The 55,791-nt window shown below is 63.9% G+C and carries 53 protein-coding genes, 1 tRNA gene and 1 pseudogene (1 of these 55 only partly in view); 36 read left to right on the top strand and 19 right to left on the bottom strand.

Annotated features, from left to right (window positions below; translation table 11 throughout):
- Positions 1–355, top strand: the 3' portion of a protein-coding gene (locus AC07X4_RS08485) for a DUF3014 domain-containing protein (protein WP_494739824.1). The gene continues 536 nt to the left of window position 1, outside the view; 355 of the gene's 891 nt are visible here — the last part of the coding sequence; its start codon lies off the left edge, out of view; its stop codon occupies positions 353–355.
- A 34-nt stretch (positions 356–389) separates the two neighbouring features.
- On the opposite strand, the gene AC07X4_RS08480 is transcribed toward AC07X4_RS08485, so the two are convergent.
- Complete coding sequence (locus AC07X4_RS08480) at positions 390–857, bottom strand: Lrp/AsnC family transcriptional regulator (protein WP_099730725.1); 468 nt, start codon at positions 855–857, stop codon at positions 390–392.
- A 102-nt stretch (positions 858–959) separates the two neighbouring features.
- Here AC07X4_RS08480 and mdeB point away from each other — a divergent pair, with 102 nt between their 5' ends.
- Both mdeB and AC07X4_RS08470 read left to right on the top strand, forming a co-directional pair.
- Complete coding sequence (gene mdeB, locus AC07X4_RS08475) at positions 960–3,626, top strand: alpha-ketoglutarate dehydrogenase (RefSeq protein WP_494739823.1); 2,667 nt, start codon at positions 960–962, stop codon at positions 3,624–3,626.
- A gap of 146 nt (positions 3,627–3,772) precedes the next feature.
- A complete protein-coding gene (locus AC07X4_RS08470; RefSeq protein ID WP_108498826.1) occupies positions 3,773–4,006 on the top strand; it encodes a hypothetical protein in 234 nt (77 codons plus the stop codon).
- Positions 4,007–4,116: 110 nt separating this feature from the next.
- On the opposite strand, the gene AC07X4_RS08465 is transcribed toward AC07X4_RS08470, so the two are convergent.
- From AC07X4_RS08465 to AC07X4_RS08440, 6 genes are all read right to left on the bottom strand, one after another.
- On the bottom strand, positions 4,117–4,941 hold the full coding sequence (locus AC07X4_RS08465) for a M90 family metallopeptidase (RefSeq protein ID WP_494739822.1): 825 nt from the start codon (positions 4,939–4,941) through the stop codon (positions 4,117–4,119).
- A gap of 46 nt (positions 4,942–4,987) precedes the next feature.
- Positions 4,988–5,788: a UDP-2,3-diacylglucosamine diphosphatase gene (locus tag AC07X4_RS08460; protein WP_494739821.1), complete on the bottom strand. Its 801-nt coding sequence runs from the start codon at positions 5,786–5,788 to the stop codon at positions 4,988–4,990.
- 82 nt (positions 5,789–5,870) lie between these two features.
- Entirely contained in the window at positions 5,871–6,377 is a 507-nt protein-coding gene (locus tag AC07X4_RS08455) for a peptidylprolyl isomerase (RefSeq protein ID WP_056064668.1), read from the bottom strand.
- 29 nt (positions 6,378–6,406) lie between these two features.
- On the bottom strand, positions 6,407–6,988 hold the full coding sequence (locus AC07X4_RS08450) for a peptidylprolyl isomerase (protein WP_494739820.1): 582 nt from the start codon (positions 6,986–6,988) through the stop codon (positions 6,407–6,409).
- Positions 6,985–8,292, bottom strand: a complete 1,308-nt coding sequence (locus AC07X4_RS08445; RefSeq protein WP_494739819.1) for a L,D-transpeptidase family protein — start codon at positions 8,290–8,292, stop codon at positions 6,985–6,987. Before AC07X4_RS08445 ends, AC07X4_RS08450 begins: the two co-directional genes overlap by 4 nt.
- 71 nt (positions 8,293–8,363) lie before the next feature.
- On the bottom strand, positions 8,364–9,440 hold the full coding sequence (locus AC07X4_RS08440) for a YybH family protein (protein WP_056064660.1): 1,077 nt from the start codon (positions 9,438–9,440) through the stop codon (positions 8,364–8,366).
- 218 nt (positions 9,441–9,658) lie between these two features.
- On the opposite strand from AC07X4_RS08440, the gene cysS reads away from it, so the two are divergent.
- The 6 genes from cysS to AC07X4_RS08410 all read left to right on the top strand — a co-directional run bounded on the left by cysS (position 9,659) and on the right by AC07X4_RS08410 (position 16,421).
- Positions 9,659–11,041: a cysteine--tRNA ligase gene (cysS, locus tag AC07X4_RS08435; protein WP_494739818.1), complete on the top strand. Its 1,383-nt coding sequence runs from the start codon at positions 9,659–9,661 to the stop codon at positions 11,039–11,041.
- 47 nt (positions 11,042–11,088) lie between these two features.
- Positions 11,089–11,763, top strand: coding sequence for a DNA-3-methyladenine glycosylase family protein (locus AC07X4_RS08430; protein WP_494739817.1), 675 nt, complete (start codon positions 11,089–11,091; stop codon positions 11,761–11,763).
- Between the two features lie 79 nt (positions 11,764–11,842).
- On the top strand, positions 11,843–12,820 hold the full coding sequence (locus AC07X4_RS08425) for an acetyl-CoA carboxylase carboxyltransferase subunit alpha (protein WP_494739816.1): 978 nt from the start codon (positions 11,843–11,845) through the stop codon (positions 12,818–12,820).
- A gap of 200 nt (positions 12,821–13,020) precedes the next feature.
- Positions 13,021–14,871 (top strand): methyl-accepting chemotaxis protein, encoded by a 1,851-nt coding sequence (locus AC07X4_RS08420; RefSeq protein ID WP_494739815.1) that lies wholly within the window; start codon positions 13,021–13,023, stop codon positions 14,869–14,871.
- A 164-nt stretch (positions 14,872–15,035) separates the two neighbouring features.
- The gene (gene tilS, locus AC07X4_RS08415; RefSeq protein ID WP_494739814.1) at positions 15,036–15,986 is read left to right on the top strand and encodes a tRNA lysidine(34) synthetase TilS; all 951 of its coding nucleotides are present in this window, start codon (positions 15,036–15,038) and stop codon (positions 15,984–15,986) included.
- Positions 15,987–16,328: 342 nt separating this feature from the next.
- A tRNA-Ser gene (locus AC07X4_RS08410) sits at positions 16,329–16,421 on the top strand.
- Positions 16,422–16,527: 106 nt separating this feature from the next.
- Here AC07X4_RS08410 and AC07X4_RS08405 read toward each other — a convergent pair.
- The 3 genes from AC07X4_RS08405 to AC07X4_RS08395 are packed head-to-tail and all read right to left on the bottom strand — an operon-like array spanning position 16,528 to position 19,096.
- Complete coding sequence (locus tag AC07X4_RS08405) at positions 16,528–16,959, bottom strand: RNA-binding S4 domain-containing protein (RefSeq protein WP_056064624.1); 432 nt, start codon at positions 16,957–16,959, stop codon at positions 16,528–16,530.
- Positions 16,960–16,976: 17 nt separating this feature from the next.
- Complete coding sequence (locus AC07X4_RS08400; protein ID WP_494739813.1) at positions 16,977–18,416, bottom strand: sensor histidine kinase; 1,440 nt, start codon at positions 18,414–18,416, stop codon at positions 16,977–16,979.
- Positions 18,413–19,096, bottom strand: coding sequence for a response regulator transcription factor (locus AC07X4_RS08395; RefSeq protein WP_056065161.1), 684 nt, complete (start codon positions 19,094–19,096; stop codon positions 18,413–18,415). The genes AC07X4_RS08400 and AC07X4_RS08395 overlap by 4 nt, the downstream gene beginning before the upstream one ends.
- 129 nt (positions 19,097–19,225) lie before the next feature.
- Between AC07X4_RS08395 and AC07X4_RS08390 the strand changes: the two genes are divergently transcribed.
- The 15 genes from AC07X4_RS08390 to AC07X4_RS08320 all read left to right on the top strand — a co-directional run bounded on the left by AC07X4_RS08390 (position 19,226) and on the right by AC07X4_RS08320 (position 36,548).
- Complete coding sequence (locus AC07X4_RS08390) at positions 19,226–20,185, top strand: Bug family tripartite tricarboxylate transporter substrate binding protein (protein ID WP_116747501.1); 960 nt, start codon at positions 19,226–19,228, stop codon at positions 20,183–20,185.
- A gap of 83 nt (positions 20,186–20,268) precedes the next feature.
- A complete protein-coding gene (locus tag AC07X4_RS08385; protein WP_056064616.1) occupies positions 20,269–20,787 on the top strand; it encodes a tripartite tricarboxylate transporter TctB family protein in 519 nt (172 codons plus the stop codon).
- A gap of 12 nt (positions 20,788–20,799) precedes the next feature.
- Positions 20,800–22,305 (top strand): tripartite tricarboxylate transporter permease, encoded by a 1,506-nt coding sequence (locus AC07X4_RS08380; RefSeq protein WP_056064614.1) that lies wholly within the window; start codon positions 20,800–20,802, stop codon positions 22,303–22,305.
- 222 nt (positions 22,306–22,527) lie between these two features.
- Positions 22,528–23,166: a DUF2325 domain-containing protein gene (locus AC07X4_RS08375; RefSeq protein WP_494739812.1), complete on the top strand. Its 639-nt coding sequence runs from the start codon at positions 22,528–22,530 to the stop codon at positions 23,164–23,166.
- Positions 23,167–23,285: 119 nt separating this feature from the next.
- On the top strand, positions 23,286–24,797 hold the full coding sequence (locus AC07X4_RS08370; protein ID WP_121942500.1) for a sigma-54 interaction domain-containing protein: 1,512 nt from the start codon (positions 23,286–23,288) through the stop codon (positions 24,795–24,797).
- Positions 24,798–24,948: 151 nt separating this feature from the next.
- The gene (locus AC07X4_RS08365) at positions 24,949–26,142 is read left to right on the top strand and encodes a substrate-binding domain-containing protein (protein ID WP_056064604.1); all 1,194 of its coding nucleotides are present in this window, start codon (positions 24,949–24,951) and stop codon (positions 26,140–26,142) included.
- A 185-nt stretch (positions 26,143–26,327) separates the two neighbouring features.
- On the top strand, positions 26,328–27,812 hold the full coding sequence (locus tag AC07X4_RS08360; protein WP_494739811.1) for an extracellular catalytic domain type 2 short-chain-length polyhydroxyalkanoate depolymerase: 1,485 nt from the start codon (positions 26,328–26,330) through the stop codon (positions 27,810–27,812).
- Between the two features lie 83 nt (positions 27,813–27,895).
- Positions 27,896–28,678 (top strand): ABC transporter ATP-binding protein, encoded by a 783-nt coding sequence (locus AC07X4_RS08355; protein WP_056064596.1) that lies wholly within the window; start codon positions 27,896–27,898, stop codon positions 28,676–28,678.
- The gene (locus AC07X4_RS08350; protein ID WP_494739810.1) at positions 28,675–29,412 is read left to right on the top strand and encodes an ABC transporter ATP-binding protein; all 738 of its coding nucleotides are present in this window, start codon (positions 28,675–28,677) and stop codon (positions 29,410–29,412) included. Before AC07X4_RS08355 ends, AC07X4_RS08350 begins: the two co-directional genes overlap by 4 nt.
- A gap of 115 nt (positions 29,413–29,527) precedes the next feature.
- Complete coding sequence (locus AC07X4_RS08345; RefSeq protein WP_056640195.1) at positions 29,528–30,514, top strand: branched-chain amino acid ABC transporter permease; 987 nt, start codon at positions 29,528–29,530, stop codon at positions 30,512–30,514.
- Positions 30,515–30,530: 16 nt separating this feature from the next.
- Entirely contained in the window at positions 30,531–31,604 is a 1,074-nt protein-coding gene (locus AC07X4_RS08340) for a branched-chain amino acid ABC transporter permease (protein WP_494739809.1), read from the top strand.
- A 92-nt stretch (positions 31,605–31,696) separates the two neighbouring features.
- Positions 31,697–33,853, top strand: a complete 2,157-nt coding sequence (locus tag AC07X4_RS08335) for a D-(-)-3-hydroxybutyrate oligomer hydrolase (protein WP_494739808.1) — start codon at positions 31,697–31,699, stop codon at positions 33,851–33,853.
- Between the two features lie 100 nt (positions 33,854–33,953).
- Positions 33,954–35,120: an ABC transporter substrate-binding protein gene (locus tag AC07X4_RS08330; protein ID WP_056064584.1), complete on the top strand. Its 1,167-nt coding sequence runs from the start codon at positions 33,954–33,956 to the stop codon at positions 35,118–35,120.
- 48 nt (positions 35,121–35,168) lie between these two features.
- The gene (locus AC07X4_RS08325; protein WP_444824099.1) at positions 35,169–36,035 is read left to right on the top strand and encodes an alpha/beta fold hydrolase; all 867 of its coding nucleotides are present in this window, start codon (positions 35,169–35,171) and stop codon (positions 36,033–36,035) included.
- Positions 36,036–36,080: 45 nt separating this feature from the next.
- Positions 36,081–36,548 (top strand): DM13 domain-containing protein, encoded by a 468-nt coding sequence (locus tag AC07X4_RS08320; protein WP_056747093.1) that lies wholly within the window; start codon positions 36,081–36,083, stop codon positions 36,546–36,548.
- Between the two features lie 169 nt (positions 36,549–36,717).
- Here AC07X4_RS08320 and AC07X4_RS08315 read toward each other — a convergent pair whose 3' ends face one another.
- Positions 36,718–36,960: a glutaredoxin family protein gene (locus AC07X4_RS08315; RefSeq protein ID WP_056064575.1), complete on the bottom strand. Its 243-nt coding sequence runs from the start codon at positions 36,958–36,960 to the stop codon at positions 36,718–36,720.
- A 116-nt stretch (positions 36,961–37,076) separates the two neighbouring features.
- On the opposite strand from AC07X4_RS08315, the gene AC07X4_RS08310 reads away from it, so the two are divergent.
- The 8 genes from AC07X4_RS08310 to AC07X4_RS08275 all read left to right on the top strand — a co-directional run bounded on the left by AC07X4_RS08310 (position 37,077) and on the right by AC07X4_RS08275 (position 45,251).
- Positions 37,077–37,643, top strand: coding sequence for a lipocalin family protein (locus AC07X4_RS08310; RefSeq protein ID WP_494739807.1), 567 nt, complete (start codon positions 37,077–37,079; stop codon positions 37,641–37,643).
- A gap of 11 nt (positions 37,644–37,654) precedes the next feature.
- The gene (locus AC07X4_RS08305) at positions 37,655–38,662 is read left to right on the top strand and encodes an NAD(P)/FAD-dependent oxidoreductase (protein WP_494739806.1); all 1,008 of its coding nucleotides are present in this window, start codon (positions 37,655–37,657) and stop codon (positions 38,660–38,662) included.
- Between the two features lie 23 nt (positions 38,663–38,685).
- Positions 38,686–40,257 carry a cryptochrome/deoxyribodipyrimidine photo-lyase family protein gene (locus AC07X4_RS08300; protein ID WP_494739805.1) on the top strand — a complete coding sequence of 524 codons (1,572 nt, stop codon included), beginning with the start codon at positions 38,686–38,688 and terminating at the stop codon, positions 40,255–40,257.
- 3 nt (positions 40,258–40,260) lie between these two features.
- Complete coding sequence (locus AC07X4_RS08295; protein WP_395453751.1) at positions 40,261–40,434, top strand: DUF2256 domain-containing protein; 174 nt, start codon at positions 40,261–40,263, stop codon at positions 40,432–40,434.
- Complete coding sequence (locus AC07X4_RS08290; protein WP_494739804.1) at positions 40,431–41,747, top strand: DASH family cryptochrome; 1,317 nt, start codon at positions 40,431–40,433, stop codon at positions 41,745–41,747. Before AC07X4_RS08295 ends, AC07X4_RS08290 begins: the two co-directional genes overlap by 4 nt.
- The gene (locus AC07X4_RS08285; protein ID WP_494739803.1) at positions 41,744–43,306 is read left to right on the top strand and encodes a cryptochrome/photolyase family protein; all 1,563 of its coding nucleotides are present in this window, start codon (positions 41,744–41,746) and stop codon (positions 43,304–43,306) included. The genes AC07X4_RS08290 and AC07X4_RS08285 overlap by 4 nt, the downstream gene beginning before the upstream one ends.
- A gap of 47 nt (positions 43,307–43,353) precedes the next feature.
- A complete protein-coding gene (locus AC07X4_RS08280; protein WP_494739802.1) occupies positions 43,354–44,091 on the top strand; it encodes an SDR family NAD(P)-dependent oxidoreductase in 738 nt (245 codons plus the stop codon).
- A 134-nt stretch (positions 44,092–44,225) separates the two neighbouring features.
- Positions 44,226–45,251, top strand: a complete 1,026-nt coding sequence (locus AC07X4_RS08275) for a phosphotransferase enzyme family protein (RefSeq protein WP_494739801.1) — start codon at positions 44,226–44,228, stop codon at positions 45,249–45,251.
- 43 nt (positions 45,252–45,294) lie between these two features.
- Here the strand turns inward: AC07X4_RS08275 and AC07X4_RS08270 are convergent, their stop codons facing one another.
- From AC07X4_RS08270 to AC07X4_RS08260, 3 genes are all read right to left on the bottom strand, one after another.
- Positions 45,295–45,462, bottom strand: a complete 168-nt coding sequence (locus AC07X4_RS08270) for a hypothetical protein (RefSeq protein ID WP_156401044.1) — start codon at positions 45,460–45,462, stop codon at positions 45,295–45,297.
- 128 nt (positions 45,463–45,590) lie between these two features.
- Positions 45,591–45,839, bottom strand: a complete 249-nt coding sequence (locus tag AC07X4_RS08265; protein ID WP_056747101.1) for a DUF2805 domain-containing protein — start codon at positions 45,837–45,839, stop codon at positions 45,591–45,593.
- A gap of 113 nt (positions 45,840–45,952) precedes the next feature.
- Positions 45,953–46,834: a LysR family transcriptional regulator gene (locus AC07X4_RS08260; protein ID WP_494739800.1), complete on the bottom strand. Its 882-nt coding sequence runs from the start codon at positions 46,832–46,834 to the stop codon at positions 45,953–45,955.
- 144 nt (positions 46,835–46,978) lie between these two features.
- On the opposite strand from AC07X4_RS08260, the gene AC07X4_RS08255 reads away from it, so the two are divergent.
- The 4 genes from AC07X4_RS08255 to AC07X4_RS08240 all read left to right on the top strand — a co-directional run bounded on the left by AC07X4_RS08255 (position 46,979) and on the right by AC07X4_RS08240 (position 50,135).
- Positions 46,979–47,677, top strand: a complete 699-nt coding sequence (locus AC07X4_RS08255) for a class I SAM-dependent methyltransferase (RefSeq protein WP_108498796.1) — start codon at positions 46,979–46,981, stop codon at positions 47,675–47,677.
- Positions 47,678–47,893: 216 nt separating this feature from the next.
- A complete protein-coding gene (locus AC07X4_RS08250) occupies positions 47,894–48,319 on the top strand; it encodes a hypothetical protein (RefSeq protein ID WP_494739799.1) in 426 nt (141 codons plus the stop codon).
- A gap of 59 nt (positions 48,320–48,378) precedes the next feature.
- Positions 48,379–49,179, top strand: a complete 801-nt coding sequence (locus AC07X4_RS08245; protein ID WP_494739798.1) for an alpha/beta fold hydrolase — start codon at positions 48,379–48,381, stop codon at positions 49,177–49,179.
- 71 nt (positions 49,180–49,250) lie between these two features.
- Complete coding sequence (locus AC07X4_RS08240) at positions 49,251–50,135, top strand: alpha/beta fold hydrolase (protein ID WP_494739797.1); 885 nt, start codon at positions 49,251–49,253, stop codon at positions 50,133–50,135.
- 282 nt (positions 50,136–50,417) lie between these two features.
- On the opposite strand, the gene AC07X4_RS08235 is transcribed toward AC07X4_RS08240, so the two are convergent.
- From AC07X4_RS08235 to AC07X4_RS08215, 5 genes and pseudogenes are all read right to left on the bottom strand, one after another.
- A complete protein-coding gene (locus AC07X4_RS08235) occupies positions 50,418–51,362 on the bottom strand; it encodes a hypothetical protein (protein WP_494739796.1) in 945 nt (314 codons plus the stop codon).
- Complete coding sequence (locus tag AC07X4_RS08230) at positions 51,363–53,366, bottom strand: ORC-CDC6 family AAA ATPase (RefSeq protein WP_494739795.1); 2,004 nt, start codon at positions 53,364–53,366, stop codon at positions 51,363–51,365.
- A gap of 3 nt (positions 53,367–53,369) precedes the next feature.
- Positions 53,370–54,323 (bottom strand): phosphoribosyltransferase-like protein, encoded by a 954-nt coding sequence (locus tag AC07X4_RS08225; RefSeq protein WP_494739794.1) that lies wholly within the window; start codon positions 54,321–54,323, stop codon positions 53,370–53,372.
- Positions 54,320–55,390 (bottom strand): hypothetical protein, encoded by a 1,071-nt coding sequence (locus AC07X4_RS08220; RefSeq protein ID WP_494739840.1) that lies wholly within the window; start codon positions 55,388–55,390, stop codon positions 54,320–54,322. Before AC07X4_RS08220 ends, AC07X4_RS08225 begins: the two co-directional genes overlap by 4 nt.
- A gap of 9 nt (positions 55,391–55,399) precedes the next feature.
- A pseudogene (locus AC07X4_RS08215) lies at positions 55,400–55,726 on the bottom strand (hypothetical protein); the annotation flags it as partial.
- Positions 55,727–55,791 lie beyond the last annotated feature (65 nt).

Below are 55,791 nucleotides of genomic sequence, written 5' to 3'. Positions count from 1 at the left end.
GATGGAGCCCGCCGTGGCGCTGTACGCGCGGCTGTACCCGCTGTTTCAGCAGGCGTATGAAGAACTGGGCTACCCCCGGCGCTACTTCAACGACCGCCTGGTGGCGGTGCTGAACCAGCTGCTGCTGGCGCCCGAGCCTGCGGGCCCGTTGCAGGTCAAGCTCACGCCCGTGAACACCGAAGTGCCCAACCTGCGGCCCTGGGTGCGCTACGAGTTTGTGGACCCCGCGCTGGAGGCGCTGCCCAGCGGTCAGAAGATCCTGCTGCGCATGGGCCCCGCCAACGAGGCGCGTGCCAAGGCGCTGATCCGCGAGCTGCGCAAGCGCGTGGTCACGAGCGGCGTGGCGCGTAAATAGCGTTTGCATCGCATCCCGCGGCCTGTGGGCTGCGTCAGGCGCTGGGCAAAGGCAGGGCGGTCTTGTAGCGCACCTGCTTGAGTGCAAAGCTGGATCGGATCTTCTCCACGCCCGGAATGGGCGACAGCTGCTCCAAGATGAACCGCTCCAGCGCCCCGATATCGGCAAGCGCTACGCGGATCAGGTAGTCGCTGTCGCCGCTCATCAGGTAGCACTCCATCACCTCATCGTGTTCGGCAATGCGGCGTTCAAAGTCGGCCAGGGCCTCCTTGCTTTGCGCCTTGAGGCTGATGCTGATGAACACATTCAGGCCCAGCCCCAGCGCCGCCGCATTGGCCAGCGCCACATAGCGGCTGATGACGCCTGCTGCCTCCAGCGCCTTTACCCGCGCCAGGCAGGGCGAGGGCGACAGGTGCACGCGCCGCGCCAGCTCTACGTTGGACAGAGATCCATCGGCCTGCAGCTCGGCCAGGATGCGCAAATCGAGGGTGTCCAGTTTCATATGCCGCAGTTTATTGCTTTGGCGGCATAAAGTGCTATAGATGCGCGTTGCGAAAGGCAAAACGGCAACTCATTTGGAGCCAGCCTCGCTACAGTGGCCTCCATGAACGCCCTCACACCCCACGCCCTGCTGCAACAAGCCATCGGCGCCCCCCTGGACGCCGACCCCGAAGAAACCGCCGAGTGGCGCGATGCCTTCCTGGCACTCGTCGCCACCGAAGGCCCCGAGCGAGCGCGGCACATGCTGCAGGAGCTGGTGCGGGTGGCGCGTGCGCAGCGCATTGGCTGGCAGCCTGACCTGAACACGCCGTACGTGAACACCGTGGCGGTGCAGGACCAGCCTGTGTTTCCGGGTGACCTGGCCATCGAGGAGCGCGTGGCTTCCATCGTGCGCTGGAACGCGCTGGCCATGGTGGTGCGCGCGAACCAGGCGTATGGCGAGTTGGGTGGGCACATTGCCAGCTACGCCAGTGCTGCGGATCTTTTCGAAAGCGGGTTCAACCATTTTTTTCGTGCCCGTGAAGGCCTGGGCGAAGGGCAGCACCGGGGCGATCTGGTGTTCTTCCAGCCGCACAGCGCGCCCGGCGTGTATGCCCGCGCCTTCCTGGAAGGGCGCCTGTCCGAGCAGGACCTGATGCACTACCGCCAGGAACTGACGGCGCCGGGTGCGGGCGCGCAGGGGCTGTCGAGCTACCCGCACCCCTGGCTGATGCCGGACTTCTGGCAGTTCCCCACCGGCTCGATGGGCATCGGCCCTATCAGCAGCATCTACCACGCACGCTTCATGCGCTACCTCACGCACCGCAACCTGCTCAACTGCGCGGGGCGCAAGGTGTGGGGCGTGTTCGGCGATGGCGAGATGGACGAGCCCGAGAGCATGAGCGCGCTGACCCTGGCCGCGCGTGAAGGCCTGGACAACCTGGTCTGGGTCGTCAACTGCAACCTGCAGCGCCTGGATGGCCCAGTGCGTGGCAACGGCCGCATCATCGACGAGCTGGAGCGCTTGTTCGCCGGCGCGGGTTGGAGCGTGGTCAAGCTGGTGTGGGGCAGCGACTGGGACGGCCTGTTCGCCCGCGACCTGACCGGTGCGCTGGTGCGCACGCTCGAAGGCACGGTCGATGGCCAGATGCAGACCTTTGCCGCCAAGGACGGCCGCTTCAACCGCGACAACTTCTTCGGTCAGAACCCTGAGCTGGCTGCCCTGGCCCAGGGCATGACGGACGAGCAGATCGACCGTTTGAAGCGCGGCGGGCACGACCTGGTGAAGATCCACGCCGCCTACGCCGCCGCCGCTGCGCACACGGGCCAGCCCACGGTGATCCTGGCCCACACCAAGAAGGGCTACGGCATGGGCACTGCCGGCCAGGGCAAGATGACCACGCACAGCCAGAAGAAGCTGGATGAGACCGACCTCATCGAGTTTCGCAATCGCTTCAACCTGCCGCTCAGCGACGAGCAGGCCACCAGCCTGGCCTTCTTCAAGCCCGCCGAAGACAGCTCGGAGATGCGCTACCTGCGCAGCCACCGCGACGCACTGGGCGGCTACCTGCCGTGCCGCGAGACGGCGTGCGACGCGCTGCCCGTCCCGTCCATCGATAGCTACGCGCAGTTCGCGCTGCAGGCCGATGGCAAGGAGATGAGCACCACCATGGCCTTCGTGCGCATGCTGGGCACGCTGCTGAAGGACACCACCTTGGGCCCGCGCATCGTGCCCATCGTGGCCGACGAGGCGCGGACCTTCGGCATGGCCAATCTGTTCAAGCAGGTAGGCATCTACAGCAGCGTGGGCCAGCGTTATGCGCCCGAGGACATCGGCTCGGTGCTGAGCTACCGCGAGGCGCTGGACGGCCAGATCCTGGAAGAAGGCATCAGCGAGGCGGGCGCCATCGCCAGCTGGACGGCTGCTGCAACGAGCTACAGCGTGCACGGCCTGGCCATGCTGCCGTTCTACATCTACTACTCCATGTTCGGCTTCCAGCGCGTGGGAGACGCCATCTGGGCTGCGGCGGACCAGCGTGCGCGCGGCTTCCTCTTGGGGGCGACCTCGGGCCGCACCACGCTGGGCGGCGAGGGCCTGCAGCACCAGGACGGCAGCAGCCACCTAGTGGCCGCCACCATTCCCAACTGCAAGGCCTACGACCCAGCCTACGCGGGAGAAATGGCCGTCATCATCGACGCCGGCATGCGCGAGATGGTGACCGAGCAGCGCGACGTTTTCTACTACGTCACGCTGATGAACGAGAACTACGCACAGCCCGACCTGCCCGCCGGTGCGGCAGAAGGTGTGCTGCGTGGATGCTATGTTTTCAGGAGCTATTCAGGCAATATGCACCAGCGCGACAGCGCGATTTCGTCCAAAAGCGTCACCCTGATGGGCTCTGGTGCCATCCTGACCGAGGTGGTCAAGGCCGCAGAACAACTTGCCAGCGAGGGCGTGGATGTGACCGTGCTCAGCGTCACCAGCTGGAGCGAACTGGCCCGCGACGGCGTGGCCTGCGAGCAGCGCTGGCTGGCGGGCGATGCCCAGCCTGCACCCGCATGGCTGACGCAGCAACTGGCCACGACCCGCGGACCAGTGATCGCCGCCAGCGACTATGTGCGCGCCGTGCCCGAGACGGTGCGCGCCTTCATCCCCGAGGGCCGCAAGTATGTGACACTGGGCACGGATGGATTTGGACGCAGCGACACGCGGGCAGCGCTCCGGCAGTTCTTTGGGGTGGATGCAGCCAGCGTGGCCCTGGCCGCGCGGCGAGCGCTGGCCGCTGGCTGATGGGTGCAGGGGGGCGAGCGCAGGCGCCTGCCGTCGTTTTACTGTGCCTCCGCTCTGTCGCCTGATGGCAGCGGGGGTGGGGTGAACGCCATTGCCCAATTTCGCGCAGGCTTCCTACAATGGTCCAGCAACCGTGAGAGGGCGCCATGGCACATGTCATCTGGGACCATAACCCGCCGACCACCTGGATAGCCAACGTGGACGGGCAAGCACTTTGCTCCATCAAGCGCAAAGACATTGGCGGATGGACCGCCGCCTGGGCAGACGACCGCCTGTGGCCGCCGCCCGCCCATTTGCCCAAGGCCATGCCGCAACCCACCCAGTTTTTCAGTAGTCTGGAAGAAGCCAAGCAGGCGGTGGAAAACGCGCTGGGCGCATGAAGGCTGTGCGGTGGGGTGCTGCTGCAGCCTGAGTGACTGCAGGGATGGTTGGCCTGTGGCCTGCCAGCGTACAAAAAGGGGTGGTGGCCCCCCCATGCGTACCGCCAGGCTCAGCCTGCAGGGCGCTGGAAGAACGCATTCAGCACCGGCATCAATCCCGGAAACTCCTGGGCAAACCGTTCGCGGTTCACAAAGTACGCCTCGCAGGCCACGGCAAAGAACTCGGAGGGTGAGGTGGCGCCGTACGCGTCCAGCCAGGGCCGTTCGGCGCCGAAGCGCTCGGCCATGATCACGCGTTCGCGGAACTGTTCGTAGGCGGGCTCCCAGGCTGCCCACCACGCCTCATACGCAGCACGGCCGGTGTGTGTTCCCATGAAGCCTGCAGGCAGGGGCGGGCAGCCGTTGGGTTGGCCGTTCTTCATATCGAGCTTGTGCACGAACTCGTGCACCACCACATTGTGGCCCCGCGCGGTGTTCTCGGTAGCGTTGCTCACATGCTGCCAGCTGAGCATGATGGGGCCGCGCTCCATGGCCTCGCCCAGCAGCACCTGGGTGTGCTCGTGCACCACGCCCGCTTCGTCCATCGTCTGGCGGCGGGCCACGGCCTCGCCGGGGTGCAGCACGATGCCCACAAAATCGTCGTACCAGTCGAGTGCCTTGGTGGGGTCGCCCCAGTGCAGCAGGGGCAGGCAGGCCTGCGCGGCAATGTCGATGGCCATGGCGTCGGTCACCACGAGGCCGTGGGCACCGTGGAATTCCTTGTGGTGCAAGAAGAGGGCGCTGAGCACGCGCAGCTTGGCCTGGTCGTGCAGCGATAGCGCGGCCAGAAATGGGTAGCGCTGCACGGTCTGCAGCCACAACGTGGCAGAGATGTCCGGTACCGGTGCCACGGTGGCGCGCACGCGGCGCCAGAGGCGGTTGAGCAAGGGGGGCATGGCGATCGGGCTGCGGGAGGTGGGCCCGCTCAGTTCATGACCGCTGTTACTTGGGGGCCAGGGGCAGCCGTTCCAAGCCCGCGCTGGACAAACGCAGTGTTTCCAGCCGGGGGGGCAATGCTGCGGCATCCCAGTCGCTCAGCACCAGGCGTTGCAGACCCGGAGCCAGCACATGGTCGGCTGGCCGGTGGGTGTGGCCGTGGATGAGGGTGTGGGCGCCTGCGGCCTGCAGCCAGGCGATGGCGGCGGGGCTGTCCACATCGGCGTACGTGGCCCCAGACTGCTTGCGCGCCTCGCTCTCCTGGCGGATGCCGCGCGCCTGCACGCGGCGCGTGGCCAAAGGCTGGGTCAGAAATTGCTGCTGCCAGGCGGCGCTGCGGGCCTGCAGGCGAAAACGCTGGTAGTCCACATCGTCCAGGCACAGCAGGTCGCCGTGGCTCAGGACATACCGCTGGCCGTCAAAGACCAGGACTGTGGGGTCTGCCAGGCCGGTGATGCCGCACCCAGCCAGGAAGGCAGGGCCCGCCAGAAAGTCGCGGTTGCCATGCATGAAGTACACCGGCAGGCGCTGCGCGGCGGCCCGAAGGAGGGCGCAGCCCTGGGCTTCGAAGCGGCTGGGCTCGCTCATGGCATCGTCGCCCACCCACACTTCGAACAGGTCGCCCAGGATAAAGAGGGCGTCTGCCGTGGTGCCTTCCAGATACTGCTGGAATGCGGCCACCGTGGCGGGCTCGCTGGCCTGCAGGTGCAGGTCTGAAATGAAATCGACCGCGCGCCAATGCGAGGGAGCGACAAGCTCCTCGAACCGGGGCACGGTCGTGGTCACGGGGGAGGCTGGGTGGTTCATCCCTTGCGCTGCGGCCTGCAATGGGCGGCCGACATGGGCGTGGCCTCAGCGGGGCGCGCAGCGCCACAGGGGGATGCGATGCTCAGAGGGCGACCGCCTTCTCGATGATCACGTCTTCCTTCGGCACGTCGTCATGGAAGCCCTTGCGGCCCGTCTTCACGGCCTTGATCTTGTCCACCACGTCGGTGCCTGACACAACCTTGCCGAACACGGCATAGCCCCAGCCCTGGGCCGAAGGTGCGGTGTGGTTCAGGAAGCCGTTGTCGGCCACGTTGATGAAGAACTGGGCGGTGGCCGAGTGCGGGTCGCTGGTGCGGGCCATGGCCACGGTGTAGTTGGCGTTCTTCAGGCCGTTGTTGGCTTCGTTTTCGATGGGCGCGTCGGTGCCCTTTTGGGTCATGCCGGGCTCAAAGCCGCCGCCTTGCACCATGAAGCCGGGGATCACGCGGTGGAAGATGGTGTTGTTGTAGTGGCCTTTGTTCACGTAGGCCAGGAAGTTCTCGACCGACTTGGGTGCCTTGGCGGCGTCGAGTTCGAGGGTGATGACGCCGTAGCCGGCGATGTGCAGTTCGACTTGGGGGTTGCTCATGGCTTTGCTTCTTTCAAAAAATGGGCTCTTCACTTCACCACGGTGGCGGAGTTGATGGTGATGGGGGTGGTGGGCACGTTCTGGTGGCCGCCCTTGTTGCCGGTGGCCACGGCCTTGATCTTGTCGACCACGGCGGTGCCTTCGACCACCTTGCCGAACACGGCGTAGCCGTGGCCGTCAGGGTTGGGGGCGTTGAGCATGCCGTTGTCCTTCACGTTGATGAAGAACTGCGAAGTGGCCGAGTTGGGATCGCCGGTGCGTGCCATGGCGATGGTGTAGGTGTCGTTCTTGAGGCCGTTCTTGGCTTCAAGCGGGATGGGGGCCTTGGTGGGCTTTTGCTGCATATCAGCCGTGAAGCCGCCGCCCTGGATCATGAAGCCGTCCATCACGCGGTGGAAGATCGTGCCGTCGTAGTGCTTGCTGTTCACGTAGGCCAGGAAGTTCTCGACCGTCTTGGGGGCCTTGGCGGCGTCGAGCTGCACGACGATGTCGCCCATCGACGTGGCCAGCTTGACCTTGGGGGCATCTTGCGCCTGTACGGGTGCTACTGTAAACATAGCAACCAGGGCAATACTTGCCAGCGCTACCGTCGAATTTCTTCTGGAAATCATCCAATCACTCCTTCGAAAAAGATCTGCCATTGTTGGCCGCGGCGCGTCCAGTACTGGCGCTTGACCGGGCCTGTGCGGGCGCCTTCGGCGACTTCGCCGAACGTTACCACCATGGTGTCGGCCGAGTCTGTCCACCGCAGGTAAGACTTGTCCTTGAGCTGGAGTTCCCGGCCCTTGAGGGCGCGGGCCTCGGCCTGCAGCACCTGGGTCCATTCCTCCAGCGGCTTCTTGCGGTAGCTCTGGAAGTCGGACGCATAAAAGCCCAGCAGGCGCTTCATGTCGCCCTCGGTCTTGGCGGCGCGCCAGGCGTTGAGCACCGCTTCGAACGATTTGCGGTCGGCCGCCACGCTGTGAGGCTGCACCCATTGCAACTGGCGCGCAATGACTACGGGGGTGGAGCGGGGCTCCACCGTGCGCAGGATGCGTTCGAGGTCGGGGTTGGCCAGCACGAGGCAACCGTCGGTCGCCAGTGGCGCGCGCGAGAATTGGTCGGGCGGCGTGCCATGCAGCCAGATGCCGCTCCCCGTCTTGCCCCGGCTCTGGTCCAGGGGATTGGGATAGTTGATGGGCAGGGCGCCCGCGCCGTAGAAGTCCTTGAGCTTGGCCGGGTCCAGGCGGCTGGTGATGAAGTACACCCCCAGCGGTGTGCGCTGGTCACCCTCCACCTCTTTTTCGATGCCCAGCTTGCCCACGGAGGCATAGTAGTCGGCCACCAGCCGCAGGCCCTGGGCGGTGTTTTCAAAGAGGTACAGGCGAGAGCGCGAGGTGTCTACCGCAATCGCGTGGCGCGAGCGAGGGGATAGCTCCAGGAACTGTGCGGGGATGGCATTGACCGGGGGGCGGCTGCGTTGTGCATCCACACGCTGGCGCGATTCGGTGCGCAGTTCGGCCAGTGCTGCAGCGGCCTGGATGCTGCGGGCTGAGTCCGGCTCAGGGGCCACATCGCCCATATGCCGCAGTGGCCGGGTTCGCGACATGAGCAGGTCACCGACCGCCAGTTGCGCCAGCTGGAAATTGGGGTAGTCGCGCGCCAGGCTTTCGGCCTGGGCCAGCGCCTCGCGACCCCGGCCTTCGGCCACCAGCTTGTAGACCGCCATGAGGCGCGTCTCCGCTTGGCCGTCGCGCAGCTCAGCAGGTGTGGGCGCCACCGGGGGGGTGGTGAATGCCGCATGCGCAGCAGCCGCCCGGCGGGCCTTGGCACCCTGCGGCAGGGCTGGCGTGGCCAACGAGAGGCCCAGCAGCAACAGCACCGCCGATGCTGCCCTGCGGCCTGCGTTGGTCAGGGGCACAAACATGCAAACCATCTATCAGCTGACTGTCAGGGCAAAAAAAAAAGCCCGCGCGGAAGGCGCAGGCGCCGCATCGGGGGCCATGGTCAACCGCCTGTGGATTCGCGAACGATGGTCCAGCGGCCGTTGTTATTGACGAGGTCCAACGTCTTGCGGCTGCTCACGTTGAGCGAGTCGGCACTGTATGCCTGGCGAAACCGGGCCGTGGCCTTGTCACCTTGTACGGACACGGTGATGTCAGAAAGCTTCACGCTGATCTTGGATTTGCCGACGATGCGCGCCTCGCGTTCCTTCTCCCAGGCAGCGCGGCCTTGGCGACCAGGTGGATCGAACGACTTGTCGTACGCGCCCAGGTACCCCTTCATGTCCTTGGACGACCAGGCCGCAGCCCAGGCCTGTACGGCAGAGGTAACGGCCTGGGTGGATGCGTCGCCCGCAGCTGCAGGCGCTGGGGCAGGTGCCGGTGCAGCGGGAGCGGGGCTGACAGTTGGAGCTGGGGCTGGAGCGGCGGCAGGCGCTGGCGCCTGGGCTGCAGCTGCTGGCGCAGCGGCGGGCGCTGGAGCGGGTGCAGGGCGCTGGGTTACCACCACGGCGGGCGCGGGCGCTGCGGCGGCAGGGCGACCGGTTTTGCTGCCGGGTTCGTTGGAGAACAATTCGCGGATCAGCGCCAGCTTGGGCTTGACGGAGTTGGCGTTGTTGGCATCCAGTTGCAGCGCCTTGTTGTAGGCCTGGCTGGCCAGCTTGGCGTAGATGTCGCCCAGGTTTTCCTGTGCGGTGGCGTAGCTGGGGTTGGTGCGGATCGCCATTTCCAGCGCCGTGCGGGCCTTGTCCAGCTGGTTCTGGTTGGCGTACAGCACAGCCAGGTTGTTGTAGGGCTCGGGCAGCTCTGGGTACTCTTCGGTGAGCTTGGTGAAGGTGGCGATGGCGTCGGCCTGCTTGCCCGAGTCGGTCTGGGCCACGCCGCGCAAGAAGCGCAGCTGCGGGTCACGTGGGTTGGCGGCCAGGCGCTGGTCGGCCTTGGCCAGCGCCTCGGACGCCTTGCCAGCCTTGAGCAACTGGGTGATGTCGGCATAGTCGTCCGCGTGGACCACGCCCGTGCCCATCAGGGCGGTCAGTGCCAGAAGGCGCAGTAGGCGTGGGAGTGTGCGTCGGACTTGCTTCATGGGGGTACAAAGGAGTTGGGCGGCAGCCAGCCCGGGCGGGGGCTTATACTGCGGCGGATTGTAGCTGAGGGGGTTGTCATGACGGTACGCTGTTGCCGCTGGTGATTTTGCTGGACGCCCCTTGCCGGGCCACCCCCTGTCAAGGGCCGAGTTCCGCTGCTGCCGGGTGAGTTTCTTTGCCTCGCCCACCCCATCAAGTCTCCCGTTACTGAAATCCCATGAGTTTGCGCATCTACAACACGCTGTCGCGTGCATTGGAAGACTTTTCCCCGCTCGAACCTGGCCATGTGCGCATGTATGTGTGCGGCATGACCATTTATGACCTGTGCCATATCGGCCACGCCCGGATGATGATGGCGTTCGACGTCGTGCAGCGCTGGCTCAAGGCCAGCGGCCTGCGCGTGACCTACGTGCGCAACATCACCGACATCGACGACAAGATCATCAAGCGTGCGCTGGAGCGTGGCATCACCATCCGCCAGCTCACTGACGAGATGATTGCCGCCATGCACCAGGACATCGGCCTGCTGGGCATCGAGCCGCCGTCGGTCGAGCCCCGCGCTACCGAATATGTGCCCCAGATGCTCTCGCTCATCGGCCAGCTGGAAGGCAAGGGCCTTGCCTACCGGGCGAGCAACGGCGATGTGAACTACTCCGTGCGCAAGTTTGATGGCTACGGCAAGCTCTCGGGCAAGTCGCTCGACGAGCTGCGCGCCGGCGAGCGCGTAGCAGTGCTGGACGGCAAGGAAGACCCGCTCGACTTCGTGCTGTGGAAAGCCTCCAAGCCCGAGGAACCCCCCGAGGCCAAATGGGACAGCAGCTTTGGCTCGGGCCGACCCGGCTGGCATATCGAGTGCTCGGCCATGTGCGGCGCCACGCTGGGCGAAACCTTTGACATCCACGGCGGCGGCGCGGACCTGCAGTTCCCCCACCATGAGAACGAAATCGCCCAGAGTGAAGGTGCCACGGGCAAACCGCTGGCCAAGTTCTGGGTGCACAACGGCTTTGTGCGCGTGGACAACGAGAAGATGTCCAAGAGCCTGGGCAACTTCTTCACCATCCGCGACGTGCTCAAGACGTATGACGCAGAAACCGTGCGCTTTTTCATCGTCCGCGCCCACTACCGAAGTGCGCTGAACTACAGCGATGCGCATCTGGATGACGCGCGCCAGGCGCTCAAGCGGCTGTACACCGCGCTGAGCCTGGTGACTCCCGCGCAAGCCGCTTCTATTGACTGGACCAACCCTTACGCGGCCCGCTTCAAGGGCGCGATGGACGAGGACTTTGGCACTCCCGAGGCCGTGGCCGTGCTGTTTGATCTGGCAAGCGAGGTCAACAAGACCCGCTCCGTCGAGCTGGCGGGGTTGCTCCAGGCGCTGGGTGGCTGTCTGGGGATCTTGCAGGGTGACCCCAAGGCTTTTCTTCAGTCCGGGGCCGCCGGTGTGGATGAGTCTGAGATTCAGGCACAGATTGCTGCCCGGGCCGCAGCCAAGGCGGCCAAGAACTTTGCCGAGGCCGACCGCATCCGCAACCACTTGCTGGCCCAGGGCATCGTGCTCAAGGACTCTGCCGCCGGCACCACATGGGAAGCTGCCCAATGAGCATGGTTTTGATGCTAAATATGCCAGTAGTGCAGGTGGAATAAGCGGTGGCAGCTTCTAAAAAGATATCGGGTGACGCTGTGGCGCCGTCGCTGGTGCTGGCCACGCCCGACTACTGGGCCGAGGCCTGCAAGCACCTGGTGAAAAAAGACCGGGTGATGAAGCGCCTGATCCCGCAGTTTGGCGACGCCGCGCTGCAAACCAAGGGCGACCCCTTCATCACACTGGCGCGTTCCATCGTGGGACAGCAGGTGTCAGTGGCGTCAGCACAGGCCGTATGGGAGCGTTTTGTAGCGCTGCTGCCGCGCGGCATGAAGCCCGCCAGCGTGCTCAAGCTCAAGATCGACGACATGCGGGCCGCAGGCCTGTCTGCCCGCAAGGTGGACTACCTGGTGGACCTGGCCATGCACTTTGAAGGCGGCAAGCTGCACGTCAAGGACTGGGCCGCCATGGACGATGAGGCCATCATTGCCGAGCTGGTGGCCATCCGTGGCATCGGCCGATGGACGGCCGAGATGTTTTTGATCTTCTATTTGATGCGGCCCAATGTTTTGCCCCTCGACGACGTGGGGTTGATCAGCGGCATCAGCCAGAATTACTTCTCTGGCGACCCCGTGAGCCGCAGTGACGCCCGCGAGGTGGCCGAGGCCTGGAAGCCCTGGTGCAGCGTCGCGACTTGGTATATTTGGCGGTCTCTGGACCCCCTGCCTGTAACTTATTGACACCACTGCAGGCACGCCGGTTACAGTGCGTGCCATTCGTGGCAACCCCGCCGGGTGCGATCCCCCTAGGAGAAAAACGTTGGCGAAAAAGACCTTTCTGGATTTCGAACAGCCCATTGCCGAGCTGGAGTCCAAAATTGAAGAACTGCGCTACGTGCAGACCGAGAGTGCCGTCGATATTTCGGAAGAGATCGACCAGCTGAGCAAGAAGAGCCAGCAGCTCACCAAAGACATTTACAGCGAACTGTCGCCCTGGCAGATCACCAAGATCGCCCGCCACCCTGAGCGTCCCTACACGCTCGACTACGTGCGCGACATCTTCACCGACTTCGTCGAATTGCACGGCGACCGCCACTATGCGGATGACCTGTCCATCGTGGGCGGTCTGGCGCGCTTCAATGGCCATGCCTGCATGGTCATCGGCCACCAGAAGGGCCGTGACACGAAGGAGCGCGCCATGCGCAACTTCGGCATGAGCAAGCCCGAGGGCTATCGCAAGGCCCTGCGCTTGATGAAGACGGCCGAGAAGTTCAAGTTGCCCGTGTTCACCTTTGTGGACACACCCGGCGCCTACCCTGGCATCGACGCCGAGGAACGGGGCCAGTCCGAGGCCATTGGCCGCAACATCTTCGAGATGGCGCAGCTCGAAGTACCCATCATCACCACCATCATTGGCGAAGGCGGCTCCGGCGGCGCCTTGGCCATCAGCGTGGCCGATCAGGTTGTGATGCTGCAATACGCCATCTACTCGGTCATCAGCCCCGAAGGCTGTGCGTCCATCCTCTGGAAGACCAGCGACAAGGCGCAAGAGGCCGCTGACGCCCTGGGCATCACCGCCCACCGCCTCAAGGCCCTGGGTCTGGTGGACAAGATCGTGAGCGAGCCTGTGGGCGGCGCTCACCGTGACCACAAGCAGATGGCTGCCTTCCTCAAGCGCGCTTTGGGTGATGCCTTCCGCCAGGTGGCAGACCTCAAGACCAAAGACTTGCTGGACCGTCGCTACGAGCGTCTGCAGAGCTACGGCCGCTTTAGCGACACCAAGGCGGACGCCCGCTAAGCCCGCTGAGGGCAGGTTCAGGCCTGTCGTTGCTGGCACCAAATGCACCAGCTTGGTGCGGTTCCAACGGCCCTTCGGGGCCGTTGTTGTTTTTCTGGCCGACTCCTTGCAGGGGCGCACAAACCCGCACTGGCGCATGGACTGCTACCGGATGTAACATGCCTGCAGACCGCCTGCGCGGGCGGTTCAAGGAGGGCTTCATGTCGCTTCTGAAGACGCTCAAGGGCCAGATCCTGGTCCTCTCTGCCACCTGCATGGTGGCTGCCCTGATGGTGTTGACGTTGGTCAACTACCTATCGGCACGTGCACAGGCGCAGGTTTCGCTGGCCGAAGAGGGCATGGCGACCGCCAAGAGCCACGCAGAAACCATCGAGGAGTGGGCGCGGGCCAAGGCCACGATCATTGCGGCCTCCATCGCCGCCTTTGAAGATCCCGAGCCTGCCAAGTCACTGGCCATGCTGCGCGACGCGGGCAAGTTCAGCACGGCGTATTTTGGCTACGCGGACAAGAAGTACGTTTTTTCAGAGACTCGCAGCCTGCCCGCCGACTACGACCCCACCGCACGTCCCTGGTACAAGCAGGCCGCGCAAGCGGGCGGGTCTGTGGTCACGCCGCCCTACATCTCGGCGTCCGACCAAAAGCTGGTGGTGACTTTTGCGACCCCGGTGGGCGCCGGCGCGGCGCTCAAAGGCGTGGCTGCTGGTGATGTTTACATGGAGTCAGTGGTTGCCAATGTGGCTTCCATCCAGCCCACGCCGCAGAGTTTCGGGTTTCTGGTGTCTGCCGATGGCAAGATCATCGCCCACCGCGACCAGGCGCTGACCCTCAAGCCCATCGCAGATTTGTCTAAGGACCTCGTGATCGACAAGCTGCTCGCGGCATCCAAAGACAAAAGCTTGCTGCAGGCGGACATCGCGTCGCGCAGCCGGTTACTCAGCGTGGTGCCGATCGCGGGCACCTCATGGATGCTGGTGGTGGCCCTGGATGAAAGCGAGGCCATGGCACCGATCCGGGCCATGCTGGCCACATCGCTGATCTCCAGCGTTTTGGTGTTGGTGGTGGCCGTTGGGCTGCTGGGCGTGGTTCTGACGAGGCGCCTGCGCCAGCTCACGCTGGTGCGTGACGCGATGCATGAAATCGGCGCCGGTGATGGCGACCTGTCGCGCCGCATCGACGCCCACGGTGAGGACGAGCTGGCCCAGATCGCTGGTAGCTTCAATAGCTTTGCGGGCAAGCTCTCCGGTGTGCTCTCGCAGATCCGTGACGCCAGCAGCTCGGTACGCGTGGCCGCCGAAGAGATTGCCACCGGCAACCATGACCTGAGCGGGCGCACCGAACTCACGGCATCCAGCCTGCAGCAGACATCAGCCTCCATGCAGCAACTGACCGAGACCGTGCGGCACAACGCAGACTCGGCACGCCAGGCCAACCAGCTGGTGGCCCAGGCGTCCAACGTGGCGCAACATGGGGGGCAAGTGGTGGGCAATGTGGTGACCACCATGGACCAGATCAATGCGGCCTCGCGCAAGATCAACGACATCATCGGCGTCATCGACGGCATTGCCTTCCAGACCAACATCCTTGCGCTCAATGCTGCGGTGGAAGCCGCCCGCGCGGGCGAGCAGGGCAGGGGCTTTGCGGTGGTGGCAGGCGAGGTGCGCAGCCTCGCCCAGCGCAGCGCCGAGGCGGCACGCGAGATCAAGACCCTGATCAATACCTCGGTCGAGCAGGTGGAAAACGGCTCGCGGCTGGTGCACGACGCGGGCACTACCATGACCGAGATCGTGACCTCGGTGCAGCGTGTGACGGACATCATGGCCGAGATCACGGCGTCCACCAATGAGCAAAGCACCAGCATCAACGAGGTCGGCCAGGCCGTGGCCCAACTCGACCAGATGACCCAGCAGAACGCAGCGCTGGTGGAGGAGAGCGCTGCTGCGGCACAGAGCCTCAAGGACCAGTCGGTGCGGCTGTCGGAGGTGGTGGGTACCTTCCGCCTGTCCACCGACCCTGCCCACGCTGCGCCACGGCTGTCCTCGCCGGGCGGTTAAGTTGCCAGGGGCGGGGCGGCGCCCCCATGCACCTTACTGTCGGAGTGCGGGGCACCGTGATAATCGGCGCCCATGCGCCGCCATTTCTCCCTCGTTCTCTACGCCCTCCGGGCACATCCGGCGGTTGCGACGGGTCCAGGTGCAGGGCCTGAAGGGCGGATGCGATGACGCAATCAATGGACGCCGCCCTGCGGGCCTTTGCGCCCGCGTTGCCGATGGCCGTGGCGTTGAGCGGGGGCGCAGACTCGACCGCATTGCTGTTGGGCTGTGCACGCCGCTGGCCCGGGCAGGTGCTGGCCATCCATGTGCACCACGGGCTGCAGGCGGCTGCCGATGGGTTTGAGCAGCATTGCGTGGCCTTGTGTAGCAAGCTGGGCGTGACCTTGCGTGTGCAGCGGCTGGACGCACGCCCCGCGCCCGGCCAGAGCCCCGAGGACGCCGCTCGGCAAGCCAGATACCAGGCTTTGACGGCAGTAGCGCTAGAGGATCATACCTTGGGTGCTATTCAATCCATAGCAATTGCACAGCACGCCGACGATCAGGCCGAAACCCTGCTACTCGCCCTGTCGCGCGGAGCGGGCGTGGCCGGCCTGGCCGCCATGCCTGCCCAGTGGACGCGTGCTGGTCTGGTCTGGCACCGCCCCTTGTTGCAGGTGTCTGCGGCGGACGTACGCGATTGGTTGAAGGCACAAGGCCAGGCGTGGGTGGAAGACCCCACCAACTCCGATGAGCGCTTCACGCGCAACCGCATTCGGGCGCAACTGCTGCCTGCGCTGCATGCCGCATTCCCGTCCTTTCGCGATACCTTTGCACGGTCGGCCGCCAATGCAGCCCAGGCTGCCGAGCTGCTGCACGAGATGGCACAGCAGGACCTGTCCTTGGTGGGCGTGCCCCCCGGTATCAAGGCGCTGCAGGGGCTCACCCGCGCCCGCCAGGCCAACGTGGTGCGCCACTGGCTGCGCCATGCCCACCAAACCACCCCGGGAGCCGCGCAATTGGGCGAGCTGCTGGATCAGATCCAGGCCTGCTCCACACGGGGTCACCACATCCGCATCAAGGTAGGAAGCGGCTTTGTCGTGCGGTCTGGTCTTACGCTGGAATGGCTCAGGCAGTAGCTCTCAGGTGTCTTTTTGCCCGCGTCACGGGACGACGCCCACAAACACGGGAGTAAACCGCCGTATCCGGCACGTTGGCCAATCGCGAAGATTGCCAGCTCTATGCGCTCGGTGCGTCCAATAGAAAGCCCGAGTCCGTCCTTGCCCCCTGTCCAACAGGCTCAACACACAAGCCATCCGCGCTCGGATGGCCTCCATATGCGACATCAAAACCTGGGCGGCAATCGGCGAATAAGTGACTCCAGCTATCAGCGCCCGGCGTGCACGAGGACTTTGGACCAGCCCACCTATGCTGCTGCAACCAGCGGAACAGGCCCTGAAATGAGGCATAATAGCGGGATTGGAAACGTGACCGAGTGGCCGAAGGTGCTCCCCTGCTAAGGGAGTATGGGGTGTAGAGCCTCATCGAGGGTTCGAATCCCTCCGTTTCCGCCAAGATAAGCCCCAAGCGCTCAACGCGCTTGGGGCTTTTTCTTTTGAGTTTTTTAGCCGCCTAGTTATATCTGACGCCGCCTGCGAACTGTCCGAACTCCTCGAACAATCATTCGTCGATGGACGCACTCCACCGGCTGCCCCAATCGCTTCCCTTGTTGCTCACCTTGTCGATCTCGCGGCGGTCGCGTTTGGTTGGGCGACCTTCTTGCAATGTCGCGGCTGGCTCGGGGGCCAAGCGGCGCAGTTCTGCGGCTTTTTCGCGGGCGGCGATGCTGTCGGGGGTTTCTTCGTACAGTTGCTGGGCCACTGGCGCGGGGCCCCGGGCACCGCTCAGGCCCCGTACGAGCACGGTGCGTGCCACGGGGCCCTGGCGCAGCGCTACGGTGTCGCCGCAGCGCAGGTCGCGTGCAGGTTTGGCCAGCTGGCCATTGACAGTGACCCGGCCCTTGCCGATCTCTTCGGTGGCGAGGCTGCGGGTCTTGTAAAAGCGGGCGCACCAGAGCCACTTGTCCAGGCGCATCGTCTCCAAGGTATTCATGGGCGAGATTGTGCCGTCTAGGCCACGGGTGTGATGTCGGTCAAGGGCGCAGGCAGTGGCAGGCGAACCACGGCGTCCAGCCCTGTCACCTTGTGGCCTTGCACCTGGTTTGTCAGTGTGATGTTGCCTTCCAGGGCCTGCACGATCTCATGGCAAATGGCCAGGCCCAGGCCGCTGCCGGTGCGCACGTCTCCTGCAGAAAAGGGCTGGAACAGGCGTGCCGCCAGCTCGTCATCAATGCCGGGGCCGTGGTCGCTGATCGTCAGCGCCGCATGCCGCCCGTCGCTGCGCAAGTCCACGGTCAACTCACTGCCGGGCGGTGCGTGGCGCACGGCGTTGTGCAGCAGGTTGCGGCTCAGTTCGCGCAGCATCCATTCATGCGATTGCACCAGGGTTGGCTCGGTGTGGATGCCAAAGTCCAGATCGCGCTGAGCAATCAGTGGCGAAATCTCCAGCGCCACGGCACGCAGAATGTCATCAAAGCGGGTGGCTGGTGGAGCGCTTTGTTGGCGCAGCTGCTCCACCTTGGCCAGGGCCAGCATCTGGTTGGCGAGCTGGGTGGCGCGGTCCACGGTGTCGCTGATCTCGTGCAGGGCTTGTTGCGGCTCCACGTCGCCGCGCAGGGCCGATTGCACCTGGGTCTTGAGCACGGCCAGCGGTGTGCGCAGCTGGTGGGAGGCATCGCGCACAAAGCGCTTTTGGTGCCGCAGCAGGTGACGCAGGCGCTGCATGACCTCATTGGTGGCGTCCACCAGCGGCTGCAGCTCGCGTGGGGCGAGCGGGGCCGCGATGGGGCTCAGATCGCCCTCGCGCCGGGCCTGCAGCTGCTGGCTGAGCTGCCGCACGGGCTGGGTGGCGCGCTGCACCACCAACACCACGGTAAAGGCCACCACGGCGATCAACAGCGCCTGTCGCAACAGGGTGTTCCACAGGATCTGCAGTGCCAGGGTTTCGCGCACCTCCAGCGTCTCCGCCACCTGGATCACGGCCATCGCCCGGCCTTCGGAGCTGGCCACCGGTTGCAGCAGCACCGCCACGCGCACATCGCGGTCACGAAATCGGTCATCGTAAAAGTCCACCAGAGCCGCATAGGGAGGGCGGGCAGGAATGCTGCCGTGCCACACCGGCAGGTCCTCAAAGCCCGACACGATCTCGCCTTTGAGGGTCGAAACGCGGTAGAACATCTGGCTCTGGTTGTCAGCCTCAAAGGCCTCCAGGGCCGAATAAGGAACGATGGCGCGCAGCTGCGCTGCGTCGTCAAAGCCTTTCACATCGAGCTGTTCGCTGATGCTTTTGGCGGATGCCAGCAGGGTGCGGTCATACGCGGTGTTGAGCGATGCCAGCGTCTGGTGGTACAGGCTCCAGGTGTTGAAGCCGATGAACAGGGCTACAGGCAGCAAGATGCCCAGCAGCAGGCGCCGCCGCAGCGAGTGGTGGCGCACACCATCCTCGCTCATGCGTCGGCCCGCAGCAGGTAGCCCAGGCCGCGCAGTGTCATCAGGGTCAGACCTGTGCCCGCCAGCTTCTTGCGCAGCCGGTACACCACGACCTCGATGGCTTCGTACTGCACGTCGAGCTGGCCCGGAAACACCAGCTCATACAGTCGCTCCTTGGTCACGGCATGCCCGGGCTGGGCGAGCAGGGCGTGCATCAGTGCCAGCTCGCGCGGGGTCAGCTCCATCACCTCGCCGTTCAGATACAGCGCACCACTGTCCTTGTCGTAGCGGATGGCTCCGATCTGCACGGTGCTGGGTGCCAGCGGCGCTACGGCGGGATCTGCACTGCGGCGCACCAGCGCGCGCAGGCGTGCCTCCAGCTCGTCCAGATCGAACGGTTTGGGCAGGTAGTCGTCGGCGCCAGCGTTCAGCCCCACCACGCGGTCGCCCACGGTGCCACGTGCCGTCAGGATCAGTACGGGGGTGCGCAGGCCACGTGATCGCGCCTGCTGCAGCACCTGCAAGCCGTCCAGGCCCGGCAGGGTGAGGTCCAGGATGACGGCGTCGGGCTGCAGGGCGGTCCATTGGCTCAGCGCTGCGCGTCCGTCGCCCACTGCGGTCACTTCCATGCCACGCCGGGTCAGTGCGCGGTGCAGCGTGGCCTGCATGGTGGGGTCGTCTTCTACAAGGAGCAATTGCATGCGCGGCACCATAGCACCGTCTCATTGGGCCGGGTGCATGAGTGTTTTCCCTGAGTCTGAGGACAGCCGTTTGACAGGCAGCGCGCGCATCATCGGGCGGTTCGCAAACCTTATCAGGAGACAGACACCATGCGTCGCGATACCTTTCTGAAATCACTGGCCGCCCTGGCCGCTGCGGGTGCGTTGCCCGTGTCGGCCCAGTCGGCAGCGGCCCTCAAGATGATGATACCCGCCAACCCCGGGGGCGGTTGGGATTCCACCGGCCGCGCGCTGGGCAAGGCGATGCAGGATGCGGGCGCCGCATCGTCGGTGTCCTACGACAACAAGGGCGGCGCAGCGGGCGCGATTGGCCTGGCCCAATTCGTCAACGCCAGCAAGGGCGATCCGAACGCGCTGATGGTGATGGGCGCTGTGATGCTGGGCGGCATCATCACCGGCAAACCACCGGTGGGCCTGGACAAGGTTACGCCCCTGGCGCGCCTGACCAGCGAATACAACGTGTTTGTGTTGCCCGCCAACTCGCCTTTCAAGACCATGAAGGATGTGGTGGAACAGCTCAAGAAGGACCCTGGCAGCGTGAAGTGGGGTGGCGGCTCGCGCGGCTCTACCGAGCACATTGCCGCCGCCATGATCGCACGCGAAGTGGGCGTGGACCCCGCCAAGATCAACTATGTGGCGTTCCGTGGGGGCGGTGAGGCCACTGCCGCCATCCTGGGTGGCAACGTGACGGTGGGCGGCAGCGGCTACAGCGAGTTCTCCGAGTACATCTCTGCCGGCAAGATGCGCGCAGTGGGCGTGACCTCGGGCACCCGCCTCAAGGGCGTGAACGTGCCCACGCTCAAGGAGCAGGGCATCAACGTGGAAATCGGCAATTGGCGCGGCGTGTACGGCGCGCCTGGCATCACACCCGAACAGCGCAAGGCCTTGATCGATGCGCTGGCCAAGACCTTCAAGCACAAGGCCTGGCAGGACGCGATGGAAAAGAACGGCTGGACCCCCGCATGGATGGCCGGCGACGAGTTCGGCAATTTCGTGGATGCCGAGTTCGCCAGCATGCGCGCCACGATGGCCAAGTCCGGAATGATCTGATCCCGAAGCAAGGCGCGGCAGCCGTCGTTTCTGCCTCTGGGCAGGCGGCGCGCCCGTGCATTGGTTGGTGCGAAGGAAAAAACATGACACAACAACATTCATCGCGCTCCAAGCCCTTGCAGACCCTGATCGGGGTCGGGCTGGTGGTGCTCGCGCTGGGTCTGGCCTGGGGGGCCAGCTCGGTCAGTTCAGAAGCGGGCTATGGTGGCGTGGGACCCAACTTCTTTCCCTGGGTGGTCAGCATTGCCATCCTGATCTGTGGCGTGCTGTGCGTGGCGCATGCGCTGAGCGGCGGGTTTCGGGAGCTGGAAGAGGGCTCCGGCGACGAGCGCGCCCACTGGAAGGGCTTCATCTGGGTGTCGGCAGGGCTGCTGCTCAACGCCCTGCTCATCACCACGCTGGGCTTCATCCTGAGCTGTGCGTTGTGCTTCGTGCTGTCGGTACGGGGTTTCAAGAGCTCGGAAGGTGAACTCGACCTGCGCCTGCAGGCCTGGATCAAGGATTCCTTCATCGGTATCGCGGTAGCGGCTCCGGTGTACTGGATGTTTACGCAACTGCTGGCCATCAACCTGCCCGGCCTGACCAACACGGGGTGGCTGTAAAGCCTGCACGCCATGGAAACCTTAAACCTTTTGATGCAGGGTTTTGCCACCGCGGCAACACCCATCAACCTGATGTGGGCCTTTGTTGGCTGCATGATCGGCACCGCCGTGGGCGTGTTGCCAGGCATCGGCCCCGCAGTGGCTGTGGCCATGCTGCTGCCCATCACCGTCAAGGTCGAGGCCACGGCCTCGATGATCTTCTTTGCAGGCATCTACTACGGCGCCATGTATGGCGGCTCCACCACGTCCATCCTGCTCAACACCCCGGGTGAGGCCGGGTCCATGGTCACGGCCATGGAGGGCAACAAGATGGCCAAGCATGGCCGCGCCGGTGCGGCCCTGGCCACGGCCGCCATCGGTTCGTTTGTGGCGGGCACCATCGCCACGGTGCTGGTGACCTTCTGCGCGCCGCTGGTGGCCGAATACGCCATCCGCCTGGGCCCACCTGAGTATTTCATGCTGATGGTGCTGGCCTTCACCACCGTGAGTGCGGTGCTGGGCAAGAGCACGCTGCGTGGCATGGTGGCGCTGTTCGTGGGCCTGGCCATGGGCTTGATCGGCATCGACCAGATCACGGGCCAGGCGCGCTACACCGGGGGTGTGCCTGAGCTGATGGATGGCATCGAAGTGGTGTTGATCGCCGTGGGCCTGTTTGCGGTGGGCGAGGCGCTGTACAACGTGATGTACGAAGGCAAGTCCGACGAGACCCAGAACCGCCTGACCAGCACCCACATGACCAAGGAAGAGTGGAAGCGCTCCTGGCCCGCGTGGTTGCGCGCCACGGCCATTGGGTTTCCGTTTGGCACCGTGCCTGCCGGTGGCAGCGAGATTCCAACCTTCCTGAGCTATGCCGCCGAGAAGAAACTGAGCAAGCACAAGGAAGAGTTTGGCACCACGGGCGCCATCGAAGGTGTGGCAGGCCCCGAGGCCGCCAACAACGCGGCCATCACGGCCACGCTGATCCCGCTGCTGACGCTGGGCATCCCCACGTCGAACACCACGGCCATTTTGCTGGGCGCGTTCCAGAACTATGGCATCCAGCCCGGCCCGCAGCTGTTCGACACCAACGGCGCGCTGGTGTGGGCGCTGATCGCGTCGATGTACATCGGCAACGTGATGCTGCTGATCCTGAACCTGCCGCTGGTGGGCCTGTGGGTGAAACTGCTGAACATCCCGAAGTCGTACCTGTACGCGGGCATTCTGGTCTTCTCCACCCTGGGTGTGTATGGCATGCGCCAGAGCGCATTCGACCTGGTGCTGCTGTACGCGATCGGCCTGCTGGGTGTGGTGATGCGCCGCTTTGACTTCCCCGCCGCGCCGGTGGTGGTGGGCATGATCCTGGGCCCCTTGGCTGAGGCTCAGATGCGCAATGCGGTGTCGATTGGTGAAGGCAAGTGGACGATTTTCCTGGAGCGCCCCGGTTCGGTGACCCTGATCGTCATCGTGCTGGCCGTGCTGATCGTTCCGCGCCTGCTGCGCCGTTGGGCTGCCCGCAAGATGGCGCTGGCAGAGGCCTGAAATCGTGGCGAGGCCCCAGGCTCGCACCCATAAAAAAACCGCGCCATCGGGCGCGGTTTTTTTTCGTCCAGACGGCGCGGGCAGATCCGTGCCGACGATTTTCTTGGCAAGCCAGACCCCCAGGCGCTGTGCTCCCGGAGCCCTCCCCACCAGGTGGCTTGCTGTGAACTCGGGCTGAATCGTACCATAAAATGCGAATAGTTCTTATTTGCAGGATGGCGCATGTTTTCATTTCCGCGGGAGTTTCTGGTGCTTTGTCGTCAGTGGGGCGAAGCCCAGCGGCGTTGCAGCGCGGCCCTGACGGTGCAGGCCACCGAGATCCAGGCGCTGCAGGCCGAGGTGGTGCGGCTGCGTGGGGCACTGGTGGTGCGCGATACGCGGCTGGCCATGGCGTACGACGAGCTGGCGCAGCTACGGGCTGCTGTGCCGGGACTCTCCCGCCGTCAGACCATGGCACGCCACATCGCTGTGCTGGCGGAGCGCATTGCCACCTTGTCGCGGGAATGCCTGCGCTGGCGACTGGCGGCGCAGTCAGACACCAGGGCAGTGAGCCACCCGGAGCAGGGTGGGGCAACCAGCGCCGCGCCCCCGGATGCTTCGGCACACCCCCGCAGGGTGCGCGTGCCCGTGGTGGTCGAGGCCCATCCGGACGCAGACGCGGGTGCGGCCTTCGACGCCAGCCTGGCCGCCGCTGACCTGGTGATTTGCCAGACGGGCTGCATCAGCCACGACGCCTACTGGCGGGTGCAGGACCAGTGCCGTCGCACGGGCAAGCCCTGCATCTTGGTGGACCAGCCGCTGGCAGCATGTGAGGCGTCCCTGTACACATCTTTGACTCCTGTTTTGGATAAAAACGCCTGATAGCGCTAGTGCCATTTGCCTAGGTAGCTATCTAATTTGTAGCGTCTCGGCTCCATGCCGGACGTCTGCTGCCTGTGGGGGACAGATCCTGCGCCCCGCCAGCGCGCTACCATCCGCAGATGCCTTTGCTCGCTGATGACGCCCCCGCACTGCCGCTGGATGCCCAGGGCATTCTGGAACTGGCGGCACGCTCCATGTTCCAGCTGTTCTCCAGCGTCAGCCAGGGCATGTTCCTGGTGGATCGCAGTGGGCGCATCGTGTGGGTGAATGAGGGCTACCAGCGCTTTCTGCCGGACCTGGGTTTTTCGTCGGTGGACCAGTTCGTGGGCCGCACGGTGGAAGAGGTCATCCCCAACACACAGATGCGCCGCGTGCTCGAAACGGGCCAGCCCGTGCTGATCGACCTGCTGACCAACAAGGCGGGCACCTTTGTGGTCAGCCGCATTCCGCTGCGCGACGACGCAGACCGCGTGATCGGCGCTATTGGCATCGTGCTGTTCGACCATCCCGAAACCACGCTGCAGCCGCTCATCAGCAAGTTTGCGCTGCTGCAGCGCGACCTGGACGACGCCCGGCGCGAGCTGGCCAGCCAGCGCCGCCGCAGCCTGGCGGTGGCGGGCGACGGCGAGCGGCGGTCCAAGTACACCTTTGCCAGCTTCATCGGTTCCAGCCCCGCGGCGGCCGAGGTCAAGCGCCAGGCGCGCCGTGCAGCGCAGTCGAGCAGCCCCGTGCTGCTGCTGGGTGAGACGGGGACCGGCAAGGAGCTTCTGGCCCACGCGATCCACGCAGCGTCCAGCCGCGCCAGTGGCCCGTTCGTCAGCGTCAACATCGCCGCCGTGCCCGACACGCTGCTCGAGGCCGAGTTCTTCGGCGTGGCGCCTGGCGCCTACACCGGCGCCGACCGCAAGGGCCGCGACGGCAAGTTCAAGCTGGCTGATGGCGGTACGCTGTTCCTCGACGAAATCGGCGACATGCCCCAAAGCCTGCAGGCCAAGCTGCTGCGGGCGCTGCAAGAGGGCGAGATCGAGCCGCTGGGCAGCAACAAGCTCGTGCCTTTCAATGTGCGCATCCTGGCCGCGACGTCGCGCGATTTGGCGTCCCTGGTGCGCGAGGGCAAATTCCGCGAGGATTTGTTCTACCGCCTGCATGTGCTGCCGGTGCGTGTGCCGCCGCTGCGCGTGCGGCGCAGCGACATCCCTGCCTTGGTCGAAGCATTGGGCGAAGACCTGGCCCTGCGCAACGGCACCGCGCCGCCCGAGTTGCTGCCCGATGCAATGGCCCTGCTGGCGGGCCAGCCCTGGCGCGGCAACATCCGCGAGCTGCGCAATGTGCTGGAGCAGGCGGTGATGCGCAGCGACTCGCAGTCCATCGACGCCGCGCAGCTCGAACGCATCCTGCGCGAAGCGGGCGTGGAGCCCGCCGCCCCCGCCCCGGTGCAGGACCCGGGCCACGCCGCCGATGCCGAGGACGAAAGCCGATACCTGCGCCCGCTGGCCGAGCAGGTGGCGGAGCTGGAGCGCAAGGCCATCGCGGCTGCGCTCAAAGCCCATGGCGGCAACAAGCTGGCCACTGCTCGCCAGCTGGGCATCTCGCGCGCCACGCTCTATGGACGTCTGGAAAACCCTGAATAAAAATCAGGCAAATGTCTAAAAATTAGACATTCAATGTGTATTTAAATCAGGCAGTGTCGCCAGCTTGTCAGCAAAAGTATCTTTGAAATCAAGCACTTGGCTGCTGGCACAGACTGTGCAATAAAGAAGCATCACAACAGGAGACATCGCCATGCACCGTCGCACTCTGGTCGCCCTCGCTTCCGCAGCCGTTACCGCCGCCGCACTTTCTGCCCCCGCGTTCGCGCAGACCGGTGAAATCCGCATTGCCCACGTGTACAGCAAGACGGGTCCGCTGGAGGCCTATGGCAAGCAGACCCAGACCGGCCTGATGATGGGCCTGAACTACGCCACCGGCGGCAGCATGACCGTCAATGGCAAGAAGCTCGTCGTGATCGAGAAGGACGACCAGGGCAAGCCTGACCTGGGCAAGAGCCTGCTGGCCTCGGCCTACTCGGATGACAAGGCCGATATTGCCGTCGGCCCCACCTCCAGCGGCGTTGCCCTGGCCCTGCTGCCCGTGGCCGAGGAATACAAGAAGATCCTGCTGGTGGAGCCCGCCGTGGCCGACGCCATCACCGGCGACAAGTGGAACAAGTACATCTTCCGCACCGGCCGCAACAGCAGCCAGGACGCGATCTCCAACGCCGTGGCCATCGACAAGGCGGGCGTGACGGTGGCGACGCTGGCGCAGGACTATGCCTTCGGCCGCGATGGAGTAAAGGCCTTCAAGGACGCGCTCAAGAACGCCAAGCTGGTGCACGAGGAATACCTGCCCACCACCACCACCGACTTCACCGCCGGTGCCCAGCGCCTGATCGACAAGCTCAAGGACGTGCCCGGCCGCAAGGTCATCTTCATCATCTGGGCCGGTGCAGGCAACCCGTTCAAGATCGCTGACATGGACCTCAAGCGCTATGGCATCGAGATCGCCACCGGCGGCAATATCCTGCCCGCGATGGCTGCGTACAAGAACTTCCCTGGCATGGAAGGTGCCACGTACTACTACTTCGGCATCCCCAAGAACCCTGTGAACGAAGCCATGGTGGCCGCGCACTACAAGGAGTTCAAGACCCCGCCAGACTTCTTCACGGCCGGCGGCTTCAGCTCGGCCATGGCGCTGGTCACGGCCCTCAAGGCCACGAACGGCGACACCAACACCAACAAGCTCATCAAGACCATGGAGGGCATGAGCTTCGAGACGCCCAAGGGCAAGATGACCTTCCGCAAGGAAGACCACCAGGCCATGCAGAGCATGTACCACTTCAAGATCAAGGTGGACCCGGCCTTTGCCTGGGGCGTGCCCGAGCTGGTGCGCGAGATCAAGCCTGAAGAAATGAACGTGCCGATTCGCAACAAGCGATAAGCCGGTCTTTCGATTCCGTTAGCGAGTTAGCGAGGCCCGTCGGACAGGACCCCCGTCCTGCTCCTTCGGGGTCCATCCCGCAGGGGCGGCCGCCCCTCTTTTTCCAGTGAATTGATGCATGAACCCCCGGGTCTACACGGGGGCTGGGTCGGTTTTTCTCAAAAATTATTTGGAGACAAGACAACATGGCTTTCAATTTCATCCGGGCGGCAGCAGCAGGGGCTGCGATGGCACTGTGTGGCACGGGCAGTGTTCACGCTGCCGTCAACCTACCAGCACTCAAGATCGACAAGACACAGACCACGGTATCGGGCCTGTCCTCGGGCGGCTTCATGGCCGTGCAGCTGCACGTGGCGTATTCGGCAACGTTTGCCAAGGGCGCCGGCGTGGTCGCGGGCGGCCCGTTCTATTGCGCGGAGGGCTCGGTCGTCAACGCCACCGGGCGCTGCATGGCCAGCCCCGCAGGCATCCCCACCAGCACGCTGGTCAGCACCACCAACACCTGGGCCAGCCAGGGCGTGATCGACCCCGTGGCCAACCTGCAGAACTCCAAGGTCTACCTGTTCTCGGGCACGCTCGACAGCGTGGTCAAGACCGGGGTGATGGACGCGCTGCGCACCTACTACAACAGCTTCGTGCCCGCCGCCAATGTGGTCTACAAGAAGGACATTGCTGCCGAACACGCCATGGTGACGGACGACTACGGCAACGCCTGCTCCACCAAGGGCGCGCCCTACATCAGCGACTGCAACTTCGACCTCGCCGGTGCCATGCTGCAGCACCTGTACGGCACGTTGAACGCCCGCAACAACGCCACCCTGCCCACCGGCAATTACATCGAGTTCAACCAGAGCGAATTCATCACCAACCATGGCATGGCCACCACGGGCTGGGCCTATGTGCCCCAGGCCTGCCAGGCGGGCGGCACAGCCACCTGCAAGCTGCATGTGGTGCTGCATGGCTGCAAGCAGAACATCAGCGATGTGCAGCAACAGTACGTGCGCAACACCGGCTACAACCGCTGGGCTGACACCAACAACATCGTGATGCTGTACCCGCAGACCAGCACCGCAGCCACCAACAGCTGCTGGGACTGGTGGGGCTATGACAGCGCCAACTATTCCAAGAAGTCGGGCCCGCAAATGGCGGCCGTCAAGGCCATGGTGGACCGCGTCTCCAGCGGCACGGGTGGCACCACGCCCCCCGACCCTGTGGCTCTGCCAGCCCCCACGGGCGTGAGCACGTCGGGCGCCACGGCCAGCAGCATGGCCATCGGCTGGGCCGCTGTCACGGGCGCGGCCAGCTACAACGTGTACCGCAACGCCAACAAGGTCAACGCGCTGCCTGTGACTGCCACCAGCTACACCGACACCGGTCTGGCCGCGTCCACCACCTACAGCTGGACGGTGCGCGCGGCCGATGCCAACGGGGCCGAGGGCGCCACATCGGCCGCAGCTTCGGGCACCACGCTGGCCGCATCGGGCGGTGGCACCGCCACCTGCACCACCGCCAGCAACTATGCGCACACCCTGGCCGGGCGCGCGTACGCCGCCGGGGGCTACACCTATGCGCTGGGCTCCAACCAGAGCATGGGCCTGTGGAACGTGTTCGTCACCAACACCTTGAAGCAGACCAGCACCAACTACTACGTGATCGGCACCTGCCCCTAAAGTGCCGGGGGCGCGCTGCCGCAGGGCAGGGCGCCCCACCCATTCCATCGATTGACTCAGACCGTGAAAGTGAACCCCCACCCATGAGCACCTTGGCCACCAAGGACTTGACCATCCGCTTTGGCGGCCACGTGGCGGTCAACGGCGTGACCTGCTCTTTCGAGCCCGGCACGCTGACCGCCATCGTGGGCCCCAACGGCGCTGGCAAGACCACTTACTTCAACCTGATCTCGGGGCAACTCAAGGCCACCAGCGGCAGCGTCACTCTGGGCGGGCAGGACCTCACGGGCCAGTCCGTCTCGGCACGCACCCACGCGGGCCTGGGCCGGGCGTTCCAGCTCACCAACCTGTTCCCCAACCTCAGCGTGCTGGAGAACGTGCGCCTGGCCGTGCAGGCCACGCAAGAGGGCAAGCACCGCCGGGGCATGAACCTGTGGAGCATCTGGAGCGACCACAGCGCGCTGACCCAGCGCGCCCGCGTGATCCTGCAGGCCGTGGCCATGACCGACCGGGCCGACACCCCCGTGGCCAGCCTGCCGCACGGCGACCAGCGCAAGCTGGAAGTGGCGCTGCTCATGGCGCTGGAGCCGCAGGTCTACATGTTCGACGAGCCCACGGCCGGCATGAGCCACGACGAGGCGCCCGTGATCCTGAACCTGATCCGCGAGCTGAAGAAGGACAAGACCAAGATCATCCTGCTGGTGGAGCACAAGATGGACGTGGTGCGCGAACTGGCCGACCGCATCATCGTGCTGACCAACGGCACGCTGGTGGCCGATGGACCGCCAGCCGAGGTGATCGCATCGCCCGTGGTGCAAGAGGCTTACCTGGGCGTCTCCAAGGACGCAGAGAAGGAGGCCGCATGAGCACGACACCAACGATCAACCTGCTCGAACTCAAGGGTGTGCACACGCACATCGGGGCGTACCACATCCTGCACGGCGTTCATCTCGCTGTGCCCAAGGGGCAGCTCACCATGCTGCTGGGCCGCAACGGCGCAGGCAAGACGACCACGCTGCGCACCATCATGGGCCTGTGGCATGCGTCGCAGGGCTCCATCCACTTTGGTGGCAAAGACATCACCGCGATGAATACGCCGGCCATCGCGGGCCTGAACATCGCCTATGTGCCCGAGAACATGGGCATCTTTGCCGACCTCACGGTGAAGGAAAACATGCTGCTGGCCGCACGCAGTGCCCGCAACGCCGCGCAGATGGACGAGGCGCGCTTGCAGTGGATCTTCAAGCTCTTCCCCGCGGTGGAGAAGTTCTGGAACCACCCCGCCGGCAAGCTCAGCGGCGGCCAAAAGCAGATGGTGGCCGTGAGCCGCGCCATCGTCGAGCCGCGCGATCTGCTCATCGTGGATGAGCCCAGCAAGGGCCTCGCGCCCGCCATCATCAACAACATGATCGATGCGTTCGACCAGCTCAAGAAGAGCGGTGTGACCATCCTGCTGGTCGAGCAGAACATCAACTTTGCCAAGCGGCTGGGGGACACCGTGGCCGTGATGGACAACGGCCAGGTGGTGCACGCGGGCAGCATGGCCGCGCTGGCGCAAGACGAAGAACTGCAGCGCTCGCTGCTGGGGCTGGCGCTATGAGTCGTGTGAGCAATTTCAGATGTTTTCGGGCGGTAGCGCAGGTATCTATTGTCGTGGCAGCTATCAAATATGTAGCTGATGTGCGTGGTGCGGCAGTAGCTGCTGGAGGTCGGGCATGAGCATCACCCGCGATTTCGACTGGAAGCCGCTGGCGCTGGTGCCGGCGCTGGCGCTGCTGGTGCTGCCCTTCATCGGCTCGCCCAGTACCTGGCTCACGCTCACGGTGGCGGGGCTGGCCATGGGCATGATCATCTTCATCATTGCCTCGGGCCTCACGCTGGTGTTTGGTCTGATGGATGTGCTGAACTTTGGCCATGGCGTGTTCATTGCGCTGGGTGCGTTTGTGGCCACCAGCGTGCTGGGCGCCATGGGCGACTACACCCAGAGTGCCGAGCTGTGGCGCAACCTGATGGCCGTGCTGCCCGCCATGGTGGTGGCCATGGCAGTGGCCGGGGCCGTGGGCCTGGCGTTCGAGCGCTTCATCGTGCGGCCGGTGTATGGACAGCACCTGAAGCAGATTCTCATCACCATGGGCGGCATGATCATTGGTGAAGAGCTCATCAAGGTCATCTGGGGCCCCGCGCAGATCCCGCTGCCATTGCCCGAGGGCATGCGCGGCTCGCTGCTGGTGGGCGATGCTGCCATCGAAAAATACCGCCTCGTCGCGGTGGCCGTGGGCCTGCTGGTGTTTGGCGTGCTGGCCTGGACGCTGTCGCGCACCAAGGTCGGCCTGCTGATCCGCGCCGGCGTGCAGGACCGCGAGATGGTCGAAAGCCTGGGCTACCGCATCCGCCGCCTGTTTGTGGGCGTGTTCGTGGTGGGCTCGGCCCTGGCGGGCCTGGGCGGCGTGATGTGGGGCCTGTACCAGCAGAACGTGGTGCCCCAGATGGGCGCGCAGGTCAACGTGCTGATCTTCATCGTGATCATCATCGGCGGCCTGGGCAGCACCGGCGGCGCGCTCATCGGTGCGCTGCTGGTGGGGCTGATGGCCAACTACACCGGCTTCCTGGTGCCCAAGGTGGCGCTGTTCTCCAACATCGCGTTGATGGTGGCCATTCTCTTGTGGCGCCCGCAGGGCGTCTATCCCGTGGCCAACCGCTGATGAGGAGCCGACTGACATGCTGAACCGACTTCTCTCCGGCGACTACCCGCGCAGCAAGGTGCTGGCGGTGATTCTGGTGGCCATCTTTGTGGGCCTTGCTTTTGCACCTTTCCTCTTCCCCGGGGTCAAGGCGCTGTCCGTGGCGGCCAAGGTGCTGATCTTTGTGGTGCTGGTCGCGAGCTTTGACCTGCTGCTGGGCTACACCGGCATCGTGAGCTTTGCGCACACCATGTTCTTTGGCATCGGGGCCTATGGCATCGCCGTGGCCACCACGCGCATGGGGCCCACCTGGTCTGCGCTGCTGGTGGGGCTGGCCGGGGCGCTGGTGCTCTCGCTGCTGCTGTCGCTGGCGGTGGGGCTCTTCTCGCTGCGTGTGCGGGCCATCTTTTTTGCCATGATCACGCTGGCTGTGGCCGCCGCGTTCCAGACCCTGGCCTCGCAGCTGTCGGACATCACCGGCGGCGAGGACGGCCTGACCTTCAAGGTGCCCGAGTTCCTGTCGCCCAGTTTCGAGCCGTTTGACGACCCCTTCCTGGGCGTGAGCATCGATGGGCGGCTGATCTGCTACTACCTGCTCTTTGTCACGGCCGTGGCGCTGGTGCTGGCGCTGCTGCGCATCGTCAACTCGCCCTTCGGCCGCGTGCTGCAGGCCATCCGCGAGAACGAGTTCCGCGCCGAGGCCATTGGCTACCGCGTGGTGGTGTATCGCACCACGTCCAGCGTGCTGTCGGCGCTGTTTGCCACTATGGCGGGCGCCATGTTGGCGCTCTGGCTGCGCTACAACGGGCCGGATACGTCCCTGAGCTTCGAAATCATGATGGACTGCCTGCTCATCGTGGTGATCGGCGGCATGGGCACGATCTACGGTTCGGCCATTGGCGCCGTGCTCTTCCTGGTGGCGCAAAGCTACCTGCAGGATCTGCTGCGCCTGGGCAGCGAGGCAGCCTCAGGCCTGCCCTGGCTGTCTGCGCTGCTGTCGCCCGACCGCTGGCTGCTGTGGCTGGGCGTGCTGTTCGTTCTGTCCGTTTACTACTTCCCCACCGGTGTGGTGGGGCGCCTGCGCGCGGCAGCTGCGCGCAAGGTGCGGTGAGTGGCCCAGCCGCGCCGGGTGACTGGCGTGGCCTGGGTGTGTGGGTGAGCTGTGCAACAAGACGCAAAGAAAAAACTCCAGGAGACAAGCACATGAAGATGAGCATGAAGAACCCGCGTTTTCGTCCCTTTTCTCGTCCGTTCGTTCCCGCCGTGCTGGCTGCAGCCGTGCTGGCCGCCTGCGGCGGCAGTGATGGCGACAGCGCCGCACTCAACACCAAGCCCACCTACCTGGGCGCTATCAGCGAGATCACGTACGACGGCACCAGCAACGACCTGCTGACGGCTGGCCTGGGCGCCACGGGGCTGGCTGCCGCCGTGCCACCGGCCTATGCCGACCCGCTCAAGCCCACCGCAGCCGAGCTGCGCCGCACCGCCATCCACACCAACTACCGCGCCATGCTCGACATGACGGCGGCCGGCGGCTACGGCACGCTGTATGGCCCCAATGTGGATGCGCAGGGCAAGGTCACCACGGGCGAGGGCAAGGTGGCGGGCACCGAATACATCGCGTTTGCCGACGACGGCACGGGCCGCAAGAACGTCACCCTCATGGTGCAGGTGCCTGCCAGCTTCGACCCCAAGAAACCCTGCATGATCACCGCCACGGCTTCGGGGTCGCGCGGTGTTTACGGCGGTATCTCCACGGGCGAGTGGGGCCTGAAGAAGGGCTGCGCCGTGGCGTACTCTGACAAGGGCACGGGCGGCGCGCCGCACGACCTCATGAACGACACCGTGCCGCTGCTCGACGGCACCCGCACCACGGCCGCCGCAGCGGGCAAGGCCGCAGCCTTCAACGCGGGCCTCACGGCCACCGAGCTGGCCGTTTTCAACACCGCCACGCCCAATCGTTTTGCGTTCAAGCACGCGCACTCGGGCCAGAACTCTGAAAAGGATTGGGGCACCACCACCCTACAGGCGGTGGAGTTTGGCTACTACGTGCTCAACCAGCGCTACGGCGCCACCGATGCAGCGGGCCAGCGCCTCAAGACGCTGACCCCGGCCAACACCATCGTCATCGCATCCAGCATCTCCAACGGTGGCGGTTCAGCGATTGCCGCGGCCGAGCTGGACACGCAGGGCCTCATCAGCGGCGTGGCCGTGTCCGAGCCCGCCATCGAGATGCCTGCCAACCCCGGTGTCACCGTGCGCCGTGGCAGTGCTGAGGTGGCCGTCACCGGCAAGACGCTGGTGGACTTCACGACCTACGCCAACCTGTATCAGGCCTGCGCATCGCTGGCGCCGTCGGTCAGCACCAGCCCTTACGCCGCTGCTTTTGCCGCCGGCTTTGGCAGTGCGGCCCTGCCGATTGCGCCCAATCGCTGTGCCTCGCTCAAGGCGGCGGGCCTGCTCACGGCCTCCACCACGGCCACGCAGGCCGAGGAGGCTTTGCAAAAGCTGCGCGCCTACGGCTGGGAGCCGGAGTCCAACGACTTGCATGCGTCGCTGGCTGCGTTTGAAGTCGCTCCGGCGGTCGCCGTCACCTTCGCCAACAGCCTGTCGCGCGCCAGCGTCAAGGACCACCTGTGCGGCTTCAGCTACGCGGCCACAGCGGCTACGGGCGCGGTGACATCACTGGCACCCGCAGCCCTCGCTGGCATGTTTGCCACGGGCAATGGCGTGCCTCCATCGGGCGGCATCAACCTGGTCAACAACCTGGGCAAGCTGGGCCCGGCACGCGACTTCCTGTCGGTGTCGGACGCTGGCGTGGCCGACTGGAACCTTAGCGGCGCGCTGTGCCTGCGCAACCTCGTCACCGGCAACGACGCTGCTGCCAAGAAGCTGCAGGCCGGTGTTCAGGAAACCCGCCGCAACGGCAACCTGCGCGGCAAGCCCGCCGTGATCGTGCATGGCCGTGCCGATGCACTGCTACCCGTGAGCCATACGTCGCGCCCCTACGCTGCGCTGAACAAGAAGGTCGAAGGCGCCGCCAGCAAGCTCAGCTATGTGGAAGTGGCCAATGCCCAGCACTTCGACAGCTTCATCGGCTTGCCTACCGTGCTGCCGGGTTATGACAGCCGCTATGTACCGCTGCACGTGTACCTGAACCACGCGCTCGACGCCGTGTACGACCACCTCGCCAACGGCAAGGCGCTGCCCGCCAGCCAGGTGGTGCGCACGGTGCCACGTGGCGGCACACCTGGCAGCGCCCCGGCCATCACCGCCGCCAACGTGCCGCCGCTGGCCACCACGCCCGCTGCCGCCAACGCCATTGCCATCACGGCGGGCGCCATCTCCATCCCTGACTGACCGGGACGCTGAACGACCTATGTGGAAGCCCGGGACCCGTGCACTGCCGGCGCATGCCGCCCGGGCCATTGAAGGCGCAGTCATCACAAGGATGGAACCAATGAACACTGTGAAGAGTTGGGCACGCCGCGCGTCGGCCGCCCTGAGGTGGAGTGGCGCGCTGATGGTGGCACTGGCCGCAGGCGTTTCGGTGCCAGCGAGGGCTGCCGATGTGGTGGTGGGGCAGGTGGCCCCGCTGTCTGGCGTGCTGGCCAGCACCGGCGCGCAGATGGTGCTGGGCGGCAAGATTTATTTTGACTGGGTCAATGCACAGGGTGGCGTGCACGGCGCCAGCATTCGCCAGGCGGTGGCCGACGATGGCTACAAGGTGGCGGACACGGTGGCCCGCACCCGCGAGCTGCTGGCCAAGCCCGAGGTGGTGGCGCTCTACGGCTTTGCAGGCACGGCCAACATCACCCAGCTGCTGTCCGATGGCGTGCTGGAGCAGGGCGGCGCCGCGCTGGTGGCGCCGTACACCGGTGGCGAGTCGTTGCGCAGCCCGTTCAACCCCTGGATCTTTCATGTGCGTGCGGGTTATGTGGACGAAACCGAGCACATGGTGCAGCAGCTCACCACCCTGGGCATGAACCGCGTGGCCGTGATGTACCAGGATGACGGATTCGGCAAGGCGGGCCTCGCGGGCGTGGAGGCCGCACTGGCCAAGCGTGGCCTCAAGCTCGTGGTGTCAGCAGGCTACGAGCGCAATACCGACAAGGTGGATGACGCCGTCAAGGCCATCAAGGCCGCCGATGTGCATGCGGTCATCATGATCGCGGTGAACAAGCCCGCAGCGGCCTTCATCCAGCGCTACCGCGAGCAGGGCGGCGGCGCGCAGCTGTACAACATCTCGGTGGTGGACCCGACGGAGCTGGTCAAGCTCGCGGGCCTGAAGAACGCCCACGGCCTGGGCATCAGTCAGGTGGTGCCGTACCCCTACCGCCCGCAACTGCCCGTGGTGCGCGAGTACCAGACGTTGCTGAAGAAGTACGCGCCTGAGGCCGAGGTCAACTACACCAGCTTCGAGCAGTTTTTGGGTGCCAAGGTGCTGGTCGAGGCCCTGCGCCGCGCCGGGCCTGCGCCCACACGCGCCAAGGTGGTGAAGGCGCTGGAGTCATTGCAAAGCTATGACCTCGGCGGCATCACGCTGGGCTATTCGCCCACCAACCGCATCGGCTCGCGCTATGTCGAGGTCACGGTCATTGGCAGCAATGGCCGCCTCATGAAGTGAGCCGCCGACGCTTCGCTTTTTTCTTCTCTGTTCCACAAGGTCGCCATCATGTCCCCCACCTCGCACTACGCCACCTGTGCTGGCTATGAGATCCACTACATGGAGTGGGGTGCGCGTGACGCGCCCGTGGTGATTGCATGGCATGGCCTTGCGCGCACCGGGCGCGACATGGACGAGCTGGCCGCGCACCTGGCACCGCGCTACCGCGTGATCTGCCCCGACACCCTGGGCCGGGGCCTGAGCCAGTGGGCGCGCGCGCCGCAGGACGAGTACCGCCTGTCGTTCTACGCGCGCATTGCGGCCAGCCTGTTTGACCAGTTGGGGATCGAGAAAGCGCACTGGGTGGGCACGTCGATGGGTGGAGCCATCGGCACGGTGTGCGCATCGGGTCTGTTCGAGCCGCAGCTCAAGGGCCGCATCACCAGCCTGCTGCTCAACGACAACGCACCGCGCCTGGCCGATGCTGCGCTGGAGCGCATCAAGGCCTACGCGGGTCATCCACCCGCGTTCGATACGGTGATGGAGCTGGAGGCGTTCTTCAGGCAGGTGTACAAGCCGTACGGCTGGCTGAGCGACGCGCAGTGGCGTCTGCTGACCGAGAGCAGCACGCGCCGCCTTGCCGACGGACGTGTGACGCCGCACTACGACCCCGCCATGGTGCAGCAGTTCACGCACCATGCCAATGACTACCTGATCTGGGACCACTACGACGCGCTCAGCATTCCGGTGCTGTGCCTGCGCGGGGCGGAGTCTGACCTGGTGCTCCCGGATGTCACCGCCGAAATGCTCACGCGCGGCCCGGGTGCCCGGGGGCTGGCCCAGGTGGTCGAGGTGCCCGGTTGCGGCCATGCGCCAGCACTGAACGTGCCCGAGCATTACGCACTGGTAGACGGGTTTTTGGCTCGGGCGGGGTGACGCGACTGGCGGTACATTGGCTCCAACTGTTTGTTGCCTACCGCCATGAAACCGTTCTTGTTGATCGCCTCGCATTTGCTCACCCTGGCTGTGGGGTTTGCTGCAGGTGTGTACTGGTTGCCGATCCTGATCGCGCCCGCAGCCCCTACGCTGCAGGAGGTGCAGGCAAGCCTGCCCACGGCAGCATGGAAAGCCACCTTTCGCCGCGACCTGAAGGACAGCGACGCCCTGCACTGGGGCGAGGGCGTGGTGTCGATTGGCCCGCAAGCCATCAGCCTGGCAGGCAAACTGGCACCGGGGCCGGACTACAAGCTCTACCTGTCGCCTGCGTTTGTGGAGACAGAGGCGGACTTTCAGCGCCTCAAGCCACAAATGCTGCGGGTGGGGGATGTGAAGACGTTTAACAACTTCATCGTTCCGGTGCCGCAGGGCGTGGACCCCGCACGGTTCAACACCGTGATCGTGTGGTGTGAGACCTTCGGCCAGTTCATCACGGCCGCGCAGTACCGGTAGAACGACTGTTCAAGGTCTTTCAGGGTGTGTGCAGGCGCTCTGACGGAAGGCGTGGAGTCACGAAGGGGGACTGGGCGCCCCGGCTAGTGGCATGTGCATCAGCCCATGCGGGGCGTCCAGTGCATCCACGCCCCCCGATTGCACTGCCCGCTGATGTCGGAAAAGGCGTTCAGGCACCCAGCTGCGCCAGCGCGGCTTGCAACCCGGCGAGTCCGCCCACGCGCTGGTCATTGATGAAAATTTGTGGCATCTGCCGCACCGATGGCCCGCACTTGGCATAGAACGCCAGGCGCTCGGCTTCGTCATCGATCTTGATTTCCTCGTAGGGCAGGGAGCGGGATTTGAGGAGCATCTTGGCCGACTCGCACTGCGGGCAGGCAGACTTGGAATACACGGTGATTTGAAGGGTCATGGTGCGAGTTTACGGGGCGTGGAGTGGGTCATGAGACCGCGCCGACCTCAGGCTTGTACCGTTGCTGCGGCAGAGTGGTTTACTATTCGGTTTGTTTTGTGACTAATTGGTAATTTATGGCTCTGCTATTTCCGTGGGTCCGCCGTTCGGTGCTGCTTTTAGCGGCGGCTTTTGTTGTGGCCTTGGTGGGCTGCTCATCCACCACGCCGCCTCCCGGTGTCACCCCCGTCACCCCGTTCGATCTGGCCCAGTACGAAGGCCGCTGGTACGAGGTGGCGCGGCTCGACCATTCTTTCGAGCGCGGCATGACGGACGTGAGCGCCACCTACCAGCGCCAGGCAGATGGCAGCGTGCGTGTGCTCAACCGCGGTTTTGATACGGGCAAGGGCGATTGGCGCCAGGCGGAGGGCAAAGCCAAATTCACCGGCGACAACAAAACCGCCTCGCTCAAGGTCTCGTTCTTTGGCCCGTTCTACGGCGGCTACCACGTGGCCGCGCTGGATGCCGATTACCAATGGGCGCTGGTGGTGGGTCCGGACCGCAGCTACTGCTGGATCCTGTCACGGACTAAGCAGCTGCAGCCTGCTGTGCGCGAGCAACTTTTGGCCCGCGCACAGGCATTGGGCATCGATACCCAGGCGCTGATTTGGGTAGCCCAAGAACGCACCGACCCGCAGCCATGAGTGTTTTGACGATGTCACAACCCATCGCCGTCATCGGTGCCGGTCTGGCGGGCCTGTCGTGTGCGCAGGCGCTGCTGCAGGCGGGACATACGGTGCATGTTTTCGACAAGAGTCGGGGGCCGTCGGGCCGCATGAGCACTCGGCGCGCGGAGGACCAAAGCGGCCCCTGGCAGTGCGACCACGGCGCGCAGTATTTCACCGCACGTGACGCCGCTTTTCGCTCAGAAGTTGCCCGGTGGCAGCAGGCCGGTGTGGCAGCCACATGGGGCGCACGCCTGGCAAGTTTTGATGGCACGGCGTGGACCACCCCGCACACGCCCCTTGAGCGTTTTGTGGGGACACCGCGCATGACATCGCCCGCTGCTTGGCTGGTGCAGGGCCTGGCACAGGCCGGTGAGCGCGCCCACACCCAGTGGCAGACCACCGTGCAGCGGCTGGAGCGGCACCCCGAAGGATGGGCCATGACTTGCGCAGAGCAGGGGCTGCATGCGCAGCGCTACCGCGCTGTACTGTTGGCTGTGCCCGCGCCTCAGGTGGCGCCGCTGTTAGCCCAGGTGGCCCCCGCCGGCGCTGCGGTAGCAGGCAGTGCCCGCATGCGGGGCAGCTGGGCTGTCATGTTGCGTTATGCCTCGCCTGTGGCCTTGCCGTGGGACGGCGCCTTCATCAACACCGGCCCGCTGCGCTGGGTGGCACGCGATAGCAGCAAGCCCGGCCGTACGGGGCCAGAAACGTGGCTTTTGCACGCCAGTGCCGAGTGGAGCGAGGCGCATATTGAAGACAGCGCGGGCAGCGTCACCGCTGCCTTGCTCGCCGCCTTTGCGGCCCTGGGCGGCCCCACACCCTTGGCTGCCACGGCGCACCGCTGGCGCTATGCGGATACCGAACCCGCACTGACCTTGGGCTGCTGGTGGGACGCCAATGCCCGCCTGGGGCTGTGTGGTGACTGGCTGAATGGCGGCAAGGTCGAGGGCGCCTGGCTCAGCGGCCTGGCGCTGGCGCGACAGGTCGCAGCCGCCTGATCTGTGCGCACAGGGCTTGTGCCATGAGCTACACCGTGGTCTGGTTCAAGCGCGACTTGCGCGTGCACGACCACGCCCCGCTGCAGCACGCCGACGCCCAGGGCCCGGTGCTGTGTCTGTATGTCGTCGAGCCCAGCCTCTGGGCGCAGCCTGATGCGGCCCTGCAGCACTACCACTTTGTGCAAGAAAGCGTGCACGACCTGGCCCAGGCCCTGCAACGGCGCGGCGCCACCCTGCAAGTGGCCGTGGGCGAGGTGGTGGACGTGCTGGCCCGCCTGCACGCGCTGGCCCTCTTCCACACCCTGGTGGCCCACGAAGAAACGGGCAACGCCCACACCTACGCCCGTGACCTGGCCGTGGGCCGCTGGTGCCGCACGCAGGGCGTGGCCTGGCGCGAATGGCCGCAGCACGGCGTGGTGCGCCGCCTGCGTTCACGCGATGATTGGCAGGGACACTGGCAGGCCCACATGCACGCACCAGTGGTGCTCGCCCCCGGGCCTGATCTCTTGCAGGCCCGTACGTTGCCGTGGCCTGCACAGCCCTGGCCCAGCGGGGCTCAACTGGGCCTGCCCGCGCACGACCCACCCCAGCGCCAGCGCGGGGGGCGCAAAGAAGGCCTGCGCGTGCTGCAAGAATTTTTGGCGGAGCGCAGCCAGGGCTACAGGGGCGGCATCTCATCGCCGCTGACAGCGCCCAGGGCCTGCTCGCGCCTGTCGCCCTACCTGGCATTGGGTTGCCTCGGCATGCGCGAGGTGGTGCAGGCCACCCAGCGCCGCCAGCAGCAACTCAAAACCAGCACCGAGCACGGAGCTGCGTGGCAGCGCAAAGGCTTGACGGCCTTCATGAGCCGCCTGCACTGGCATTGCCATTTCATCCAGAAGCTTGAATCGGAACCCGCGCTGGAGCACCACAACCTGCACCGGGGCTACAACGGCCTGCGCGAAGCGGAATGGAACCCCGCTCACTTCGAGGCCCTGGTGGCCGGGCGCACCGGCTGGCCCATGGTCGATGCCTGCGTGGCGATGCTGCGCGAGACGGGGTGGGTCAACTTCCGCATGCGCGCCATGCTGGTGTCGGTGGCTTCGTACCCGCTGTGGCTGCACTGGCGGCCCGTGGGCGAATGGCTGGCCCGCCAGTTTCTGGACTATGAGCCCGGCATCCACTGGAGTCAGATGCAAATGCAGGCGGGCACCACCGGCATCAACACCACCCGCGTCTATAACCCCATCAAGCAGGCGCAAGACCACGACGCCCACGGCCACTTTGTGCGCCAGTGGCTGCCCGCCTTGCGCCGCGTGCCCGATGCCTGGCTGCTGGAGCCCTGGCGCATGCCGCCCGATGTGCAGGCCCGCTGCGGCGTGCGCGTGGGCCACGACATTGCCGTGCCGCTGGTAGACCTGGACACCGCCACCCGCACGGCCAAGGCCCGCGTGCACGGCCTGCGCGCCCAGCCCGCCGTGCGCGCCGCCCAGGCTGCGATTGTGGAAAAGCACGGCTCCCGCCAGTTTCGCGATGGAGGCGGCCCCCAGGCACGCGCCCGGGCTCGCGCACGCAACGCCGCCCAGCACCCCCAGCAGCAAACCCTGGACTTTTGAACCATGCGCATGCGCAAAAAATCCGACCTGCCGCAAAAGACCTGCCAACACTGCGGCCTGCCTTTTACCTGGCGCAAGAAGTGGGAGAAGGTTTGGGACGAGGTGAAGTACTGCTCCGACCGCTGCCGCAGCGAACGCAAACGCACCGACAAGGCCGCAGGGGAGGGCGTCGCATGAGCACCGTGCTGTTCTGGTTTCGTAACGACCTGCGCCTGCACGACCAACCCGCGCTGCGTTCAGCCCTCACCGGCGGTGCCACGCACCTGCTTCCCGTGGTGTGCTTGCCTGCGCCTGATGAATCCACGCCGTGGGGCTTTGCCCGCGTGGGCGCGCACCGCCGCGCCTTCACCGCCGCTGCGCTGCGCGGGCTGCATCAACAAACGAGCGCGCTGGGCAACCCACTGCTCATCTGCCAGGCCCCGCCTGCCACCGCCTTGCTGCAACTGGCCCAGGCCGTGGGTGCCACCACCGTGGTGTGTGAAGACATTGCCGCCCCCTACGAACAGGCCGAGGTGGCCGCACTGCGCGCCGCTGGCTTGCAGGTGCGTACCGTGTGGCACAGCAGCTTGCTGCCCCCGGCGCGCATGCCCTGGCCTGTGGACCAGCTGCCCGGCGTGTTCACCAGCTTTCGCCAGAAGGTAGAGCGCGCGGGCATCACCCCCGCCGCGCCATTGCCGCTACCGACCAAACTGCCGCCGCCACCCGATGTACCTGCCTCCGTGCTGCAGGTAGCGGGCGCAGAGCAGGGCACCGCAGCCATCCTGCAACCCGCGCCGCCGCAGGGCAGCGATGCCCGCTCGTCCTTCCCCTACGGCACCGCTGCCTGTGATGGAAGCGAGGCCGCTGCGCTGGCCCACCTGGCGCAGTACCTGGCCCGCAAGTTGCCCCACAGCTACAAGGACACGCGCAACGGGCTCACGGGGCTGGATTACTCCAGCAAGTTCTCTCCCTGGTTGGCTACGGGCGCGCTGTCTCCGCGCCAGATCTATGCCGATCTGAAAAATTTCGAGCGCGACCACGGCGCCAATGACGGCACCTACTGGCTGTGGTTTGAGCTGCTGTGGCGCGACTACTTTCGGCTGCTGCACCTGCAATACGGTGCGGCGCTGTACCGGGCGCGCGGGCTGTCAGAACTGCCGCCCGCCCCGCACAACCCGCGCGGTTTTGATCGCTGGTGCCGGGGTGACACGGGCCAGCCCCTGGTCGATGCCGCCATGCGCGAGCTGGCTGCCACAGGCTACCTCAGCAACCGCCTGCGCCAGGTGGTGGCCAGCTACCTCATCTACGACCTGCGCGGCGACTGGCGCGCGGGCGCGGCGTGGTTTGAATCGCAACTGGTGGACTACGACGTGTACAGCAACCAGGCCAACTGGCTCTACATCGCCGGGCGCGGCACCGACCCGCGCGGAGGCCGCCGCTTCAACCCCATCAAACAGGCGCAAGACCACGATGCCGACGGCAGCTACCGCCGCATGTGGGGCACGGCATGACCACGCCACAACCCCTCACCCCACAGCGTGCCCACACCCTGCGCCTGCTGCTGGGCGACCAGCTCAACCCCGAGCATTCGTGGTTTGCCACGCTGGACGAAGGCGTGGTCTATGTGCTGATGGAAGTGCGGCAAGAGACCGACTATGTGCTGCACCACGCGCAAAAGATCCTCGCCATTTTTGCCGCCATGCGCGACCTGGCCCGCCACCTGCGCGAGGCCGGGCACCGCGTGCGCTACGTGGCGATTGACGACGCTAGCAACCGCCAGTCGGTGCCCGACAACCTGGCCGCCCTCATGGCCCACTACGGCGCGCAGACGCTGCAATACCAGCACCCGGACGAATGGCGGCTGGACGAGCAGCTGCGCACCTGGTGTGCAGAACAAGCCTTTGCCGTGCAGGCCGTCAGCAGCGAGCACTTCTACACCATCCGCACCGAAATGGCCGAGGTGTTCAAAGGCCGCAAGCAATGGCTCATGGAGCACTTCTACCGCCGCATGCGCCAGCGCCACAGCGTGCTGATCGATGAAGCCGGAGAGCCTGAAGGCGGCCAATGGAACTACGACCACGACAACCGCAAGCCTTGGCCCGGCACGCCCGAATTGCCGCCCGACGCGCGCCCCACGCACGACCACAGCGCCCTGTGGGCCACTATCCAGGCCGCGGGCGTGCAAAGCTTTGGCAACCCGCAGGCCCGCGCGCTGCGCTGGCCGCTGAATCGGGCCGAGGCACTGGCGTGGCTCGATCACTTCATCACCACCACGCTGCCGCACTTTGGCGCGTATGAAGACGCCATGAGCACAAAGAGCAGCAGGCTCTTTCACTCCCTGCTGTCCTTTGCCCTCAATACCAAAATGCTGCGCCCGCAAGAGGTGGTGCAACGCGCCCAGGTCGCCTACCACGCAGGCGCCGCGCCCCTGCCTGCGGTGGAGGGCTTTGTCCGCCAGATCCTCGGCTGGCGCGAATATGTGCGCGGCATCTACTGGGCCCACATGCCCGGCTACGACGAGCGCAACGCCCTGGGCCACAGCACGCCGCTGCCAGAGTGGTTTTGGACGGGCAACACTCGCATGCGCTGCATGCAGCACGCCGTGGGCCAGTCGCTGGAGCATGCGTATGCCCACCACATCCAGCGCCTCATGGTCATCGGCAACTTTGCGCTGCTGGCGGGGCTCGACCCCACTGCCGTGCACCGCTGGTACCTGGGTGTGTATGTCGATGCCTTTGAATGGGTAGAAGTGCCCAACACCGTGGGCATGAGCCAGTTTGCCGACGGCGGCCTGCTGGCCACCAAGCCCTATGTGAGCAGCGCCGCCTACATCGACCGCATGAGCGACTACTGCAGCGGCTGCCACTACGACAAGAAGCTCAAGGTGGGTGAGCGCGCCTGCCCGTACAACGCGCTGTACTGGGACTTTTTTGCGCGCAACGAAGGCACGCTGGGCAACAACTTCCGCCTTGGCATGGTGTTCCGCCAGTTGCAGAAGATGCAGGGCCCGCAGCTCGATGCGCTGCGCGAGCATGCGGCGAGCCTGCGCACGCGGCTGGATGCGCTGTAGCCCGCTTGCCGAACCACACCACGAGACCCTCACCCCAGGACCGCGCCATGTCTCAAGCACAACCCACCGCAACGCCGTTCACTTCTTTGCAGTCGCTGCCTGATGGCTACCGCGCCCTGGTCATCGGCGCCACCGGTGCCATCGGCAGTGCCTTCCTCGCCCACCTGCAGGCCGATCCGCGCTGCGCCTTGGCCGTGGGCCTGGGCCGCCACACCGACCCGGCGGTCCATTTGGACGACGAAGCCACCATTGCCGCCGCCGCCCAACAGCTCAAGGCCCAGGGGCCGTGGCACTGCATCATCCACGCCGCAGGCCTGCTGCACGGCCCCCACGGCATGCCTGAAAAGCGCCTGGGCCAGTTGAACTACGCGCAGATGGAAGCCACCTTCCGCACCAACACTTTCGGCCCCGCGCTGGTGCTGGCCCACTTTGCACCGCTGCTGCCCAAGCAGGGGCGCGGCCTGGTGGCGGTGCTCTCGGCCAAGGTGGGCAGCATTGGCGACAACCGTCTGGGCGGCTGGTACAGCTACCGCGCCAGCAAGGCCGCGCTCAACATGCTGGTCAAAACGGCGTCCATCGAAGTGGCCCGCACCCACCCGCAGGCCGTGCTGGTGGCGCTGCACCCGGGCACCGTCAGCTCGGCGTTGTCGGCCCCTTTCAATGGCGCAGAAATAGGCCGCCCGGCGGCGGATGCGGCGGGCGACATGCTGCGGGTGCTGGATGGGCTCGCGCCCGAGGAGACGGGCAGCTTCTACGCCTACAGTGGCGCGCCACTCCCCTGGTAAGCGTGGCGCGCGGTGCTATGGTTTTGATACTGCTTGCGTACCAGCAGTAAGCGCTGGCGGGCCATTTGCTCAAAGGCACGCCATGTGCCACTGTCCGTGCGCGACCGTCGTATGGCTTGCATGCAGAATGCCGCATGCATTCAACCCCATCGCCCGACACAACACTGGTTGCCTCCCACACCACGGCCTCAGCCGCGTCTGTAGCGCAGTGGGTAGAGCGCCACTACGGCCTGCCCGTGCAGCAGTGCTACCTGATCCGCCGCAACCTCAATGACAACTACGCTGTGCGAACAGCGGACGGCAGCCGCTACGTGGCAAGGCTCTGCGCCATCCGACCGCGCGGTCCGTTCAACGTGGATTTTGAGCTGGCGTTGTTGGCTCACCTGGAGGCGCAGGGCGTGGGTGTGGCCTCTCCGGTGTTGGCTGCGAACGGCGCGACCAGCGTGACCCTGCCGTTCCCGGAGGGCCTTCGTGTGCTCGTTCTCTTCCGTCACTGCGATGGCGCAGTGCCCGATACCCCCGAAGACCTGCACCTGACCGGCGCCACGCTGGCCCAGATTCACAGCGCTGCGCAAAGCTACACCGGCCCCGCAAGCCTCTACGTGCTGGACGGCCACCACCTGGCGGGCCGCACGCTGGAGTACCTTGCCGCCCATCCTGAGGTGGCCCCCACCGTGCTGGATGCCTACCGCGAACTGATCCACCGCCTTCTGGGTGAGCTGGCGGATGTTGAAAGCACCTTGACCCGTGTGATGTGCCACGGCGACACCCATGGCTTCAACAACCATGTGTACACCGATGCCGAGGGAGTGCGCCGGGCCGCCTTCTTCGACTTTGACGACGCCGGGCCGGGGTTCCTGGCTTATGACCTGTGTGTGTGGCTGTGGTCGAACCTACCCCGCAAGGCCCCCATGGAGCCCGACGAAGCCTTGCTGAAGCGTTGGCAGCAGTACCTGGCTGGCTACCGCGCAGGCGGCGGCCATGTCACCGATGCTGACCTCGCCGCCCTGCCGCTCTTCGTGCAATTGCGGCACCTGTGGAACATGGGGGAGGGCGTGGCGCGCATCCACCACTGGGGCGCCAACATGATGTCTGCCGACTGGATCAAGAAGCAGCCGGATGTGATGGCCGCCTGGGCCCGCCTGGATTTGCCCGCTTGATGGGCCTTGGCCGAGCCCCGATGGGTTGCGCTGGCACCCAGGCTCAGGTCATGTGGCGTGGGGCCACTGGGTGCGTCAGTTGCTGCGCATCGCTGGGGTCTTGCTCCAGGCTGTACGGGACCGAGAGAAAGGCCACGCTGAACACAAAAAACAGCGTGGCGGACACGGTCCGGGCGATGGGGAGCACAAAGTTCTTGAGGTCGGTGTTCATGGTGGTTCCTGTAGCGGCTAGAGGTGGAGAAGGGTCGGGGTCAGATGCCGCCTTGACCCTTGCCGCCATGTTGCCGGTACCAGGCTGAACGGGTGCTGAACAGGTGCTGAGCAGCGCTTGCCCACCGCCTACTTGTAGTTCTCCCGGCGCTCCCCAAACTCCCTTACCCGCTTGCGCCACGCCCTATAGCTGCCCGGCGCCAGGTGCGTGCGCATCAGCACCTTGACTTGATCGTGGTGCAGACCATGGACGGCGCGGATTTGCGCAAAGCTCACGTGGTCGCTCAGCGCCATCTGGATGATCTCGCCCACGGTGGCGGCGTCCAGCGGCGCGCTCGGGTGGGTGCTCGGCAAGTCGGCGGCGCGCGGTGTGGTCATGGTCAGTGTGTTCAAGTGGTGACGCGAGGTTAGTGCGCCTGCTTTCACCTTGCGCTGCGGTGGCCCTTTCACCCTTGCCATGCAAGCCCTCCACGACCCCTTGGCGCGGGCGTTCAGCGATCTACGGCCAACCCCTCGGCCAGCGCCTCAAACACCACCCGTATCCGCCGCGATGTGCGCAGCTCGCGGTGCGACACCAGCCAGACGGGAAAGCGCACCGGCGCCACTTCGTCCAGCACGCGGACGATGCCCGGCGTTTCGCGGGCGATCTCGTCCATCATGGCGCCGATGCCCATGCCCTGGCGCACCAGCGCCCAGTGGGCTGCGGTGTGGTCGGCGTAGCAGGTGAAGTTGTCTTCGCTCAGGCTCAAACCGTACTGACGCAGGTACGCAAGGTACTGGCCGTTGCGGTCTGACCCCACAAAATCCGCATTCACAGCGTCCTCCGCGCTGCGCGGGTGGCCGTGGGCCTGCACCCAGCTGTCCGACGCGTAGAAGCACGCCCGGGCCTCGCGCACCAGGCGGGCGATCAGCTCGGGCTGCTCGGGCTGAACATGGCGAATGGCAATGTCGGCCTCGCGGCGCAGCAGGTCGCTCAGCGCGTTGGAGGCGATGACTTCCACGGCAATGCCTGGCTCCTGTGCCCGCAGGCGTTGCAGGATGGGCGGCAGCAAGTGAGTCGCCACTACATCGGTGGCTGACACCGACACCACGCCCCCCACCGCCTGCGACCGCCCGCTGGCAGCCAGGCCCAGGGCCTCTGCAGCAGTGCCCATGGCACGGGCGTGTTCCAGCAGGTCCAGCCCGGTGGGCGTGAGCACCATGGATTTGCCCACGCGCTCGAACAGCGTCACGCCCATCTGCTGCTCAATGGCCGCCACCTGCCGGCTCAGGGTGGGCTGGGTCAGGCCCAGCTTGCGCGCGGCGGCCGACAGCGAGCCGGTCTGCGCCGTTTGCAAAAAGGCCTTCAGTTGGTTCCAGTCGAGCTTATCCATGCGTAAACGTATATGTTCACTGCAATTTACCGCAGTTTCCTGAGCTTCAATGCATGGATAGCATCTGGGTGTTGCTCATTGCACTTGCCTCAGCAACTTGCCTCTGTACCTAGCCGCATCAGCACTTCACCCGGTCCGCACACCATGTCGTCTTCTGCCATTGCCCCCGTCTCCCGCGCATTGCCCTCCGCCGCCACCCCGCCGGCTGCGTCAGCCAAAGCGCGCTTCTGGGACCGCATTGCACCCAAATACGCTGCCGACCCCATTGCCGACCTGGCAGGGTATGAAGCAACCTTGCAGCGCGTGCAAGGCCTGCTGTCGCCCCAGCATGACGTGCTGGAGATTGGCTGCGGCACCGGCAGCACGGCGCTGCGCCTGGCGCCATTCACCCGCAGCCTGCTGGCCACCGATGTGTCGTCGCAGATGATCGCCATCGCCCACCAGCGGCTGGCCGCGCAACCCTCTGCAGCCTTACGCTTCGCCGTGGCCGACGCCGAGGCCATGGCCCCAGGGCCTGAGGTGTACGACGCGGTGCTTGCCTTCAATGTGCTGCACCTGATGAGCGATCTGGACGACGCGCTCAGGCAACTGGTGAAGGTGCTGCGCCCGGGTGGGCTGCTGATCTCCAAGACCGCCTGCATCGCAGAGATGAACCCGCTGATCCCCTACCTGGCCGTGCCCCTGATGCGCGCCATCGGCAAGGCCCCTCCGGTGCTGTCCTTTGACGAACAGCGGCTCCGTTCAGCCATGGTGCAGCAGGGCCTGCAAATCGTCTGCACCGAGCGGCACGGCACGCGCGGCAAGGACATCCGCGCCTTCATCGTGGCCCGCAAACCGGGCTGAGTTTTACCCACTCCCTTCAACACGGGCTGGCGGCTTTAAAAGGCCGCCGGGCGGAGCCTTGCCCACGGATGTGTTGTCGGTCCCCTGCGTTCATCCCATGCGCCGCAGAAGTGTCCCCAGATATTCAATTTGCTGCGGCCCTGCCGTCATCACCCACCTCTTGCCCACACGGTTTCGCTCGCTCACCCACAACCCCCCATCACTGCCGCTCACACCATGACAAATCGCAACCACCCCCTGTCCCTCACCTCCGTTGCTGGCCTCGTCGCGGCCGTGGCATTCCTCACCGGCTGCGCGTCCACCCTCGACCAAGCGGGGCTGGAGCAGCGCACTGCGCAAGCCATTGGCCGCACGGCAGGCCAGTTCACCATCACCGAACGGCAAGAGGAAACCGGCGGCCGCATCAACTACACCGTCAACACCCGTGACGGCGCCAGCTACCGGTGCTATCTGTACGGTGCAACGGGCTTTCAGAAAGCCATGAGCTTCGGCCAGACACCCCATTCCGACGCCGTCTGCACCGCCATGGTGGGCGGCGCGGGCAATGGTGGCGCCCAGGCACCCGCAGCGGCCGCACAGCCACAGGGCCGCGGTGCAGCCAAGGAATGCAATGCACTGCTGCGCACAGCAGGGCGCTGCTAAATGGCACCGCACCGCTTTAGCCTGCGGGCTACACCCTTGTCTGCAACGGGCCTTGCACCATGACGCGATGGCACTGGGCCAGCCTGCTGCTGGCAGTCTGCTTGAGCGGTTGCGCCAGCTTGCCCGGCGCCACCACCGACGCGGTGGACGGGCGCACGGTCGAATACGTGCAGGCGGGGCAGGGCACCCCGGTGGTGGTGTTCGAGAACGGCCTGGGCGCCCGGCTGGACTGGTGGTCCAAGGTCTGGCCCGACACCGTGGCAGAAACCCGCGCGCTGGCCTACAACCGCGCGGGCTACGGCCGCAGCGATGCGTCCTCCCAGCCGCGCGATGGGGCGCAGGTGGTGCAAGAGCTGCGGGCCTTGCTCAGGGCCCGCCAGCTACCGCCGCCCTATGTGCTGGTCGGGCACTCGCTGGGCGGCCTGTACATGCAGCTGTATGCACGCCAATACCCCGCAGAGGTGGCGGCACTGGTGCTGGTGGACTCCACCCACCCCGAGCAGATGCGCGGGGCTGGCAACCCCGACCTGTGGCCGACCTGGCTGAAAGTGGCCTTCCGCCTGGGCACCTCTGACGTGGTCAAACAAGAGCTGGCAGCGCTGGACGCCACCGGGCAACGCGTTGCCTGCCTGCCGGTGGACCCATCGGTGCCCGTGTTTGTGCTCAGCGCACTGCAAACCCCGGGGGCTTCATCTGCACTGGCCGAAGACGTGCGCCAAAAACGCGCCGACTTCGCCCACCTCTACCCCGGCTCCACCCAGGAGTGGGTGGACAGCGGGCACGGCATTCCGCTGGAGAAGCCCGAGGTCGTGGTCAGCGCAATTCGCGCAGCATTGCAGGCGGCCCGCGCGCCACGCTGAAAGCGGTGGCGGCCACGCCAGTGGCAATTTCATCGTGGCGTGGCAACCAAACCCCGTGCCAGAATGAAACGATGAGCACCACCACCTCCTCCTTCCAGTCCAACGCAGACGGCACCCAGGTCACCACCTACAGCTGGGCCCAAACCCCGGGCCTACCAGTGGGCGTCGTTCAAATCTCCCACGGCCTTGCCGAACACGGCGAGCGCTACGACCGCTTTGCGCGGGCCCTGAACGCCGCAGGCTTCATCGTCCACGCCGTAGACCATCGCGGCCACGGGCGCACTGCGGGTGGCAAGCTGGGTGACTTTGGCAGCGCAGGCTTCGGCGGCCTCATTGCCGACGTGGCCCAGTTCGGCGCACTGCTACGCGCACAGCACGGGCCGCAACTGCCCGTGTTCCTGTTCGGCCACTCCATGGGCTCGTTCGCAGCGCAGGCGGCCATCATCGATCATTCCTCCACCTGGGCCGGCGTCATCCTGTCAGGCTCCACCGCCCTCGACCTGCTCGCCGCCGCCATGGCCAACGCCCCCGCCGATGCGCCCGCCGGGCTCGCGGCATTCAACGCAGGCTTTGAGCACCGCACCGGCTACGAATGGCTATCGCGCGACGCTGCAGAGGTAGACGCCTACGTGGCCGACCCGTGGTGCGGCTGGGACGTGCCGCCCGACGTGATCCCCTCGCTCTTCGCCCCCGCGCCCAGCCTGGCCGACCCCGCGCAACTCGCGCGCATCCGCAGCGACCTGCCCATCCTCATCGCATCCGGCGACGCAGACCCGCTGGCCGCAGGCGGGGTCTTGATCCAGCAACTGGGGCAGCGGTATCGGGACGCCGGTGTGGCCGATGTCACGGTCAAGCTGTACCCGGCGGCGCGGCATGAGATCTTGAATGAGACGAATCGGGATGAGGTGACGGGGGACACCGTGGCGTGGCTGCGTGATCGTTTTGATGTGACCTAATTAAGGGGCGATCTGGTTGATGATGGCGCCAGGCTGATTGGCACAGCTATGCTGTCCGATAGGGCAACGTTTTCAGCACGCTACGCTTGTGAAGCTTTTTTAGCGCAACATGGGCGAATTTCCTTGCCCGTGCGCTCCCTTGCAAGAGCGTGTGCCGTTGAATAGTTGATGGACCACCCGCATCGCACTGTGTATAGACCCGCACATAGGTAGACTGCAGACAACTGACTTAACGGTGTCCATGCTGTGCAAAGTACGCATTTCAAGGGCGTCAAGGTCTACTTAGATTAACTCCACTTCATAAGACCAAAGACGCTTGAGACCGGTGCTTGTTTCTCGTGAATACGTCAAACATTCTGGAAGCAAGATTGAGCATCTGCCGCGGCTTCTGCCTTCTAGCAACCAATAAAGGCTCATCCCAAGCACTTGAGCCTTTGTCGACAGCGGTGCCAAGAAGATGTTCTCTCCAGCACCCTTTCGGTCTATGTGCCGCACCCGCTCGCTGATCATTCCAGCTGTTGCGAATGGATCATTCGCTGGTGCAAAAAAACGATTGTTGATCCAATCCTCTTTCAAAACAATCTCGCCACTCTTCTCCGCTCGAAGTGCGCTTTGCTGATACATGTCAGCACTGAGCGAGGGAAATGCGAAAAGAGGGTGCGTAATAACGTTGTTCTTGTATGAGAAAACTTGGCTAATTAGTTGATGATCGTACCCAACAGCCATTAGAAGATGGTTTTGCCCGTTGCCTGGGCTGCCGTACATCCCTCTTATTGGGCGAACAACTTCTGAAGTCGTCGTTGCGAATTGCGTTGCCTCTTGCTTTGAGTAGCTAACAGGCTCAGAGTAAATAGCTACAAATGATTTTACGCCTAGATGTGCCAGTTTTGGTATCAGGAATGCCAGCGAATTTCGCATGAACCCTGTTATATCAATGCAAAGCGAGACCGCACTGATGTTTGGCACTGCAGCTAGAAGATGGTCAATCTGTGAAATTTCATCCCCCATCTGCGGCGCCACAATGGTATGGCCGACCGGGTGTTCAATTTGTGCATATTGATACTCCGGATGGATTAACCACACTTTTTGCTGCGCACTTATGTTGTTGAAGGTTATTTTGACTCTATCGCTTGAGTTGTAGGCGGATATAAAAACATCAAATCGTCCTAGTTCTTTTGCTAGGCGATTTGCTTGAATGCACCGCCTGTAGAAAATAGAGTATTCCATCTAAAACAACGCCTCCTGCCTTACATCTTTAAAAAAGGGAGTAAAAGGCAGGTTCCATCTGTTATGAAGTTGTCTTAGTAAGGGCTCGAAGGTATCTTTTGCTTTTTGATCAAAAATAGCGTTAATTACATCTCCGCTGAGGCTAATGTCCCCGCGGCGAGCAATAGGAAGCCCCCACCGAGCCGAGAGCATGGGGCTTAGTTGAATCTTGCGGCGAATGAGTTGATTGTTCCTGTCAATGCGACCTTCATAGATCTCATGGATCAGCGAATAGTTGATTGCAGACTCAAGCATTTGTCTGCCATCTGGGGTCAATTCATCGTTGTTAAAGCTAACTGCCAATGGAGAAACTTCGGGGATGTTAAGTGCATACCTCGCTGTTCTTAGAACTTCAGCTAGACGTCTCGTGGCCTCTCTAGCGAGGTCAGACTTCTGTCCATAGTTCGAATCACTTTCGAACGCGAATCGCGCCGCCTCGATAGCGGCCTCCGACTGAATTTCGACAGGTATTTTATTGCCTGAGCGTAGATCAACCTCCTTAAAGTTTGCAATCTCATAAACCTTCGCAAGCAGTACCAGAAGGTTGCGTGGGTTGTGTGATGACATTTCGACAAGTGAATTGAACCCAGCATAGGGAATCAGGGCCTCCCGTTTCTTTGACTCTCTGCAGAGCTGAGCAAACAGGTCCAACTTCCAGTGCCCGACTGCAGTTCGATAGGAGTTTTTCTCAGAAGCTGTACGCCCGAGATATTTTAGACAGTCTTCTCGAATGCGAGCGGCGACTGATTGTGGATTGCTAGTGCGCGCGAGCTTTTTGCAAAATAGCAGCACGTTTAAGCGCTGAAATAGAGGTGAAAATCCAACTGTCAAAGTGTCAATGACGTGTTCGACGATCGCAACATCGAGCAGTTTGGGGTGCGCGCTCTTTCTTGCAGCGTCCCGAAACAGCCTGATGAATCTGGCGTCTGCGAGCGATGTAGTAAGTCTTTCTACATACTTCTCTAAATCAATCTCTTCGAAGGTCTCTCTTGGATCAAATGCAGCAATGGCACCGTGGCTACCGCCAACCCGCTTGGCTATGAATTTCTTGGCAAAGTCTGAATAGTTGCTCCACGAACGAAGGATTTCGTCCAAGCGGATCACAGAAAACTCAGAGCCTTCGCGATTCTCCTCCCCCTGCGATACTGTTGCCAACGTCTTCCGCGCGTATAGCCGACCTGTGAGGCGGAATGTTGCTCTACCTTCTGCGTACCTCACCAGCGTATTGACAACTTCCTGTTGCCTGATTGTGAGATTTTCAATCTCATCCAGTATATAAATTAGATGAAACTTCTCGAACGTCGAATGCCATCGTTTTAGTCCGTTCCCGATAGGCAAGCTAAGGCCGCCCATCGAAAATGGAAGATGAAGTTCTACTTGGCCAGAAAATGCGGCTGAATTTATTGCATCATCGATTCGCTGTAGCCAATGGAGTGTCCATGCTTGCAGCTCCTCGATACTACGTAGTCGATGAAAGGCCTCATCTGAGACACCGATTGTCTTTCCGATTGAACTAATCAGCGCCTCGTCATGGAAATTTTCGCCAGGACTACTGTTTTTAATGTCTAGGAGTGCATCTAAAACCAGTTCCGTGAGTCGAAGCTCAAGATGGACCGAGAACAACTGCTGCCAAGCAGCAGCCGCGCCACTTGCCATTTCAAATCGCGGTGCGTCAATATTTGTTGTGCGAAGAAATACGGCAAGGCAGCCAGCGTTCTCAACGATAGATAGGCCACCCTTGTTGGACCAACGTTGTCTAGCTACCTGATAGCTCTGGTAGCGGAGTAAATGGGTTTTCCCTGATCCTTTACTTCCGAGAATATATTTAGAACCCAGCGAGCGTGGCTCTAGAATGGTTGTCATGCGATTTCCACCGACATCGACCCACAGCTCATTAATCTGTTTGTCGGTATAGTCGGACGCGCGGATGGGCGCGAACGGATTGGAGTCATCTACTGGGTACACGACTTAGTAGACCTTATCGTAGCGGACAAAAATTGGACTCCAGGGGTTTCTGCGGCCCTCGTTCCAGTAAATCGGGAGAGTATTGTCTGGAGTATTGTGGGTGAAGCCAAGCATTAGCTGGCCATCTTTATAACCTGTAGCATGGCGAGGGAATAGGATCTGACCATAGTGGCGCACCATATTTTCAAAGATCTGGTTGTTAAAAGTTCCGATTAGTCCGGGCGGGAAGTAGCGCTGCAAGATATTAAAAACTTTATATGTGTCATCGAGCTCGAATAGGCATGCCGCTTTGCCGTCGAACATATTTTTGTTATTTAATGTTGCGAGGCCCTGTGAGGTCGCGAATAGACACATGAACCGAAGATCAAGTTGGGGATTTGCCTTTCGAATTCTTCGAAGTTTTGCCGATAGGTATGAAGTGGACTGCTCTGCCGAGCCGACAACGTCATCAAAAAAGACATAGCGGCAAGCGGACAAATCTGTCGCCTGAAGGGCTGCTATTCGTCCGCCCGGCTGCACTTCACTGAAGGCAGCACCGATATCAACAAAGAGATCCTTTGAAAGACGGTTGATTTGGCGAAAATAATAAAGCAGGTGTGCGCCGCTTTCAGCCGGATTGCCCACTCCGATGAATCGAGTTGAGTTCAACTCTTGTTGGAATAAGGTCTTCAGTATTGTGATGTCACGAGTATTTGAGCAATTTCTGCGTACGCGCTGAATAAGTGGTGCCTCAAAGTGGTCTCTGTAGAGAGAACGGAGCATCTCCCGGACAAGTCGTTTTCCGAAGTAAATGAAACGAGTGAGCGCGATCAGGCCATGCTCTCGTTCTACATCAGCCGCGGCAGTTTGGCCGGTGAAATTCCCTGCCCAGGCCTGAATTTGACTCCAGGTTACCTCACGGTCCCAGGCATGCTCAACGAGCGTTCGTAAATTTCGATCAATATCTGCAGGTGTCATTGCTGCTTCCGGAACATCAGAATGGTTTCCCCAGATATTGGAACAGCACTCTTGTTTCTGGTGGTCATCAGTCCACGCGAGTGAATCCTGTCTATTAGTGCTAGCTCTAGTGAAAAACCTAGCTCAAGCATGATTTCCGTGGCAAAACAGTCGTTCTCAACGTTGAAACCGGTGACCGTGTTGTTTCCTAGAATCAGAATTACGTGACCATCTGGCGTTGTCACTCGTTCTATCTCGCAAAGCGCATCGCCTAGCTCACGAAAATACGTCTCAGTGATGGAGCCTCGCCTTGAATTTTTGACTCGGATGCGTTCAACAAGCTCTCGAAACTCCGTTGATAAGTTGTCGGCTGTTGTGCAAGACGCAGCTTTGTATTTGGAAGACAGATGCTCCCTTCCAATCGACTGTCCTTCTAGTGCGGCGAGTTCACCTGGCGGGCACAGTGAAAGCCAATTCAATGCAAGACTGGAGGCTCGGATGTACTTCTGTGCACTGCCATAGGGTGGGGATGTGATCGTCAATGGAACTGAAGCGGCAGGGCGACGTCGGGAGTTTTGGTCAACCAGTTTCCTCGCATCCTCACCTACAACGCTCGCCGTTCTTCTTCCGGGAAAGGCTAAGTTGGCTGCATGGACTCGACCAATGTTAAGTTGGACAACCCTGTCGAACTCTTCGACTGGCGAAACTGTTTCAAGCCATTTCAGATGCTTGCGGATCTCTTCGTTCGAGGTAGCTGAAAGAGATGGCTTCTCCTTTAATCGAACGGGTACGTTTACGGAGGGGTCGGCATAGCTCAGTCGCCGCGCTGCAACGGAAAAACAGACCCTAAAGAAGTCTCGAATGTCCGCATCTTCCACCTCCATGATTGCCCTTAGGATCTTTTCGAGCGACTTCTTTGTGGACCTTGAATACCACAAATGATCGTTTACCACAGGGACTGGATCAGCCGTACGGAGCCGAGAAATCCGTGCGCGCAGCTTGTATGCCGTTGCGATAAGGTCAGGGATCGCGTAGGGAGTGGTTTTGACTTTTGTGACCAAAAGAGCAAAGGGGTTGGCATCTGCCACGATGGGCTCTGCTCCGGCCAACGAAGCTTCGAGCGCGACGGTTCCTGAACCGCAAAACGGGTCTAGGACTGTCTTACCGGATTTACAAAGCGAGCTCGCACGAACAAAGAAGTTCGCAATATGCGGGAGCAGCTTTGCAGGATATGGGTGGATCTGATGAGTGAACTGGTCGCCCGCTCGTACCCAAGATGCTAGGTCGCGGAACGTCACTCCTATTGGGGCGCCAGCGTCGCGATACCGCCGCTTAAGGTCTTCTAGTAGTAGTGTGGTATCAATTGAGTCTCGATGTCGGACTGCTCCTTCAATGATCCCCGCCGTGGCTTTTTTTTCTCTCATGGAGTCGTGAAATATTAATTGCGCTATTTATAGCAGGCCACTGCTCAATCACCCCCCCCGAATCC

This window comes from Acidovorax sp. GW460-11-11-14-LB4, assembly GCF_059423685.1.
Note: the sequence above shows the minus strand (reverse complement) of the source record. Positions and strands in the feature narration are given on the sequence as shown.

What these genes read in the sequence shown, in the direction of transcription:
- AC07X4_RS08265 (WP_056747101.1), bottom strand. Translation starts at nt 45,839, where the DNA reads ATGACCACACCGCGCGCCGCCGACTTGCCGAGCACCCACCCGAGCGCG.
- tilS (WP_494739814.1), top strand. Translation starts at nt 15,036, where the DNA reads ATGACGCAATCAATGGACGCCGCCCTGCGGGCCTTTGCGCCCGCGTTG.
- AC07X4_RS08260 (WP_494739800.1), bottom strand. Translation starts at nt 46,834, where the DNA reads ATGGATAAGCTCGACTGGAACCAACTGAAGGCCTTTTTGCAAACGGCG.
- AC07X4_RS08355 (WP_056064596.1), top strand. Translation starts at nt 27,896, where the DNA reads ATGAGCACCTTGGCCACCAAGGACTTGACCATCCGCTTTGGCGGCCAC.
- AC07X4_RS08335 (WP_494739808.1), top strand. Translation starts at nt 31,697, where the DNA reads ATGAAGATGAGCATGAAGAACCCGCGTTTTCGTCCCTTTTCTCGTCCG.
- AC07X4_RS08450 (WP_494739820.1), bottom strand. Translation starts at nt 6,988, where the DNA reads ATGATTTCCAGAAGAAATTCGACGGTAGCGCTGGCAAGTATTGCCCTG.
- AC07X4_RS08445 (WP_494739819.1), bottom strand. Translation starts at nt 8,292, where the DNA reads ATGGTTTGCATGTTTGTGCCCCTGACCAACGCAGGCCGCAGGGCAGCA.
- AC07X4_RS08330 (WP_056064584.1), top strand. Translation starts at nt 33,954, where the DNA reads ATGAACACTGTGAAGAGTTGGGCACGCCGCGCGTCGGCCGCCCTGAGG.
- AC07X4_RS08420 (WP_494739815.1), top strand. Translation starts at nt 13,021, where the DNA reads ATGTCGCTTCTGAAGACGCTCAAGGGCCAGATCCTGGTCCTCTCTGCC.
- AC07X4_RS08235 (WP_494739796.1), bottom strand. Translation starts at nt 51,362, where the DNA reads ATGGAATACTCTATTTTCTACAGGCGGTGCATTCAAGCAAATCGCCTA.
- AC07X4_RS08250 (WP_494739799.1), top strand. Translation starts at nt 47,894, where the DNA reads ATGACAAATCGCAACCACCCCCTGTCCCTCACCTCCGTTGCTGGCCTC.
- AC07X4_RS08455 (WP_056064668.1), bottom strand. Translation starts at nt 6,377, where the DNA reads ATGAGCAACCCCCAAGTCGAACTGCACATCGCCGGCTACGGCGTCATC.
- AC07X4_RS08370 (WP_121942500.1), top strand. Translation starts at nt 23,286, where the DNA reads ATGCCTTTGCTCGCTGATGACGCCCCCGCACTGCCGCTGGATGCCCAG.
- AC07X4_RS08345 (WP_056640195.1), top strand. Translation starts at nt 29,528, where the DNA reads ATGAGCATCACCCGCGATTTCGACTGGAAGCCGCTGGCGCTGGTGCCG.
- AC07X4_RS08440 (WP_056064660.1), bottom strand. Translation starts at nt 9,440, where the DNA reads ATGAAGCAAGTCCGACGCACACTCCCACGCCTACTGCGCCTTCTGGCA.
- AC07X4_RS08480 (WP_099730725.1), bottom strand. Translation starts at nt 857, where the DNA reads ATGAAACTGGACACCCTCGATTTGCGCATCCTGGCCGAGCTGCAGGCC.
- AC07X4_RS08280 (WP_494739802.1), top strand. Translation starts at nt 43,354, where the DNA reads ATGTCTCAAGCACAACCCACCGCAACGCCGTTCACTTCTTTGCAGTCG.
- AC07X4_RS08395 (WP_056065161.1), bottom strand. Translation starts at nt 19,096, where the DNA reads ATGCAATTGCTCCTTGTAGAAGACGACCCCACCATGCAGGCCACGCTG.
- AC07X4_RS08295 (WP_395453751.1), top strand. Translation starts at nt 40,261, where the DNA reads ATGCGCATGCGCAAAAAATCCGACCTGCCGCAAAAGACCTGCCAACAC.
- AC07X4_RS08310 (WP_494739807.1), top strand. Translation starts at nt 37,077, where the DNA reads ATGGCTCTGCTATTTCCGTGGGTCCGCCGTTCGGTGCTGCTTTTAGCG.
- AC07X4_RS08255 (WP_108498796.1), top strand. Translation starts at nt 46,979, where the DNA reads ATGTCGTCTTCTGCCATTGCCCCCGTCTCCCGCGCATTGCCCTCCGCC.
- AC07X4_RS08245 (WP_494739798.1), top strand. Translation starts at nt 48,379, where the DNA reads ATGACGCGATGGCACTGGGCCAGCCTGCTGCTGGCAGTCTGCTTGAGC.
- AC07X4_RS08360 (WP_494739811.1), top strand. Translation starts at nt 26,328, where the DNA reads ATGGCTTTCAATTTCATCCGGGCGGCAGCAGCAGGGGCTGCGATGGCA.
- AC07X4_RS08385 (WP_056064616.1), top strand. Translation starts at nt 20,269, where the DNA reads ATGACACAACAACATTCATCGCGCTCCAAGCCCTTGCAGACCCTGATC.
- AC07X4_RS08390 (WP_116747501.1), top strand. Translation starts at nt 19,226, where the DNA reads ATGCGTCGCGATACCTTTCTGAAATCACTGGCCGCCCTGGCCGCTGCG.
- AC07X4_RS08405 (WP_056064624.1), bottom strand. Translation starts at nt 16,959, where the DNA reads ATGAATACCTTGGAGACGATGCGCCTGGACAAGTGGCTCTGGTGCGCC.
- AC07X4_RS08350 (WP_494739810.1), top strand. Translation starts at nt 28,675, where the DNA reads ATGAGCACGACACCAACGATCAACCTGCTCGAACTCAAGGGTGTGCAC.
- AC07X4_RS08275 (WP_494739801.1), top strand. Translation starts at nt 44,226, where the DNA reads ATGCATTCAACCCCATCGCCCGACACAACACTGGTTGCCTCCCACACC.
- AC07X4_RS08285 (WP_494739803.1), top strand. Translation starts at nt 41,744, where the DNA reads ATGACCACGCCACAACCCCTCACCCCACAGCGTGCCCACACCCTGCGC.
- AC07X4_RS08465 (WP_494739822.1), bottom strand. Translation starts at nt 4,941, where the DNA reads ATGCCCCCCTTGCTCAACCGCCTCTGGCGCCGCGTGCGCGCCACCGTG.
- AC07X4_RS08400 (WP_494739813.1), bottom strand. Translation starts at nt 18,416, where the DNA reads ATGAGCGAGGATGGTGTGCGCCACCACTCGCTGCGGCGGCGCCTGCTG.
- AC07X4_RS08460 (WP_494739821.1), bottom strand. Translation starts at nt 5,788, where the DNA reads ATGAACCACCCAGCCTCCCCCGTGACCACGACCGTGCCCCGGTTCGAG.
- AC07X4_RS08225 (WP_494739794.1), bottom strand. Translation starts at nt 54,323, where the DNA reads ATGACACCTGCAGATATTGATCGAAATTTACGAACGCTCGTTGAGCAT.
- mdeB (WP_494739823.1), top strand. Translation starts at nt 960, where the DNA reads ATGAACGCCCTCACACCCCACGCCCTGCTGCAACAAGCCATCGGCGCC.
- AC07X4_RS08470 (WP_108498826.1), top strand. Translation starts at nt 3,773, where the DNA reads ATGGCACATGTCATCTGGGACCATAACCCGCCGACCACCTGGATAGCC.
- AC07X4_RS08305 (WP_494739806.1), top strand. Translation starts at nt 37,655, where the DNA reads ATGTCACAACCCATCGCCGTCATCGGTGCCGGTCTGGCGGGCCTGTCG.
- AC07X4_RS08380 (WP_056064614.1), top strand. Translation starts at nt 20,800, where the DNA reads ATGGAAACCTTAAACCTTTTGATGCAGGGTTTTGCCACCGCGGCAACA.
- AC07X4_RS08320 (WP_056747093.1), top strand. Translation starts at nt 36,081, where the DNA reads ATGAAACCGTTCTTGTTGATCGCCTCGCATTTGCTCACCCTGGCTGTG.
- AC07X4_RS08375 (WP_494739812.1), top strand. Translation starts at nt 22,528, where the DNA reads ATGTTTTCATTTCCGCGGGAGTTTCTGGTGCTTTGTCGTCAGTGGGGC.
- AC07X4_RS08300 (WP_494739805.1), top strand. Translation starts at nt 38,686, where the DNA reads ATGAGCTACACCGTGGTCTGGTTCAAGCGCGACTTGCGCGTGCACGAC.
- AC07X4_RS08290 (WP_494739804.1), top strand. Translation starts at nt 40,431, where the DNA reads ATGAGCACCGTGCTGTTCTGGTTTCGTAACGACCTGCGCCTGCACGAC.
- AC07X4_RS08340 (WP_494739809.1), top strand. Translation starts at nt 30,531, where the DNA reads ATGCTGAACCGACTTCTCTCCGGCGACTACCCGCGCAGCAAGGTGCTG.
- AC07X4_RS08365 (WP_056064604.1), top strand. Translation starts at nt 24,949, where the DNA reads ATGCACCGTCGCACTCTGGTCGCCCTCGCTTCCGCAGCCGTTACCGCC.
- AC07X4_RS08240 (WP_494739797.1), top strand. Translation starts at nt 49,251, where the DNA reads ATGAGCACCACCACCTCCTCCTTCCAGTCCAACGCAGACGGCACCCAG.
- AC07X4_RS08270 (WP_156401044.1), bottom strand. Translation starts at nt 45,462, where the DNA reads ATGAACACCGACCTCAAGAACTTTGTGCTCCCCATCGCCCGGACCGTG.
- cysS (WP_494739818.1), top strand. Translation starts at nt 9,659, where the DNA reads ATGAGTTTGCGCATCTACAACACGCTGTCGCGTGCATTGGAAGACTTT.
- AC07X4_RS08315 (WP_056064575.1), bottom strand. Translation starts at nt 36,960, where the DNA reads ATGACCCTTCAAATCACCGTGTATTCCAAGTCTGCCTGCCCGCAGTGC.
- AC07X4_RS08325 (WP_444824099.1), top strand. Translation starts at nt 35,169, where the DNA reads ATGTCCCCCACCTCGCACTACGCCACCTGTGCTGGCTATGAGATCCAC.